We start from the raw sequence: 55,951 nt of genomic DNA, 5'->3' as shown, positions 1-55,951 counted from the left end.
CCGGGGAACCTCCCGCTACCGGACCCTCGCCGACGCCGAGGCGAACGGTACCGCCCTCGCCGCCTACCTGGGCGCCGACGGCCTCGCCGCGCTGCGTGCCCTGGACGCCGACGACCTCGTCACCGGAGCCGCCGCGGACACCGCCGCCGACTTCGGCAACGTCCTCGACGGATACGTCCTGCCGGACACCTACACCGCCGTGCTGGAGGCCCGCGCCGAGACCGATGTGCCGGTCCTCACCGGCGTCTGCAAGGACGCCAACGGCGCCTCACCCGACCTGGCCATGACACTCGACGCGTACAAGACGTACGCCGAGTCCGAGTTCGGCCCCCTGGGGCTCACCGACACCTTCCTGGCGCTGTACCCGGCGGACGGCGACACGGCGGCCGCCCAGCAGTACTGCGCCTACGCCCGCGACGAGGAACGTGTCTCCACTTTCCTGTGGGCCACGCAGTTCAAGGACACGGCCGGCAACTCCGGCCCGGTCCACACCTACTTCTGGACCCGCGTCCCGCCCGGGTACGACGCCACGAACCCGGTCATCGGCACCGCCGCGACCGGCGCCTTCGAGGGCTCCGACGTCTACTACCTGCTCGGCTTCCTCTACAGCACCGACCGCCCCTGGACCGCGCAGGACTACGACGCCGCCGACACCGCCGCCTCGTACGTCGCCCGCTTCGCCGCCACCGGCGACCCGAACGGCACCTCCCTGACCGCCTGGCCCGCCCTCAGCACCGACACCCCGCAGACGATGCAGCTCGGCGCGGCCTACGGCACGCTCGCGGTGGCCGACAGCGACGCCAAGTTCACCTTCCTGAAGACGTATCTGGAGGCACAGACCGAAGCCTTCTGAAGCCGTCACCCATGGGCGGCGCCATGCCCGAGGACGCCGTGATGGTGCCGCCGGTGCACGGTCGGGGTGCGGTGCAGGGCGATCAGGGCCGCATCGTCGCCGAGGCGCCCGCCGACGTGGGCCAGCAGATCGCGCCGGATGTGGTGCATCAGCGACTCGGGAGCGGCGTCGGTCCACTGCGCGACCCGCTCCGCGAGCGGGTAGAAACAGCCCTGCGCGTCCCGCGCCTCGACGACACCGTCGGTGTAGAGCAGCAGGGTGTCACCCGGCTCGAAGGAGAAGACGTCAAGGGTGTGCTCGGCGCCGTCCGCGCTGGGCACGCCCAGCGGCGGCGCCGGATGCAGACTCGGGACGGTGACCGCGTGCCCCGGGCTCAGCAGCAGCGGCGGCGGATGACCGGCGCTGGTCATCCGGGTGAGCGGGTCCTCGTCGGGGATCTCGATCAGCAGCACGGTGACGAACCGCTCGCCCATCTCCTCCGGGGTCTCCAGCTCCGCCGCGTAGCGCTGCACGCTCTGTTCCAGGGACGCCGCCAGCTCCGGCAGTGCGACATTCCGGTGGGCGGACTCCCGGAAGGCGCCCAGCACCAGCGCGGCCTCGCCGATCGCGGACAGCCCCTTGCCCCGGACGTCGCCGATCAGCACCCGGACCGCGCCGTCGCAGCGGGTGGCCGCGTACAGATCGCCGCCGATCTGTGCCTCGTCCTCGGCGGCCAGATACAGCGAGGCGATCCGCAGCGGGCCGATGTACTCCGGCAGCGGCCACATCAGCACGTGCTGCGCGGCCTCGGCGACCGTGCGCACCTGGGCCAGTTGGGCGCGCCGCCGCTCCCGGACCGCGCTGTAGACCACCACCATCACCGAGAGCACCGCCAGGGTGACGATCTGCACGATGTGGTTGGCGGTGGCCAGCCCGCCGTGGAAGACGGCGATTATTATCTGGGCGGCCACCGCCAGCGCCCCGACCAGCGCGGTCGGCCGGGGGCCGGCGAAGGACGGGGTGAGCGCGGGGGCGATGACCAGGGCGGGGCCCAGATGGATGTCCTCGGGCGTGCGCAGGTCCGCCACCGTGATCACCACGATGAGTGTGATCGGGAGCAGCAGCAGCGCGTGCGACTGCCATGACTGCCGTAGACCCGCCGCACCGATCCACCGCGTCACCATGCCACCAGCGTGCGCCAACCCCGTCCGAGCGGCCACCGCGCGCGGAACCCTAGAGGTTCACGGAGCGCATCCCGTTCTCGTCGTACCGCTCGCCGGCCGCCCTCGGCACCTCCGCGTCGATCCGGGCCAGGTCCTCCTTGGTCAGCTCGACGTCGACGGCGCCCGCGTTCTGCTCCAGGTAGCTGCGGCGCTTGGTGCCCGGGATCGGCACGATGCCGTCGCCCTGGGCCAGCACCCAGGCGAGGGCCAGCTGCGCCGGGGTGACGTCCTTCTCGGCGGCGATCTCCTTCACCTTGGCGGCCAGCCGCAGGTTGGCGTCCAGGTTGTCGCCGGTGAAACGTGGACCGTTACGCCGGAAGTCGTTCGCGTCGAGCTCCTCGGGGGAGGAGAACCGGCCGGCGAGGAAGCCGCGGCCCAGCGGCGAGTACGGGACGAACCCGATGCCCAGCTCCCGGCAGGTCGGCAGCACGCCGTCCTCCGGGTCGCGGGACCACAGCGAGTACTCGGTCTGCACGGCAGTGATCGGGTGGACCGCGTGGGCCCGCCGGATCGTCTCCGGGCCCGCCTCGCTCAGTCCGATGTGCCGCACCTTGCCCTCGGCGACCAGCTCGGCCATGGCACCGACGGTCTCCTCGATCGGCACGTTCGGGTCGACCCGGTGCTGGTAGTACAGGTCGATGTAGTCGGTGCCGAGCCGCTCCAGCGAGCCGTGGACCGAGCTGCGGACGTGCTCGGCCGAACCGTCCTGCCGGCCGATGGTGCTCATGTCGCCGGGGACGGCATGGTCCATCCGGTAGTTGAACTTGGTCGCGATCACGTACTCGTCGCGGTGTCCCCGGATCGCCTCACCGAGCAGCGTCTCGTTGGTGAGCGGGCCGTAGAGCTGCGCCGTGTCGAGGAACGTGATGCCGAGTTCCAGCGCGCGGTGGATGGTCTGTATGCCCTCGTCCTGGTCGGTGGTGCCGTAGAAGGCGGACATGCCCATGCAGCCGAGGCCGATGGCGGAAACCCGCAGATCCCGCAGATTGCGCTGTTCCATGTGACTCCCAGCCTTTCCTGCTGACTAGTGCTGTGCTTCGGACGCTACGACTTGAAGAGCACTCGAAGTCAAACGGGTGCCGCGGATCCGGTACACGTAGACCCCAGGACCCTGACCGCCGCCCGAACCCCTGGGGAGCCCGCATGCTGTTGCGCCGGCTCGAACATCTTGTCGCGCTCGCCCGGGAGCGGCATTTCGCCCGTGCGGCGGCCGCCTGTCATGTCTCGCAGCCCTCGCTGTCCGCCGCGATACGACGACTCGAAGACGAACTCGACGTGCCGATCGTGCGCCGGGGCCGCCGCTACGAGGGACTGACACCCGAGGGCGAGGTCGTACCGGCGTGGGCGCACCGCATCCTCGCCGAGGGGGACGCGCTGCGGCAGGAGCTGTCGGTGCTGCGGGACGGGCTGACGGGCACCCTGCGCCTCGGGATCGTCCCCACCGCCGTCCCCGTCGCCTCGCTCCTCACCGGTCCCTTCTGCGACCGGTATCCACACGCCCGGGTGGCCATGGGATCCCTGTCGTCCGCCGACATCCGGCGCGGCCTCGCCGAGTTCGAACTGGACGCGGCCATGACCTACCTGGACGACGACGAGCTACGGCAGGTGCGCCGCTTCCCGCTCCACGAGGAGCGGTACGTCCTGCTCACCCCGGCCGACGGCCCCCTCGGCGACGCGCCCCTCCACCCCGAGACCGAGGGCCTGTTCGGCGACGAACTGATCGGTGCGATGAAGCGCGGCGCCTGTCTCATCAACACCGCACGGGCCCGGATCGCCGACCGCGACGCCGTCGAACGGGCCCTGCGCAGCGGGCGGCTGGCCGGCTACGCGGGCGACGTCCGGTTCCCGCAGCCCGCTCCCGCGGACCACCCGTGGCGCACCGTGCCGCACCACGGGATGACCCCACATTTCCGGCTCCACCCTCTCCGCGCAGGCCCGCTACGCTGCCGACACCCGGGAGATCCTGGAGTGCCGGTTCGCCGGCCGGCCGATCCGCGACGAGTACCTGATCGTCGACGGCGGCCGGCCGGCCGGCACGGGAGCCAGGTCGTACTCCGTGAACGCCGGTCAGGGGTTCAGCCGGACCGGCAGCTCGAAGAGGTCGTTCTGCGTGACCACCGGCTTGTTGCGCAGCTCCGACGCCGGTACCGCCAGGTCCAGGTCGGGGAAGCGGGCATAGAGCGCGGGCAGCGCCACACCCGCCTCCAGCCGGGAGAGCGCCGCACCCGGGCAGACGTGCGGGCCGTGCCCGAAGGAGATGTGCCGGTTCTGCGTCTCCCGGGTGATGTCGAACTCCCCGGCGCTCGGCCCGTGCGCGTTCTCGTCACGGCCTATCGCGGCGTACGACACGATCAGCGCGTCCCCTGCCGGGAGCACCTTGTCGCCCACCTGGACGTCCTCGGTGGCGAACCGGATCAGGACGTGCGAGGTCGGGGTGGACCAGCGCAGGGTCTCCTCGACCACCGCCGACCAGTCCACCTCGCCGGCGAGCACCTTGGCCCGCTGGTCCGGGTGGGTGGAGAGGTTGACCACGGCGTTGACGATCAGCGAGATCGTCGTCTCGTGACCGGCCGCCACCATCAGCTGGAGGGTGGAGACGATCTCCTCGTCGGTGAGGCGGTCGCCGTCCTCGGAGGCCAGGATCAGCGCGCTGGTCAGGTCGTCGCCGGGCTCGGCCCGCTTGGCGGCGACCGTCTTCGCCATGATCCCGGCCAGCTCGGTGAGGGTCGCGATGACCTCCGCGGGCGGGGTCTGGGTGGAGAAGAACTTCTCGAACAGCACCTTCAGACGGGGCAGTTCGGCCTCGTCGATGCCCATCAGGTCGGCGACCACGTACATGGGCAGCGGATAGGCGAAGGCCGCCTTGAGGTCGACGCTCTCCTCGTCCCCGGGAAGCCCGTCCAGCAGGTCCTGGGTGAGCTTCTCGATGCGCTCCCGCATCGCCTCCACCCGGCGCGGGGTGAGCGCCTGCGCCACCAGGGTGCGCATCCTGCGGTGGTCGGCGCCGTCCACGGTGAGCATGGAGCGGCCGGGGTTGGCGAGACCGATCAGCGGCCAGTCCGGCGCGATCTCCCCGCGCTGCCAGGCGCCCCACACGTTGATGTCCTTGACCAGACGCGGGTCGGTGAGCAGCGCCTTGGCCTCGGCGTGCCGGGTGACCGCCCAGACGGGCACCCCACCGGGCAGTTCCACGGCCGCGAGAGGACCGGCGGCGCGCAGTCGCGCGCTCTCGCCCTCCAGGTCGGTGACGAAGGGGTCGAGGGCGATCCGGGCTTGTTCGGTACCGGTCGTCATCGTGACGTGCCTCCCAGGGCAGGGTCGGGTAACTGCGCCATGCGGTGCTGCGCCTGTCTGTCGGTGCGGATCAGCGGCTCAGAGGGCGGGTACGGGGGTGAACCGGACGGGCAGCGCGGTCAGGCCGCGCAGCCACGGCGAGGGCCGACGGGTGAGGGAGTCGGCGGGCACCGACAGGTCGATGTCCGGGAGCCGGTCGAGGACGACCTCGATCCCGGTCCGGGCGACCACCTCGGCGACCTCCTGCGCGGGGAACGGACAGCGGTGCTCGCCGTGCCCGAAGGAGAAGTGCGCGTTGTTGCCGCCGGTCAGCGCGGAGGCGTCGGTGCGCACCTGCGGATCGGAGTTGGCGCCCTGCAGGCCGAGGATCAGCAGGTCACCGGCGCGGATCCGGCGACCGCCCAGCTGGGTGTCGCGGGACGCCCAGCGGCCGGCGATGTTCTGGCTGGGGGTGTCCTCCCACAGCACCTCGTTCATCGCCTCGGCGACACTGTTGCGCCCGCCGAACAGGGAGGCGGCGAACCGGGAGTCGGTGAGCATCAGGCGCAGCGAGTTGCCGATCCAGTCGGCGGTCGGCTGGTGCCCGGCCGCCATCATGACCATCAGGTCGTTCATCATCTCTTCGTCGGTGAACCCGCTCTTGTTCTGGAGCATCCGCGACACCACGTCGTCGGCCGGGTTCGCCTTCCGGTCGGCCAGCAACTGGGCCATGGACGTGGCCAGATGGGTCTGCCCGGCGATCGCCCGCTCACGCCCGTCGATCATGTCGTTGAGGGCGGTGACCAGACCGGGGCCGTCCTCGTCGGAGAAGCCGTACAGGCGCGCCAGCACCCGCACCGGGAGCAGCATCGCGTACTGGCCGATCAGGTCGGCCTCGCCGGCGGTGCACAGCCCGTCGATCAGCTCGTCCGCGAACCGCTCGGCGTGGCCCCGCAGTTCGAAGGGGTCGATGGCCTCCAGGGCGTCGCTGATCATCCCGGCGCGCTCACGGTGCCGCTCGCCGACGGTGTACAGGATCGACGGCTGCTTGCGGCCGATCATCGGCAGCAGCGGCCAGTCGTCGGGGATCATGTCCCACTGGTTCCAGAGGTCCGAGTCCCGGCTGAACAGCACCGGGTCCCCGGTCACCTGGTGCAGCTCGCGGTAGCCGACCACCAGCCAGGCCGGCACGTCCCCGTCGAGCACGACAGGGGTGACGGCACCGTGGTCGCGCCGCATCTCGCGGTACAGACGCGCCGGTTCGGTCTGGAACCGGGGGCCGCCGAGCGGCACGGCTTCGGGGGTCACACGAACTCCTGTCGGGGCAGGTCCGCCGGTGCGGACGGGCCGGCGTACCGGTTCTTGACGTGCTGGACCAGGGCGATCAGCACCTGCTTGCCGGACTCCCTGGACCGGGCGTCGCAGTTCAGCAGCGGGACCTGCGGGTCCAGGTCGAGCGCGTGGCGGATGTCCTCGGGCGTGTGGACGGTACCGCCGAAGTCGTTGCAGGCCACGATGAAGGGCGTGCCGTGCTTCTCCAGCCGGTCGATGGCGTACCAGGAGTCGTCGATCCGCCGGGTGTCGACGAGCACGACCGCTCCGAGGGTGCCGGAGAACAGCCGGTCCCACAGGAACCAGAACCGCTCCTGGCCCGGGGCCCCGAACAGGTACAGCACATTGCGGGCGTCCAGGGTGATCCGGCCGAAGTCGAAGGCGACGGTGGTCGCGGACTTGCCGCGCACCTCCCGGATGTCGTCGATCTCCTCGCCGGCCTGGGTCATGGTCTCCTCGGTGTTGAGGGGACGTATCTCGCTGACGGAACGGACCAGGGTGGTCTTGCCGACGCCGAAACCGCCCACGACCACGATCTTGAAACCGTTGTCGGCGGTCGCACCCAACGGGGTGCGCGCGTCAGAGGTTGCGGAGTCCAACGAGCACCTGCTCCAGGATGTCGGGGTCGGTGATGGCCGGCCGGTGGGGATGGCGGGCGCTGACGCGGCCGGCCACCAGCAGGTCGCCCAGCAGGATCTTGGTGATGCTCACCGGCAGCCTCAGCTCCGCGGCGACCTCGACCACGGAGACCGGGAACTCGGCGAGGCGCAGGATCGCCGCGTGCTCCGACTGCATGCCGGTGGCCGGCTCGGACTCGGCGACGACCAGTGTGACCAGGTCGAAGGGGTTGTCCGGGCCGGCGCCGCTGCGGCCGCCGGTGATGGTGTACAGGCGGTCGGGAGCGTCGTCCCTTCCGGGCCGGCTCATGACGTCCGGGGCTGCGCGGTGAGGTGTTCGCCGAGCTGCTCGACCAGTTCGCTCATGTTGTGCCCGACCAGCCCGGGGTCCGCGTCCTCACTGGTCACCACGGCCAGATGGGCACCCTCGCCGGCCTCCACGATGAACAGCACGCCGCCGTAGAACTCGGTCATCGCCGACCGCACGCCGCCGCTGCCGTCGCCGAACTCGACGGACGCCCCGTGCGACAGCGACTGGATGCCGGCGGCGATCGCCGCGAGCTGGTCCGCCTGGTCGACGGAGAGCTCGGGCGTACGACAGAGCTTCAGCCCGTCACGGGAGAGCACCAGGGCGTGCCGCGCGCCGGGGGTGCGCTCCAGAAGGCCTTCGATGAGCCAGGTCAGCTTGTCGTCGGCGGTGGTCCTGCCGGTCATGAAGTGGTGTCGCCTTCCGGGTACGCGTGCTGGTGGGAGGTGGCCTTGGGGTCGGACTCCGGGTGGGGCGCGGGGACCGGGTCGTGCGTGGGGGCGGGAGCGTGGCGGGCAGTCTCGTCGGCCGCGCCGGAGGTCTCGGGAGCCTCGGAACCGGCGTCGGAGTCGGGCCCGGCCGAGCGGACCGCCTGCCGGAAGCTGTTGAAGCGGGCGGCGCGCACCCGGGCGTCCTCGGCGGCCGGCGCCGGGCGCGGCTCGGCCGGCTGGTGCGCCGCCCTGCGCTCGGCCTCGGCGAGGGTCCGGCCGCGGCGCCGCTTGGGCAGTCCCGTGGGGCCGTCCGCGTCCTCGTCCTCGGTGGCGGCGTCGTCCGGCTCGGCGGACTCGTGCACGGGGTCGGCCTGGGCCGGCACCGGCTCGGGCGACGGTGCCTCGTTCGGGAGGGCGGGCTCTTCGGCGACCGGGCGGGCCAGCAGGTCCTGCGGGACCAGCATCAGCACTCCGGTGCCGCCGCGGGCCGACGGCCGGAACGACACCTTCAGACCGTGCTTGCCGGCCAGCCGGCCGACCACCGCGAGTCCGAGCCGGGTGCCGGTGAGACCGCCCAGTTCGGAGGTGTCACCCGCGACCGCCTGCTCGGCGCGGCGCAGCTGCACATCGCCCATCACCAGTCCGCTGTCCTCCACGGACACGATGACCCCGGACGGCACCTCCTCCACGTACACATGGACCTCGGCCGTCGGGGGCGAGAAGTTGGCCGCGTTGTCGAGGAGTTCGGCGAGCGCGTGCATGACACCCTCGGCCGCGTGTCCGGCGACGGCCGCGTCGCTCACCGAGTGCACCCGCACCCGGCGGTAGCCGCTGATGCGTCCCATCGCACCGCGCAGGATGGACTCCATGCTGATCGGACGCGCCCAGCGGCGGCCGGAACGCGCCCCGGTCAGCACGGCGATGGAGTCGGCGAGCCGGCCCGCCTGCGCCGTGCGGTGGTCCAGGTGCAGCAGGTCGGCGAGGACGTCCTCGCCGGTGTGCCGCTCCTCCATGGCCCGCAGGTCGGCGAGGGTGGCGGTGGCCAGGGCCTGCATCCGGCCGGCCGCGTTGCTCGCGGCGGCGATCGCGGAGGCCCGCTCCCGGTTGGCCCGCTCCAGCCCGGCGGCGAGCCGGGTGTTCTCCTGCCGGTACCAGTCCAGCTCCTGGCCGCTGTCCTCGTGGATCCGGGCCCGCTCCTGCTCGAAGGAGTCGGCGAACTCGCTGCGCTGCTGGGCCAGTTCGTCGATGAGCCGCTGCTGCTCCTGGCGGGCCTCCTCGGTGGTGCGGGCCTGCTGCTGGAGCAGTCGTCCGATGTCCTGGCTCACCGCCTCCAGGCGGCGCCGGGCGCCCCGGGCGGCCCGTGCGGAGTGCACGGCCCAGGTCACCGCCGCGCACAACAGGAGCGCGGCCGCACTGCCCCCCAGAGCGAGGGGCGTACGGACCGAGTCCGGCGCGGCGGTCACCGCGGCGACGACCGCGAGGGCCGACACCACAGCGGTCAGCGCGATGGTCGGAGCGAGCGTACGGAGGGAAGGTCGATCGCCGGGATGCGTGGGCGCGGTCATCGGTCCGGTCTGGTCCTTGGAGCGGTAGGGATGTGGATCCGGTAAAGGAGATGTGACGCTCGGTGCTGAACTGGGCGTCACTATACGAGAGTCCGTGATCGGAACAGAACGGTTCCGGCCCCATTGCATTGAACCGGCTTAAGGAAAGTGACTTGCTGTGTTCCGCCTGTGAACGATCCCATGCTTTGCCGTGCTTGAACACGTCCGCCACCACCGCCGCGGCCTTCCTCACCAGCGGTGAGTCGGCCTGTGCGGTGGCGTCGGTGTGCGTGGAGAACACGGCGAGGACGACGGGATCGCGGCCCGGAGGCCAGGCGATCGCCACGTCGTTGGCGGTGCCGTAGCCGCCTGTTCCGGTCTTGTCGCCGACCGCCCAGTCCCCGGGGAGCCCCGCCCGGATCCGTTCCCCTCCGGTGGTGTTGGCGCGCAGCCAGCCCGTGAGCCGCCGCCGGTCCGCGCCGTCCAGGGCGTCGCCGACGACCAGTCGCGCGTAACTCACGCCGACGGCCAGGGGAGTGGTGGTGTCCGTGACCCGCCCGGGCTCCGCCGAGTTCAGCTCCGGCTCCCACCGGTCCAGGCGCGTCACTTCGTCCCCGAGGGAACGGCACAGCCGCGTCACCGCCACCGGCCCGCCCAGTTGCTCCAGCAACAGGTTCGCCGCGGTGTTGTCGCTGTACTCGACCGCCGCCGCGCACAACTTTGCGACGGTCATTCCCGAGGCGAGATTCCCGGGCTTCCCGGTGACGGGTGCCCCGCCCGCCCGCTCCACATCACGCGCGTCGTAGTGGACGACCTCGGCGAGCACATCCTCGTCGAGGTCGCGCAGGACGGCGGCCACCGCGAGCGTCTTGAACACCGAGCACATCGGGAAGAGCTCCCCGCAACGGTACCGGATTCGGGCCCCGGAGCCGGTGTCCCATGCGAACACACCGAGTCGGGCCCGGTGTTCGCGCTCCAGCACCTGGAACCGGCTCGCCGCCCGCGGCACCGCCCGGGTGCCCAGCGCGGTACCGGCGGCCGCGGTCAGTACGACGCGGCGGGACGGCTTCTGCATGACCGCTCCTTTACCGGGACATCGGTGAGGGGGACGCGCCGACGACCTTGAGGGTTCACTCGTGGACGGGTGATAAACCCGACCCCGGAATTCGACCAGTAGTAGCTCCCGCATCGTCGCAAATGATCCAAACGTCTATACGATGCGCGTGGAACGGCATGCACGCGGAGAGCCTCTTCGGAGGCGCAGGTCCGAGCCGGGGGGCGGTGTCGAGGGGGCGATGCCTTTCATGAGGGGCAACGGAAGCTGGGGGACGGTGGCCGCGCGAGCGGTCCGGTTCGTGCGGCGCACGCTGCGCGACGAGTGGCAGAACATCGTGATGGAGCCGGTACGCCAGCTCGTACGCCGTGGCCTGTCCGGGATCGTGCTCGCGTTCGTGGCCGCGTTCGGCGTCATCTTCTTCCACGGGATCGCCCAGCACCCCTTCGGCAGAAGGATGGTGTGGCACCTCGGCGGTGTCACCGCCGACCTGCCCCTGTGGCTCTCCCTGCTGCGAACCCCGGTGTCGCTGTACGTCCCGGCGCTCGACCTGCCGGTCTGGGCCGGCATCACCCAGCTCTTCCTGGCCTTCGCGCTCGCGGAACTCGGCCTCGGCCGCGCCCGCACCCTCGCCATCGCCTATGTCACCACCCTCGCGGGCACCATGACCGCCCGGCTGATGGTCGCGCTGGGCCCCGGCTGGTGGGGCTTCGGCCTGCCCCCGGAGGTCGGCCGGGTCCTCGACACCGGACCGTCGGCCGCGGTGGTGGGCCTGTTCACCTATCTGGCGGTGGTCCGGCGCGCGCCCGTCGTCTTCACCCTGACCGGCGGCTCGATGGTGTGGGAGTCCATCGCCGTACCGAACCTCGCCGGCCGTGAGCACCTGATCGCCGTGGCCGCGGCGATCGTTCTGGGCCTGATGCACGGCCACCGACTGCCGCTCCCCGCCCGGCTGGTGGAACGCCTCGGCACACCGCCGACACCGCCCTGGTCCGACCCGCCGGTGTACCGGCCCGGCCCGCCGCGCCACCCGGTGCCGTCCTTCCGGCTCCCCTGAGACCCCCAACCCCTCCGGCTTCCCGGAAACCCCATATGTCACGCGTCCGACCCGCCGAACTGCTCAACGACGTCAATGTGATGGTTTTCGCACTTCAGCCTGTTCGGGCAACCCCTAGTGTTGCGGCGAGCTAGGGGGTGTCCGGCGGATCAGGCCGGTGGGAGGACGCGGTGCCCTGTGGCCGAAGGCCGGGGGCGTCGGCGAGTGACGACAACGCGGCTGGGGGTACCCCCTCCGGGGGAGGGCGTGCCGGACCCCGCGTCGCCGACATGATCCGCCGGACACCCCCAAGGACGGGCGCGGCTGACACCATGGTGTCCGTCGCCGGCAGGCTGAAGGGATCCAGGGATGTTCCGCAAGGTGCTGGTCGCCAACCGTGGAGAGATCGCCATCCGCGCGTTCCGCGCTGGCTATGAGCTGGGTGCGCGCACGGTCGCCGTCTTCCCCCACGAGGACCGCAACTCGCTGCACCGTCTGAAGGCCGACGAGGCCTACGAGATCGGGGAACCCGGGCACCCGGTGCGCGCCTACCTCTCCGTCGAGGAGATCGTGGGCGCCGCCCGCCGGGCCGGGGCCGACGCCGTCTACCCGGGCTACGGCTTCCTCTCCGAGAACCCGGAACTCGCCCGCGCCTGCGAGGAAGCGGGCATCACGTTCGTCGGCCCGAGCGCCCACACACTGGAGCTGACCGGCAACAAGGCTCGCGCGGTCGCCGCCGCCCGCGCCGCCGGTGTACCGGTCCTCGGTTCCTCCGCGCCCTCCAACGACATCGACGAACTGGTGCGCGCCGCCGAGGAGATCGGCTTCCCGGTGTTCGTGAAGGCCGTCGCCGGCGGCGGCGGCCGCGGTATGCGCCGGGTCGAGGACCCCGCCACGCTGCGCGAGTCCATCGAACAGGCCTCCCGCGAGGCGGCCTCCGCGTTCGGCGACCCGACCGTCTTCCTGGAGAAGGCCGTCATCGACCCCCGCCACATCGAGGTGCAGATCCTCGCCGACGGCGAGGGCAACGTCATCCACCTCTTCGAGCGCGACTGCTCGCTGCAGCGCCGCCACCAGAAGGTCATCGAGCTGGCACCCGCGCCCAACCTCGACCCCGGACTGCGCGACCGCATCTGCGCCGACGCCGTCCGCTTCGCCCGCGAGATCGGCTACCGCAACGCCGGCACCGTGGAGTTCCTCCTCGACCGCGACGGCAACCACGTCTTCATCGAGATGAACCCGCGCATCCAGGTCGAGCACACGGTCACCGAGGAGGTCACCGACGTCGACCTGGTCCAGGCCCAGATGCGCATCGCCTCCGGCGAGACCCTCGCCGACCTCGGGCTCTCCCAGGAGACGGTGAAGCTGCACGGCGCGGCCCTCCAGTGCCGTATCACCACCGAGGACCCCGCCAACGGCTTCCGCCCCGACACCGGCCGGATCAGCGCCTACCGCTCCCCGGGCGGCTCCGGCATCCGCCTCGACGGCGGAACCACCCACGCGGGTACGGAGATCAGCGCCCACTTCGACTCGATGCTGGTCAAGCTCACCTGCCGGGGCCGGGACTTCAAGGCCGCCATCGGCCGCGCCCGGCGCGCCGTCGCGGAGTTCCGCATCCGCGGTGTCGCCACCAACATCCCCTTCCTCCAGGCCGTCCTGGACGACCCGGACTTCCAGGCGGGCCGGATCACCACCTCCTTCATCGAGCAGCGCCCGCACCTGCTCACCGCCCGCACCTCCGCCGACCGCGGCACCAAGCTGCTCACCTACCTGGCCGACGTCACCGTCAACAAGCCGCACGGCGAGCGCCCCCACCTCATCGAGTCCACCACCAAGCTGCCCGCGCGGCCCGCCGGCGAGCCCCCGGCCGGCTCGCGCCAGCGCCTGGTCGAACTCGGCCCGGAGGGCTTCGCCCGCCACCTGCGCGAGTCGCCCACCATCGGCATCACCGACACCACCTTCCGCGACGCCCACCAGTCCCTGCTCGCCACCCGCGTCCGCACCAAGGACCTGCTCGCCGTCGCCCCGGTCGTCGCCCGCACCCTGCCCGAACTGCTCTCCCTGGAGTGCTGGGGCGGCGCCACCTACGACGTGGCGCTCCGCTTCCTCGCCGAGGACCCCTGGGAGCGGCTCGCCGCCCTGCGCGAGGCCGTCCCCAACATCTGCCTCCAGATGCTGCTGCGCGGCCGCAACACCGTCGGCTACACCCCGTACCCGACCGAGGTGACCGACTCCTTCGTCCAGGAGGCCGCCGCCACCGGCATCGACATCTTCCGCATCTTCGACGCCCTCAACGACGTGGGCCAGATGCGCCCCGCCATCGACGCCGTACGCGAGACGGGCACCGCGATCGCCGAGGTCGCCCTCTGCTACACCGCCGACCTGTCCAACCCGGACGAGCGGCTCTACACCCTCGACTACTACCTGCGGCTCGCCGAGCAGATCGTCGACGCGGGCGCCCACATCCTGGCCGTCAAGGACATGGCGGGCCTGCTGCGCGCCCCCGCCGCCGCCAAGCTGGTCTCGGCCCTGCGCCGTGAGTTCGACCTCCCCGTCCACCTGCACACCCACGACACCGCGGGCGGCCAGCTGGCCACCTACCTCGCCGCGATCCAGGCGGGCGCGGACGCGGTGGACGGCGCGGTCGCCTCCATGGCCGGTACGACCTCGCAGCCGTCCCTGTCGGCGATCGTCGCCGCGACCGACTACTCGGACCGTCCCACCGGGCTCGACCTGCGGGCGATCGAGGACCTGGAGCCGTACTGGGAGAGCGTCCGCAAGGTCTACGCCCCCTTCGAGGCGGGCCTCGCCTCCCCGACCGGCCGCGTCTACCACCACGAGATCCCCGGCGGCCAGCTCTCCAACCTGCGCACCCAGGCCGTCGCGCTCGGCCTCGGCGACCGCTTCGAGGACATCGAGGCGATGTACGAGGCCGCCGACCGGATCCTCGGCCGTCTGGTCAAGGTCACCCCGTCCTCCAAGGTGGTCGGCGACCTCGCCCTGCACCTGGTCGGCGCCGGGGTGAGCCCGGAGGACTTCGAGTCGACGCCCGACCGGTTCGACATCCCCGACTCGGTCATCGGCTTCCTGCGCGGCGAGCTGGGCACCCCGCCCGGCGGCTGGCCCGAGCCGTTCCGTACCAAGGCCCTCCAAGGCCGCGCCGCCGCCAAGCCGACGCCGGAGCTGTCCACCGAGGACCGCGAGGGCCTGGCCAAGGAGCCCCGTACGACCCTCAACCGGCTGCTGTTCCCGGCCCCGACCCGCGAGTTCGAGACGCATCGTCAGACCTACGGCGACACCAGCGTCCTGGACAGCAAGGACTTCTTCTACGGCCTGCGCCCGGGCAAGGAGTACTCGGTCGACCTGGAGCCCGGCGTCCGGCTGCTCATCGAGCTCCAGGCCGTCGGTGAGGCCGACGAGCGGGGCATGCGCACGGTGATGTCCTCGCTCAACGGCCAACTGCGGCCGATCCAGATCCGCGACCGGGCGGCGGCCTCCGACATCCCGGCCACCGAGAAGGCCGACCGCACCAACCCCGGCCATGTCGCGGCCCCGTTCGCCGGAGTCGTCACCCTCGCGGTGACCGAGGGCACGGAGGTCGAGGCGGGCGCCACGGTCGCCACCATCGAGGCCATGAAGATGGAGGCCACCATCACCGCCCCGAAGGCCGGCCGGATCTCCCGGCTCGCCATCAACCGCATCCAGCAGGTGGAGGGCGGCGACCTCCTGGTCGAGATCGCCTGACCCGGAAAGCCCCGAAGGGCCGGGCCGCTCCGCCGGTCCGGCCCTTCGATGCGGGCGGGTGCTGTGCCGGTCCGGTCCCTCGATGCGGGCGGCCGCTGCGGGCGGCGCACTGCCGACGGGGCGGTTGTGGTGGCGGGGGCCCTGTGCGGCTGCGGTTGCCATGGGCCGGTGTTCGCCTTTCGGCCGGTGCGGTCCGGGCGCCGTGTGTGGCACGCCGTTCTTTCGCCACCCGCGAGCGCGCCCGCCGGAACTTCCGCACCGGCTCCGGGCTACTGGCGGGCGAAGTAGGCGTCGAGGCGGCCCTTCAGGAGGTTGGGGTCGCGCTGGGTGAGGTAGGCGGCGTCGGCCACGAACAGGTCGCGGTCGCGTACCGCCAGCGAGGTCGGGTTGGACAGGCCGTCCTGCACGGTGAGGACGGTGTCGTGGGTACCGTCCGGGCGGACCAGAGCGACCTCGTTGGACGTGCTCAGGGCGGCGAGGACGACGTCCGAGTGCCCGGGGAAGACGAAGTCGTCGACGCCGTCGAGGCCGGTCGCCCGGGTCGCGACCGCCCCCGCCGAGCCGTCGGCGCCGACCGGGATGCGCAGCAGCGTTCCCCGGTCGGTGTTGGTCACCCAGACCGCGTCCTTGTGGACCTTGATCCCGTTGGCGCCGAAGCCGTCGGCCGACCCCGGCAGCCCGGTGAGCGCGGCGCCCCTGGCCCAGGCCGTCGGCGCACCGCCCGACTGCGGGACGCGCCAGACCGTGCCCAGGGCCGAGTCGGCGACGTAGAGCACGCCGTGCCGTTCGTCCAGGGCCAGGCCGTTGGGCAGGCCGTCCGGCGGGAGCTGGGCGATCTGCTCGGGCGTGCCGCCGCTCGCCGGGATGCGCCAGACACCTGTCCTGTCGGTGCCGGTGGCGTAGTTGACGTACAGCGTGCCGTCCTGGGCGCGGGCCAGGCCGAGCGTGACGGCGCCGTTCACCAGTGCGGTGCGGGGGTGGTCCTCGGGGGGCAGGGTCGCCAGGACATGGACCCGGCGCTCGCGGGTGACCTTGACGACCTGCCGGGCGAACGCGAAGGAGACGTCGGCCGAGCCGCCCCGCTCGGCGACGACGCTGTCGGGCGTCTGCCCGCGCGTCAGATCGAAGTGGGCGCTGGCATGGGGATTCGAGACGAGCGGCCCGTCGCTCGCGGCCGGGGCCGCCGCGAGCAGACCGATCGCGACCACGGCCGGCGCGACGACGGTCGGGCGGGGGAATCGGGGCATGTGACCTCTTTCGACGGGAGTGCGAAACTCCGGCGAACCGGTCACACCAACATGACGCTTCCCGGGCCCGGCTCGACGGCAGCCCCGGCCGGGACGTCGCCCGCCCGGCGCACGGCCCGGCCCCGCGTGCCGCCCGCCCGGGTGACGAGCCCGCTCAGTTCCACAGCGGGACGGTCATGACCTGCGTGAATCCGGCCGGCCTCGCTCCGGAGTAGGTCATGGTCATCCGGGTGAAGTGCTGCACGCTCGGATGCTTCTTCCACACCGTCGGCTGGTCGAGCCGTACGGTCACCGGGTACTTGCGGAAGGTGCCCTTCGCGCAGTACGGCTTGCAGTCGTTCACCCAGTTGATGCCCTGGGCGACCGCGGTGTTGTCGTTCCACCGGGTCCAGTGCATGCCGGCGAGGACGCTGTTGCCGTCCCCGCAGGCCAGGATGAAGTTGGTCGGCCGGAACCGCTGGTGCCAGAGGCAGTCGACGAGCACGGGATGCTGGACCCCCTGTGACGCGGCCGGCGCGGCCGGTGCGGCCGATGTCGGCGGAGTCGCCGATGCCGTCGTCATCGCCGTCGTGAGCAGCAGGCAAGCCCCGAGTCCGATCGCCGTTCCCACCACTGGTTTCCGCATGGTCGCTCCCGCCCGTACCGCCGTATGTGCTTCTCTACGACGCTACGACCGTCCCGCGAGATGTACCACTTGCGACTGATGTGCGAGCCCGGAGTCGTCGTAGCCGCCGTAGTCGGTGCTGCTGCGGTAGAGGACCTGGGTGACCAGGCCCAGCACCAGGAAGACCCAGACCAGGAGCTTCGCGGTGGAGTCCAGGAGCAGCGGCCGGGTCGCGGAGCGGACCTCGCCGGCCTCTTGGGCCACCTCGGCCTTGGTGGCCGGCTGGTCGCCCAGGAGCCCCTTGGGATAGGTGGGGGTCAGCATGCTGACGTAGGCGCCGAACCGCAACCGGTAGCGGGCCACCGCCGCCGTCGCGCCGAAGACCGGGCCGGGCAGCCGCCCCAGGACGATCCCGATGATCCAGAAGATCCAGCTGATCGCGAACCAGCCGGTCGCCGCGAGGTTGGAGATGATCGCCGCCGGGATCATCAGGATCAGCCGGAACAGCACCGCGAGCCGGTTCAGTGTGGTGGGCCGCAGTTCGATCTGTACCGGATAGTCGGGTGCGGTGAGCGCGAAGGGCGGATAGCGGTCCACCAGGAGCATGGAACTCGCCGAGATCCGTGTCTCGTACGCCAGGTACGTGCCCAGGAACGAGGCGATCGGGTCGGGCAGCCGGCCGAGGAAGAGCGCCGCGAACCAGCCGGCCACCGTCACGAAGAACGCGGCGATGCCCAGCAGGAACAGCGCGATGTACTGCGGGACCAGCAGCAGCCAGCGCAGCAGCACCGTCCAGCGACGCTGCGGCCCGGGCGCGGGGATGTCCAGCGCGGGCCGCCATTCGGCGCCGTCCGCCGTGACGGGAGGGCGTGGTCCCCAGCTCTGAGTCATCGGTCCTCCCGTCGTCCGGCCGTGGCGCGGATGGCCCTTCCATCGTGCTGCGGAACGGCAGCCCCCGCCAGGCCGGACCAGGCGAACTCAGCCGTGTGTGACAGTCAGTCCGTAGAAGGCGACCCGGGCGCCGTTGGTGGTGCTGTCGGAGGACGACTGGTTGTACGAGCCCGCCTTGAAGTACTGCTTGTACTGGTTGAAGGAGGACGGGACGGCGTAGTGCGTGGTACTGCCGTTGACGGTCAGGTCGATGGTGTTCCCGCCGGAGACGGCGATGGTGTAGCTCCAGGTCTTGCCCACCGACACATGGCCCACGCTGTGCGTGGTCTGGCCGCCGTCCGGGGAGTTCTCGGTACCGAGCACGATGTCGCCGTTGGAGTGGTAGTACAGCTCCAGCAGCGGCTTGGTGGACGAGCCGCCGGTGCCGAGGTGGATCTGGCCCACGCACACGTTCTTGGTCACCGAGACCACCCGCAGTGTCGCGTTCATCCGGTGGCTGCCGCTGAGCGACCAGTTCGCGGAGCTGCCGTCCCGGTTCATCTCGCGCAGTTCCGAGCGGGCGTAGTCGGAGTTCGGGGTGGTGACGCCCTTCTCGGGCGCCCAGAAGGTCATCGCGCCGTCGCGGGTGTCGGTGTAGAAGTACGCGTCCTGGTAGCCGTTCGCGCCCTGCAGCCGGGACGAGGGGATGGTGGTCGGCGAGCCGGGGGAGCCGACCGGCTCCTGGAGCTGCCATACGGACAGGTCGAAGTTGCCGCCGGGCGCGACGTTCGGGTTCGCCGCGTTCGCGCTGCCGCCGAGCAGGACGGTCAGGGCGAGGGCCAGGCCCGCCGCGGTCGGCGCCGCGAGCAGCCGGGAACGGTTCACGTGGGGGTCCTTTCGTCAGGGATGCGGCCGCAGCCCTGATGTTCATGTCCGTGAACTGTGACCGCATCCTTAACCGTCGATGACCCGTGAAGCTAAAGGTCCGGACCAATCACGTCAAGGGGTTCAGCAGGCTCCCTCGTCCGTCCAGGGGCCCCACTGCGAGGCGCCCGGCACCTCGTTCTGGGTCCACCACTTGGCCTTCCAGTTGTGGCCGCCGTACGAGGCCTCGTCGTCCTTCACGTACACCGCCGTCGAACTCCACGCGGTCTTGCAGGAGGTCGGAGTCGGCGTCGGGGTGGGTGTGGGGGTGGTCGTCGGCGGGGTCACCCCGGCGAACTTCACCGAGTACTTGGCGAAGTCCCAGGAGTTCTGGGCGACACTGGAGCAAGTGCCGGATGTGCGGCCTCCGTTGTCGGCCGGGGTGCACTGGCGGTCGCGGTTGAGGGACCAGAAGGTGAAGCGGTCCATGTTGTGGCTCGTGGCGTAGTCGAGCACGGTCTGGAAGTCGGCCTGGGTGAAGTACTCGCCGGTGTCGCTGCGGCCGTTCATCCCGGAGAAGCCCTCGTGGGCGTAGGCGGTCGCCTGGTCCCAGCCGAAGGTGGACTGCAGGATCGAGTTGAAGTTGGTGAGCGCGCCGGTCTGCGAGGCCGCCCCGTTGAAGCCGCCGTCGAACGGCATGATGGAGAAGTTGTTCGGCGTGAACCCCTGTGACTTGGCCTCCAGCAGCATCTGCTTGCCGAACCAGCCGGTCCCGTCCGCCGTACCGGCCGTCGTCACCGACACGTACAGGCCGGGGTTGTTCTGTTGGAGGATCTTCGCGGCGCCGATCTCGTTCCTGATCGCCGCGGTGTTCTCGTACTCCGGCTCCTCCAGGTCGAAGTCGATCGCGTGCAGCCCGTACTTGGTGATGACCTGCTGGTAGGCCGCCGCTGTCGAGGCCGCGTCCGCGCAGGTCTGGCCCAGCTTGGTGCCGCCGTAGCCGCCGATCGAGACGGAGACGTCGCCGCCCTTGGCGCGGATGGTGTTGATGACGGACTGGACGGCGGTGTCGGCGGACACCGCCGCGGTACCACCCCAAGTGGGGGAACAGCCGCCGCCGTTGGGCGCGAGGACGAACGCCAGCTGGAAGGCCTTGAGGCCGGTGGCGTCCATGATGGCGGCCGCGCTCGGCGGGTCGTTGTCGAGCGGCATCAGATAGGGCGCGGCCGCGTACCAGCGGTTGCTCAGTGCGGTGGTCGCGCCCGAGGCGTTGCCCGCGACGAGTGCGGTGGTGCCGGCGGCGGCGAGCGTGACGGCGGCCGCCGCGCCCAGACATGCGCGAAGAGTTCTCACTGCGTGCCTCCTGTGGGGGTGGGGAGTCGCCCCAGCTTCCGGAGGTGTCACGACCACGTCAATAGATTGGACTGGACCAAAGTGCACTTTGGACTAGACCATACGAGTTCTTTACCTGGAGTGACGGAGCAGTGTCGGCACCCCGAACCGCACCCGCACGCCGGGGGACCAGAGCGCGCTGACCGGCGGCTCCAGCGGTGCGGGCAGACCCGCCGCCTCGATCAACTCGTCGTCTAGATCCAGCAGTTCGGCCCGGTGCAGCGGCCAGGACGGATGCTCGTTCGGCAGGTGTGCGGTGCGGCCGAACCAGCTGACATGCAGTCCCCAGCGTGCGGTCAGGAAGTGCTCCAGCGGCGAGGGATCGGCGATCGGCGGCCCGGTCCGTACGACCACCCGGCTCGTGGCGGCCGTGCGCCGCCGTCGGCAGGTGTAGGTGACCACATCGCCCTCGTGACGCAGCCGCATCGCGGACCAGAGGTACGGCAGCCGGACCCCGAGCCGGCCCGCCAGCACCGGGAGCAGCCGGGTCGCGTCCAAGGACATGAACACCACCCCGCGCCGGCCCTGCTCGTCCACCGAGTACAGCCGTACGTTCGTCTCGCAGAAGGTGCCCAGATAGGGCAGCCCCGGCCCTGTCCCCAGACCGGTGCGCCGCAGCAGGAACGGAACGAGGCCGATGTACGTGACCCCGTCCAGCGTGTCGGGCCGGGTGCCGGCCGGCAGCAGCCCCGCCACCCGCTCCGGCTCCACCGGCCAGTGCAGAAAGGTGAGTTCGTGCCATCCCTGCACCAGCGTCGGCCGCCGTACGGGCCGTGGGGTGGACGGGGTGATCGGCTCGGTCGCCACGGTCTCCATGGAACACGGTCATAGCACGCCAGTACGAGATGGCGGGTGGTGGGAGGGGCGTGCAAAGCGCTCGGCCGGTGTGACCGGCCGAGCGCTCGCGGAGATGTACCTCGGATCATCGGGCCTGGGTGACACCGCTGTCGCCCACGACGACGGGGGTGCCGTCCACCGGGGTGGCCTCGCCGGGCTCGACGTTCTGGGGCAGCTTGGCGCCGGGCACCTCGACGACCTGCGGGTCGTCCGCCGAGCCGGCCGGCTTGATGTGGTGCGGGTGCACACCGCTGACCGGGGTGAGCGTGACCCCGCCGTCGCACGTCACCACTGCTTGACGTCCAGGGTCCGCCCGGCGCGGATCGCCCCCTGGATCCCGGAGATCCGAGGGTCGATCCCGTCGGCGCTGTAGGCGGCTCCCGGAGGCAGCTCGGCGAAGTAGACGTGCACGAACACGCGGGGCGCCCCGGTCGCCTCGACATGGGCCTCGGTGATGGCCTCGGCGAGGTCGGCCTTCATCGAGTCGATGAGCAGGCCCACGGGCGCCGAGCAGTGGTGGATGGGCATGGGATCATCTCCGATCCCGGATACCTGTCCGCTCTCTCCACTGTCCCGGCGGGGCGCGGCCGGGGCATCCCGTGGGGCACGTGGCGTACGGGGCGGCGCACCACGTACCCGGCCGCACCGCCTGATCAGGACTTCCGGGCCTCCCGCCGCGCCCACCTGGGTAAACTGAGGGCCACACGCAGGCCTTTGGAAGGAGGCGCCGGGATGCCGCCGCACGGCTCTTCCGCGGCCGGGGTCCCCGGCGAGGGCGTCGGGCACGGCGAGCCGCCTCCCGTCCGGCAGGCGCTGTCGGACAGCGTGTACGAGAGCATCAAGGCGATGGTCATGGACCACGAGATCGCCCCCGGCGCCCGTGTCGGCATCGACGCGCTCTCCCGCACCCTCAAGGTCTCGCCCACCCCCGTCCGGGAGGCGCTGGCCCGGCTGGAGTCCGACGGACTGGTGGTCAAGCGCGCCCTCTCCGGATACCGGGCCACGGAGCTGCTGACCCCTCAGGGCCTCGCGGAACTCTTCGAGATGCGGCTGCTGCTGGAACCCAGGGCCGCAGCCCTGGCCGCCGCGAACGCCACCGAGGAACAGCTCGACGGTATCGAACGCATCCTGGAGGAGATGCAGGTCCAGCCCAGTCCGAACGGCCGGTACGCGTCGTACCGTGACTTCGCCGCGCTCGACCAGCGCTTCCACGAGGCGATCGGACAGGCCGCGCACCGGCCGCTGCTCGCGGACGCCGTGGAACGCCTCCACGCGCACCTGCACATCTTCCGGCTCAGCAACGTGGTCGGCGCCGGCGGCCCGACCGTCGCCGAGCACGAGCGGATCGTACGGGCGGTGCTGCGCCGCAGCCCCGAGCGGGCGGCCGAGGCGATGACGGAGCACCTCACCCGCAGCATGCGGCGCCAGCACGAGGACCAGGGCGACGCGTCGGCTACTCCATGAGGAACACCTGCTCCGCCGTGGCCCACCACTCGCCGGGAGCCGCCTGCGGAACCGGCGTCTGACAGGGCGCGGTGAGCCGCCACCACTCCTGGGTCGCCTCGTCCGCGGCCATCAGCGCCAGGTCCGCCTCCAGATCGTCGCCGTGGTACTCGAAGTAGGCGAACAGCCGGTCGCCGAGGAGATGGATCGAGTAGTTGGCGATACGGCAGCGCCGGAGCCGGTCCAGGACCGGCTCCGGGACAGCGCGGTGCAACTCCTGGTACTCGTCGAGCTTTTCCGGGCGTACGGCGACGACCTGGGCCACCCGCCTCATGAGCGCACCGCGTCGCGGTCGTGGATCAGGCGGATGATCCGGCCGCTCATCCGGTCGTAGTCCCGGTCGTTGTCGACCTCGCCACGGACGCGGTGGTCCGTCATGACCACGATCCGGTCGGCGAGGGTGACCATCTCCGCGAGGTCGCTGCTGATCAGCAGGATGGGCAGGCCGTCGTGGGCCAGTTCCCAGATCAGTTCGTGGAAGGCCCGCTTGGTGCGGACGTCCACACCCACCGTCGGTTCGTCGATGACGAGCAACCGGGTGTCGGCGGCGAGCCACTTGGCGAGACTGACCTTCTGCTGGTTGCCGCCGGAGAGTTCACCGGCGTTCTGCGCGAGCCCCGCGATCCGGATGCCGAGCCGCTCGACCAGGTCCTGGGCCGTCGCGCGCTCCTTGCCCGCCGGGACGAACCCGAACGCCCTGACCAGCCTCCGCCACACCGTCACCGTGATGTTGCGGACGATCGGCTGTGCCAGGAAGACACCTTCCTCCTTGCGGTTCTCGGTCACGTACCCGATGCCGAACTCGTGCAGGGCCTGGCGCGGAGAGCTGATCCGGGCCGTCCGCCCGTGCACCCGGACCTCGCCGGCCGTGATGCGGTCGAGGCCGAGCACCGCCTTGACCAGCTCGCTCCGGCCCGCACCGACCAGCCCGTACAGGCCGACGATCTCCCCGGGCCGCACCGCCAGAGCGATGTCGCGGTGCCCGCCGGCCGTGGCGACCCCGTCCAGCTCCAGCGCGGGCGCGGCGGACCGGTCGACCGTGCGCGGGCGCAGCTCGGTCGCCGCGTGCGCGCGGCCCACCATCAGGCTCACGATGTCGTCGTGCGAGTGGTCGGCCAGCGGCGAGGACTCCAGCACCGACTTCCCGTCCCGCAGCACGGTGACCGTGTCGCAGACGGCGAAGACCTCCTCCAGCTTGTGACTGACGAAGACGACACAGGCACCGCGCTCGGCCAGCCGCCGGATCACCGCGAACAGGCGCTCCGTCTCCTCGGGGGAGAGGGAGGCGGTGGGTTCGTCCAGGAGCAGCACCCGGCTCTCCGTGTACAGGGCCTTGGCGATCTCTACCAACTGCTGCTGTGCGACCGACAGTTCACGCACCGGCCGGTCCGGGTCGAGGTCGACGCCCAGCTCCGTGAGGCATCCTGCGGCCGGTTCGGTCATGGCCGCGTAGTCGACCAGCCCACGCCTGGACGGAGGTTTCTGCAGCGTGATGTTCTCGGCCACCGAGAAGCCGGGGATCAGGTTGCGTTCCTGGTGGACGACGCCGATACCGGTACGGGTCGCCTCCAACGGCGAGCGCAGCTGCACCGGTTCACCCTCCCAGGCGAGGGTGCCGCCGTCGGGGGCGTGCACCCCGGTGAGGACCTTGATGAGGGTGGACTTGCCGGCGCCGTTCTCACCGAGGAGGGCGTGCACGCTGCCGGCGGTCAGCCGCAGGCCCACGCCGTCCAGGGCGCGCACGCCCGGGAAGACCTTGACCAGGTCCCGGCATTCGAGGAGGACGGTGTTCATCGGGCACCTTCCGGCTGCGGAGACGACGCGCTCTTCGCGAGGCGGGTCTGGTGCAGGTGGCCGCCTGCGACCGTACCGAGGACGACCAGGCCGATCAGCAGGTTCACCCAGCTCGGGTCGAGCGAGAACTGGGCGCGGGCCGCGTCGATCAGCCGGGTCACGAAGGCCGCCAGCACGGTCCCGAACACGGCGATGGAACCGCCGGTGAGCGCGACCCCGCCGATGATCGGCGCGGCGAAGCTCGGCAGCAGCCAGTCGCCGCCGACGCTGCGGTTGACGCCGGGCAGCGAGGCGGTCGCCGTCACGGCGGCCACCCCGACCAGGAGCCCGGACAGCGTGTGCGCCAGCACGATCTGGCGGTCGGTGGAGATGCCCGACAGCCTGGCCGCCAGCGGGTTCCCGCCGGCGGCGAGCAGCCGCCGCCCCGCGACCGTGCGGTACATGAACGCGCCCAGCAGACCAGCCGCGACGATCGCCGTGACGAACACGAGGGGGACGTCCAGCGGTGCCGCCGTGCCGAGGTCGCGCAGGGTGGCGGAGTAGCCGTCGACGGTCCGGGTACCGACGAGCCGGTACTGGGCGCCCAGGAGGATCGTCATCGTGGCGAGGGTGACGATGAAGCCGTTGATCTGCGTGGCCACGATGACGATCCCGGTCACCAGGCCGACGGCCGTGGCGGTCAGCAGCCCCGCGAGCACGGCGATCACGGCCGGTACCCCGTGATCGGCCATCAGGACACCCGTCAGACAGGCGGTGAAGCCGCCCAGCGCACCGACGGCGAGGTTGAGCTGGCCCACGCACAGCGCCACCATCTGGGCCAGGCCGATGAGGATCGGCGTGGCCAGGTACTGCAGGAAGACCCGCACCGAGGGGCCCTCGAGGAAGGAGCCCGATGACGCCACCTCCAGCGCCACGGATCCGGCCACGACCACCAGCAGCAGCATGGCCGCCGTCGTACGGGAGAACCGGCGCAGCACCTCGGCGGCCCGGCCCTGCTGATCGAGCAATGGGCTCATGTGGAGCGCACCACCTTGCGATAGGACACCACGGTGCGGATCCGGTCGGCCGACAGCGCCAGCAGCAGGATGCAGCCGAGGTAGATGTTCAGGCTTTCCAGGCCGACCCCGAGCAGGTCCAGCCCCTTGCGGATCACGCCGACCAGCGCGGTGCCGAGCAGGGTGCCGAGCACGGACACCACCCCGCCGGTGAGCAGGGTGCCGCCGAGCACCGCGCCCAGGAAGGACGGCAGCATGAAGTCGTCGCCGATGGAGGCGCGGAACGTGCCCGTACCGGCGGCGGCCATGAACCCGGCGAGCGCCGCGAGCAGTCCGGAGAGGGTGTGCGCCAGCAGGACCCGGCGTCCGGTGGGGATGCCCGAGAGCTCGGCGGCGGCCGGGTTCGCCCCGGTGAGCAGCAGCTCCCTGCCGATACGCGTACAGCCGTAGAGGAAACCGAGACCGAGCATGGCGAACACGGTGAACTGGGCGAGCTGCGGGACGGCCGGCGAACCGCAGAGCGGGCCCACGCAGATGTCGGCGAGGGAGTAGGAGCGCAGCGCGTCGATGCCGGCCGGGCGGGTGGTGAAGGCGGCGTCCTCGGTGAGGCCCGAGTACATCAACGACACCAGGCCCAGCAGGGCGAAGTCCATCGCCAGGGTGACGACGAAGGAGCTCACGCCGGTCCGGGCGATCAGCCGGCCGGTGACCGCGCCGATCGCCGCACCTGCGGCCAGGCACAGCAACAGCCCGCCCTGCATGGGCAGATGGAGCTTGTCGTAGCCGATGCCTGCGAACATCGCCCCGAAGGCCGCCATCCGCCCGACCGCGAGGTTCATGTGCCCCACGGACAGGGCGGCCATCTGGGCCAGCGCCACCACGGTCAGGATGGCGACGTCCCGCAGGAGCGGGAAGAGCACCAGCCGCTGGTCGAGGAACGCCGGCCGCAGCACGCCGAACAGCACGCTCAGGGCGATGACCAGGACCAGCAGGCCGAGCCGCTGGTTGACCCAGAACGGCATCCGGTGACCGGCCGTCCTCTCCTGTGCCGGAACGGTCTCCGGTGGGCTCACGGAGGTCGTCATGCCACCCTCCGGTCGTCGAGGGCGTCCAGGTCCCAGTCGATACCGATGCCCGGCACGTCCGGGGCCACGGCCATGCCGTCGCGGATGGTCAGCTCGGTCCGGGTCACGGCCCGCAACTGCGGGATGTACTCGACGTACCGGCCGTTGGGCACCGCCGCGGAGAGGCTGACGTGCAGCTCCATCAGGAAGTGCGGGCAGACCATCACGTTGTGGCTCTCCGCCAGGTGCGCGACCTTCAGCCACGGGGTGATGCCGCCGATCCGGGCCGCGTCGACCTGGACGACGGACGCGGCGCCGCTCTCCAGGTAGCTGCGGAACTGCATCAGCGAGTACATGGACTCGCCGACGGCCACGGGTATCCGGGTGGCGCGGGCGAGCCGGACGTGCCCGCTGATGTCGTCCGCGGGGAGCGGCTCCTCCAGCCAGTAGGGGTCGTACGGTTCAAGCGCGGCCGCGAGCCGGAGCACCGAGGACGCCGTCTGCGACTGGTTGGCGTCGGTCATGATGTGCAGCGAGGGCCCCACCGCCTCGCGTACCGCGCGCAGCCGTTCCGCGTCCTCGGCGGGATGCGGCTTGCCCACCTTGATCTTGACGCCCGCCCAGCCCGCCTCCTGGGCCCGCAGGGCGCCCTTCACCAGCTCCTCGGTGCCCAGATGGAGCCAGCCGCCCTCGGTGTCGTAGACCGGCACCTCCTGGCGATGCCCGCCGGCCAGCCGCCACAGCGGCTCGCCCGCCCGCTTGCAGCGCACGTCCCACAGGGCGGTGTCCACGGCGGCGAGGGCGAGGGAGGTGATGGCGCCGGTGGTGGTGGCCCTGGTCAGGGCGAACAGCCGCTGCCACAGGGCCTCGACCGTGCGGGCGTCCTGGCCGACGAGGGCGGGCAGCAGATGGTCGCGCAGCAGCGCCAGTACGGCGGTGCCGCCGGTGCCGATCGTATAGGCGTAGCCGGTGCCCGTCAGGCCGTCCGCCGTCTCCAGGTCGACCAGGACCGTCTCCTGTTTGACGAAGGACTGCACCGCGTCGGTACGGTCCGTCTCGACGGCGATGTCGGCCAGCCTGACGGTCGCGGTCGTGATGATGCTCATCGATGTCCGTTCTCTGTCGGGACTCTCGGTCGGGGCGCTGCCGGTGCTCCGTCGGACGGTCAGCCGCACGAGAGGTACTTGTCGGCGAACTCCGTCTTCAGTTCGGCGGTCTTCGCCTGCCGTGCCTTGTCGTAGCCGTCGACGTTCGCCTTGGTGACGACGAACGAACCGGAGTCCACCTTCACGCCGGGATCGCGTACCGTGCACTGCTTCGTCTGGAGCAGCGCCAGCGCCCAGGTGCCGATCTCGGCCTGCCCGACCGGGTTCTGTACGACGGTGGCGGTGACCGTGCCCTGCCTGATGCCGCTGAGGATCTTGGCGTCGTCGTCGATGGCGATCACCTTCGCCTTCGAGCCGGACGACTTGACGGCGTCGGCGGCGGCGACGGCCGGGTTGTAGGCGGTGGCGACGATGCCGGTGATCTGGCTGCCCTTGGCCGCCAGCAGGTCGGACACGGCCTTCTGCGCGGTCTGCAGGTCCGTGTCGATGTCGGTGATGGTCTGCAGCAACTTCACCTTGCCGTCGGACTCCTTGACGGCGCGGGCGACGCCCTTGATCCGCAACTGGGTGTTGGCGTCCACGTTGTTGCCGGTCAGATGGACCAGGGTGCCCTTGCCGCCCATGGCGTCGATGGCCGCCTTCGCGGCTTTGTAGGCGGCGAGTTCGACATCCGTGGAGAGGCAGAAGTCGGCCTCGTCCGTGCTGCCGGCCGGGCAGGAGCCCAGGGACGCCACGGGGAAGCCCTGGGACTTGAGGTCCGCGAAGGTGGTGTTGATGTCGGTGGGGGAGACACCGAAGATCCCGAAGGCGTTGTAGCCGCGTGCCGCGAGCGTGGACAGCAGGTTGTTCTGCTTCTGCTGGTCCCATTCGGCCGTCTCGTCGAAGGTGACGTCCCCGAGGCGGTAGGTCTTCTTCGCGGCGGCGCCCGCCGTCTTCCACGGCTGGAAGTAGGGATGGGCGCCGCCGGGCACGAGGGCGACCTTGGTCTTCGAACCGTCCGCCAAGTCGGCTCCGCCGCCCGTGCGTCGGGCCGCAGAGGCCTGACCGGCGGCGGGACCGGGTGCGTTGCGGTACGTACAGGCCGCCGACCCCGCGGCGAGCAACGTCACCGCGAGAACCCCGGGCAGGACGGATCTGGTCGGGAAGCGCATGTCCCACCCCTGAAGAATCAGATAGGAAATTGATGCGGCGATCGTGGGTCAGGTGTGCGCGTCCGTCAAGACTTGTGACAGAGATAGCTTTGATCAGGCTCGACACGGGCTCTGACAGCGCTTACCGTCGGATTGGAGTGGCCGGAGGGTGGCAAATCCTATAGGAACGTAGAGAGGTGCTGGCTGTCACCCACGAACGGATCGTCCGTGGCCGGCCACTCGTACGACCACTCGCCCTCGGCGCAGGCCACGGCGACGGTCAGTCTTCGGGGCGGCGGCAGGGCGCGGGAGGCGTCCCACCCGGCGGGCCGGACGGCTGACCGGTCTGCCGCGCCTCGGCTCGTGGAAGATCGCACTTCGTCGTGTCCTACCGTCTCGGCATGGTGTCCTCGAAGGTCCGTGCATACGCGGTGCGGCCCGTCCTCGCTCAACGCGACCGGCCGATCACTCCGCTTTCCGGCCGTCAGGGCACCGGGCAACGGCCGAGGCCACGGCGACCTGACCGAAAAGGACCTGGAAAGTCCGAGTCACCCCACCCCCATCTCGCCCTGACAGTGGCACCCTTGACAGCGTGCGTACTGTTTCGCGACGTTTGAGCGACACCTCCGGCCCGGCGACTTCGTCGCCGGCCGCGGAACGACGGTGTGCAGCGCGGAACAGGAGCTGTCGACAGCAGCGGTAGAACGCGGAAGACGCGTTATGGGGGGAGCGGTCGCCCATGCGATCCAGAGGCCAGTGCAGAGGTCCGTCCGGGAGTCGGTCCGAGAGCCGGTTCGGGAATCATGAACCACACACCTCGTCAGCCGAGGGGCGGTTGATCTGAGGTGGACATAACGATCCACAGACCCGGCGAGCTGACCCAGTCGCTCTGCCGGACCTGGCACCGTGCGATGGACGAGTCGCCGGAGTACGCCAACCCTTTTCTGGCCCCGGAGTTCACGATCGGCGTCGGCAAGCAGCGCGCCGGCGTCCGGGTGGCGGTCCTGCGGGAAGGCGGCGAACCCGTCGGCTTCTTCCCGTACGAGCGCAACCCCCTCGGTGTCGGCCGGGCCATAGGTCTCGGCCTCTCCGACTGCCAGGCGCTGGTGCACCGGCCCGGAGTCACCTGGAACGCCCAGGAGTTGCTGAGCGCCTGCGGGGTGTCCATCTTCGAGTTCGACCATCTGGTCGCCGAGCAGAGACCTTTCGCCCCGCATGTCACCGGCACCTTCGCCTCACCGGTGATCGACGTGAAACCCGGCGACGGCGGCTACCCGGAGTGGCTGCGCGCCACCTATCCGGGCCTGGCGAAGACCACGCTGAAGAAGGAACGGCGGCTCGGCCGCGACATCGGCGACCTCCGCTTCGAGTTCGACGAGCGCGACCCGGCGGCACTGCGGACCCTCATGCACTGGAAGTCCGCCCAGTACCGGCGGACCGGACGCATGGACCGCTTCGCCCGCCCCTGGATAGTCGACCTCGTCGACCACCTCTTCCACGTCCGCGAGGAGCACTTCACCGGCGTGCTGTCCGTGCTCTACGCCGGCGACCGTCCGGTGGCCGCCCACTTCGGTCCGCGCTCCAGTTCCGTGCTCGCCGCCTGGTTCACCGCCTACGACCCCGAACTGCACTACTACTCACCCGGGTTGATGATGCATCTGCGCACCGCCGAGGCCGCGGCGCGCGGCGGTGTGACCCTCGTCGACCTGGGGCGGGGCGACAAGGAGTACAAGGACTGGCTCAAGACCCGCGAACTGCGGGTGGGTGAGGGCTTCGTCACCCGTGCCCACCCGGTGGCCGCCGCGGCCCGGCTGTGGCGCCGCCCGGTGCGCGGGCTGCGCAACACCGTCCTCGCGCATCCCCGGCTGCGCGACCCGGCGGACCGGCTGCTCAAGACGGTCGGCACCCTGCGCGCGTCCCGCCGCGCCGACGGCATCCGCAAGGGGTGAACCCACCGTCCTGGCCACGAGCCCGCCCGGGCCGCCGGACCGGCCCGTGGTCAGGACGGCGACGGACGACCCCGCAGGTCCGTCGCCCCGGTGGCGGCTGCGCCCGTCCGGCCGCCGCCCGTCGAGGCCTATTCGCACTATGATCCTGTAAAGGTGAAAATCTAAGGGTTTGCCCTGGGAGGGCAGCCGCCGCGGCCGGAGTGATCCATGCCCCGCAAGCGCTCGACGGACGACGAGCTGCTGGTCAGACTCAGGTCGCTCACCGCCCAGGCGCGCGAGCGGGCCGAGTACCAGCGCTCGCAGGTCGAGCTGGCCATCGCCCTCCAGCGCGGCATGCTGCCCCGGGACCTTCCCGACACCCCACGCGTCCATCTGGCCGTCCGGTACGCCCCGGCCTGCTACGGGCTCAACGTGGGCGGCGACTGGTACGACGCGTTCACCCTGCCCGACGGCCGCATCGGCCTCGCCATCGGCGACGTCCAGGGCCACAACATCGAGGCCGCCGCCTTCATGGGCCAGGTCAGGGCGGCCAAGCGGGCGCTCGCCTCGGTGACCAGCGAGCCCGGCGAACTGCTCGCCCGGACGAACGACCTGCTGGTGTCCCTGGGCAGCGGCCTCTTCGCCACCTGCACCTTCATGCGGCTCGACCCGGAAACCGGGATCCTGGAGAGCGCCCGGGCCGGCCACGTCCCCTTCGTCTGGGCCACCGCCGACGGAAAGTCGGGCATCGGCGAGGACGAGGGCGGACCGCCGCTCGGTATCGAACCGGGCGTCGAGTATCCGGTCACCCGCTTCCGGCTCACCACCGGCGGCATGTTCGTCCTGCTCACGGACGGGGTGGTGGAGGGGCCGTCGATAAGCATCGACGAAGGGCTCGACCAGGTGGTACGCCTCGCCGGTGTGGCCGCCGTGGCCGGTCTGGAGGCGCAGGCGCTGGCCGCCGCCGTGATCAAGGGCGCGGAACGGGTGGGCCACGAGGACGACGCGGCCGTCCTGGTCGTGGGCCACGACGGCCTCGACTCCACGCCGTAGGCGAACCGGCAGCCCGACCTGCACCGGCCCGCAGGGTCGGCCATGGGTGTCCCTCGCCTGGCCGCCCCGGCCGCCTCGGTGTCTGATGGCTGCTGTGGTGGGTATCCAGGAACTGCGCCGACCGGCTGTCCTCGCCCTCCGGACGCTGGCCGTGGCCACCTGCTACTACGCGGGTGGGCAGCTCGGTCTGCTGCGCCGGCTCACCGTCGAGGGCGCCGTCGTCACCCCCCTCTATCCGCCGACCGGCGTGGCGGTGGCCTGTCTGCTGGTCTTCGGCCTGGGCTGCTGGCCGGGCATCGTGCTCGGCGCCTTCTTCGTCATCGTGTCGATCACCACGCCCGCGCCCGACACCGTGGGCATTCTCGCGGGCAACACGGCCGGGCCCGTCTGCGCGTACCTGATGCTGCGCCGGGTCGGCTTCCGCACCGACCTGGGCCGGCTGCGGGACGGCCTCGCACTGGTGTTCCTCGGGGCGTTCACCGCCATGCTGGTCAGCTCCACCATCGCCGTGGTCACGCTGATGCTCGCCGGCAAGTTTGCCGCGAGCAGCTTCTGGCCGATCTGGTTCGCGTGGTGGACCGGCGACGCGATGGGCGTCCTGATCGTCACCCCGTTCCTGCTGGTACTGCTCGGCGCCCGCTGGCCCCCGCCCACGGCCCGCTGGAAGGAGGCCCTGGCCTTCGCCGTCGTCGCCGCGGTCCTCGTACCGGCGGCCACGCACAGCTCCATCAGCGCGCTCTTCCTCGTCTACCCGCTGCTGGTCTGGGCCGCGCTGCGGTTCCGGCTCGCGGGGAGCACGCCGTGCGCCCTGTTCACGTCGGTCATGGCGACGATCGCCGCGACGGACCACGTCGGCGCGTTCACCCGGCTGTCGCAGGTCGAGGTGATGCTGAAGCTGCAGCTGTTCAACGGCGCGATGGCCCTGACCACACTGCTGCTCTCGGCCGTGATCACCGAACAGCGCAACACCAGGCTCTCCGTCGAGGAGGCCTGCCAGGAACTGGCCGAGGCCCTGGAACACCTCACCGCCCACGACACCCCGGCCGCACGTGCCCCGGTGGAGACGCAGAAGCTGCGGCCCGGACGCGACGAACGGTGACCGGGCAGCCGCCCGGTCACCGTTCGTCGTGTGTACGGATACCGGCCCGTCGTCAGACGGTGCCGCTCGCCGTGATCTTGACCGCGGCCTTGGGGGAACCGCTGCGGGTGCCGTAGCCCTCGATCTTGTCGACGAGGTCGGAGCCCTCGACGACCTCGCCGAAGACCACGTGCTTGCCGTCCAGCCACGGGGTCAGCACGGTGGTGACGAAGAACTGCGAGCCGTTGGTGTGCGGGCCCGCGTTGGCCATGCTCAGCAGGTACTTGCGGTCGTGCTTGAGCTCGAAGTTCTCGTCCTTGAACTTCTCGCCGTAGATGCTCTTGCCGCCGGTGCCGTCACCGCGCGTGAAGTCACCGCCCTGGAGCATGAACTCGGGGATGATCCGGTGGAACGACGAACCGGCGTAACCGAAGCCGTGCTGCCCGGTGGCGAGCTCGCGGAAGTTGCGGGCCGTCTCGGGCACCACGTCGTCGAACAGGTGGAACACGATCCGGCCGGCCGGCTCGTTGTTGATCGAGATGTCGAAGTAAACGTTGTCGCTCATGCAGGTCAACCTATCGCGAACCGTCCCCCGGTCCCTCCCGCGGGGCCGAACGGCCCGGGGTGTCGGGACCGGGGGACGGTTCAGCCGCCTACCAGCGTACGCAGCAACGCCCGGCCGACCGGCCAGTCACCGAGCCCGCTCGCGGAGTTGAGGTGCCCGTGCGCGCCGGCGGAGTGCCAGGGCGCCCGCCAGTCCGCGGCCAGTGCGGCGGAGGCCGAGGGGGCGCCGTACGGGTCGTCGTCGCTCGCCACCACCACGGCGGAGCACGGCAGCGGGCGGGCGGACAGGCCCAGGAACGTCGGCGCGGCCGCACGCGGGAACGCCGGGCCCCGCGGATCCGGCGGCGCGGACAGGAACGCCGACACCCCCGCGGGCCGCGCCCGCGCCAGCCACTCGGCCGCCGCCCAGCAGCCGAGACTGTGTGCCACCAGGGCCACCCGGCCGCCCCGCGCCGCGGCGCGGACGTAGGCGGCCTGCACCGCGGCGACCCAGTCCGGCAGCTCGGGCCGGCTCCACGAGCCCGGCGCGATCCGCACCGCCGCGTCCCCCCACGCCGCCTCCCACCGGCTCTGCCAGTGCTCGTCGTCCGAACCGTCGATCCCGGGGATGATGATGTACGCGACCACCGCCGACCGCCCTTTCCTTCGTGGCCCCGGGCGTCCGGGGCCCCTCCTGGGGGCGATTCTGGATGAACCAGTGGCGACGGCGGGGCCGTGCAGGTGATCCATAAGAAAGTGGGGACGACGACGATGGAATCACTCGACGAGATCGACCGCGCGATCCTGGACCTGCTCCAGACCGACGGCCGGCTCACCGGGGCCGAGGTCGGGCGGCGGGTCGGGCTCTCCCAGCCGGCGGCGGGCGCCCGGATCCAGCGGCTGGAGAAGAGCGGTGTCATCACCGGCTACCGGGCCGTCGTCGCCCCCGCCGCGCTCGGACTGAACATCCACGCCGTCGTCCGGCTGCGCACCACGCACGCGCACCTGCCGAAGGCGCTCGCCCTGGCCGCCGGCATCCCGGAGGTCGTCTCGACGCTCCGGGTCACCGGCGAGGACTGCCTGCTCCTCGACGTGCACTGCACGCACGCCGAACGCCTCGAAGAGGTCGTGGACTCCCTCGCCCGCCACGGCCCGGTCACCACGTCGCTCGTCCTGCGCACCTACCCGCCCAAGGCGCTGCCCACGGCGCCCTAGGGGGTGGGTGTCCTGTCCCCCTGGTACCTCCTGCCCAGCCGCTCCAGCACGGCCTGGGCCATGGCCGCCTCGCCCTTGGCGTTGGGGTGGACGGGGGCCGCCGGCGAGGTCGGCCGGAGGGGCTCGATCCAGCGGTCGGCGGGGGCCTTGCACGCGTCGTGGCCGACGGTCGGGCCGTAGGTGTCCACGTACCGGGCGCCGTTCCAGGCGGCGACCAGGCGCAGCATGAGGTTCAGCCGCTTGCCGGTGTCCCGGAGGTAGGGGAAGTCCTTGGCGGCGAAGGGCATGGTCGGGTAGCAGCCGCTGCCGTCGTCGGGCAGCAGGTCGGGGTAGCCGACGACCAGGATCCGGGCGTGCGGGGCCCGGGCGCGGACGGCCCGCAGCACCTTGTCGACCTTCGGCGCGGTCTGCGCGATGTTCAGCGTGAGCTGGTCGGTGCCGGACGCGTTGTAGTACTGCTGGCACGGGTTGCCGGCCAGGTCCTTGGAGCTGAGGGCCGCGCAGGTGCCGATGACGGAGCTGAACCCCACGTCGTTGCCGCCGATCTGGACGGTCACCAGGTCGGTGTCCCGCTGCACGGCGTCGAGCTGCGGGCCGTTGGTGCCCTGCGCCTTCCACATCTCCGCGGTCGTCGCACCGGAACAGCTCACGTCCTTGAACGCGCTCACCTGCCGGGCCGCCGCCACCAGCGAGGGGTAGTTGTGGTCGGAGCGGGCACAGTTCGCGTCGACCTGCGTCGGGATGAGCGGGCCCGAGGTGTAGGAGTCGCCGAGCGCGACATAGCTCGTGCCGCGGTCGTGGCCGGGGCCGCCGCCGTGTGCCGCGGCCGGTGTCGTGGACGCGGCCACCAGGGCGCAGCCCCCCAGCGCCGCAGCCACGGTGGCCCTACGCCGGTGCCGTCTCGCCGAACCGTCCGACGGGGTGCCGTACGCCATGGAAATCCCCCCTGCAACGAGGACGCGCACGGAACCGGTCCCGACGGGCGGCCCATACGCGTGTGTCGGGCTCTGTATACCGCCCGGTAGGAGTCCGGAGCCAGAGGTCGGACGCAATGAACTTGATCGAGCAACTGCCCCTGCCCGCACGGTGATCCGGGCCGGCGGAGGACCGGATGGCACCCTCCGCGATCGAAGTTGGAAACCGATCGGTTTACGGCGGGTGCCGCGCGTTGGAAATCGATCGGTTTCCGATCTCTGTCCACGTCCGGAGTGTGAGTGTCATGGCCGCGATCAAGGACTCCGTCGTCCTCGTCACCGGCGGCAGTCGAGGTGTCGGAAAGGTGCTGGTGGAGGGCCTGTACGCGCGTGGCGCGAGCAAGGTCTACGCCGCCGCCCGCGACCCGCGGACCATCGCCCACCCCGACGCCGTCCCGCTGGCCCTGGAGGTGACCGACCCCGCCTCCGTGGCCGCCGTCGCCGAGCGGGCGCGGGACGTCACCGTGCTGATCAACAACGCCGGCGTCGCCACCGGGACCCGCTTCCCGACCTCCTCGCTGGACGAGATCCGCCACGAGTTCGAGATCGACTTCTACGGCCCGCTGCTGGTCGCCCGTGCTTTCGTCCCGGTCGTCGAGCGCAACGGCGGCGGCCACATCCTGAACGTCCACTCGGTCCTGTCCTGGCTCGCCGAGGGCGGCGCCTACAGCGCCTCCAAGTCGGCGCTCTGGTCGCAGACCAACAGCCTGCGCCTGGCCCTGCAGCCGCGCGGCATCGGCGTCACCGGCCTCCGCATGGGCTATGTGGACACCGACATGACGGCCGGCGTGGACGGACCCCGAGGCGAAGGCCGAGGACATCGCGGCGGCCGCCCTGGACGGCATCGAGTCGGGCGCGCACGAGGTGCTCGCCGACGACATCACCCGCTGGGCCAAGGGCGCCCTCTCCGGCGACGTCGCCGCCATGTACCAGCAGCTCGCCGGGTGACGGGACCCCGGAACCAGGTGGGCAGTTGGAAATTTCCAGTGACCCAGGACTTGTCCCCGGGTTGCCTCATCACTTAAGTCAAATCCTGAACTAAGCAGTGGGGCGCGCCGGTTGCGCGTGGCCCCGTGCCAACCTCAGGAGCCGCTGATGAGACTCAGATCCCTGGGCGTAGCGCTCGCCGCCATGGCGGCGCTGCTCGCCCTGCCCACCGCGCACGCGCCGGCGGCGCAGGCCGCCGACGCCCCCTTGTCGCAGGGGAAGACGGCCACCGCCTCCTCCGAGGAGAACGCCGGGACCGCCGCGGGGAACGCGGTCGACGGCAACACCGGGACCCGCTGGTCGTCGTCCTTCTCCGACGACCAGTGGCTCCAGGTCGACCTCGGCGCCACCGCCACGGTCAGCCAGGTCGTCCTCAACTGGGAGACCGCTTACGGAAAGGACTACAAGGTCCAGATCTCCGCCGACGGCAGCAGCTGGACCGACCTCAAGTCGGTGACCGGCGGGGACGGCGGCACCGACACGCTCGACGTGTCGGGACAGGGCCGCTACGTCCGGATGCTGGGCGTGCACCGTGCCACTCAATGGGGCTACTCGCTCTGGGAGTTCCAGGTCTACGGCACCACCACCGGCACGCCCCCGGTCCAGGGCGGCGGCGACCTCGGCCCGAACGTGATCGTCGTCGACCCGTCCACGCCGAACCTCCAGGCGAAGTTCGACTCCGTCTTCGCCCAGCAGGAGTCGGCCCAGTTCGGCACGGGCCGCTACCAGTTCCTGCTCAAGCCGGGCACCTACAACGGCATCAACGCCCAGATCGGCTTCTACACCTCGATCTCCGGGCTGGGCCTCAACCCCGACGACACCCAGATCAACGGTGATGTCACGGTCGACGCGGGCTGGTTCAACGGCAACGCCACCCAGAACTTCTGGCGCTCGGCCGAGAACTTCGCCATCACGCCGTCCAACGGCACCGACCGGTGGGCCGTGGCTCAGGCGGCCCCCTTCCGCCGTATCCACGTCAAGGGCGGCCTCAACCTCGCCCCGAACGGCTACGGCTGGGCCTCCGGCGGGTACATCGCCGACTCGAAGGTCGACGGCACCGTCGGCCCGTACTCCCAGCAGCAGTGGTACACCCGCGACAGCTCGGTCGGCGGCTGGACCAACGGCGTCTGGAACATGACCTTCTCCGGAGTCGAGGGCGCCCCCGCCACCAACTTCGACAGCGGGCCCTACACCACGCTGGACACCACCCCCGTCTCGCGTGAGAAGCCGTTCCTCTACCTGGACGGCAGCGCCTACAAGGTCTTCGTCCCGGCGAAGCGCACCAACGCCCGGGGCGTCTCCTGGCCGGCCGACGCGGGCACCTCCATCCCGCTGGACCAGTTCTACGTCGTCAAGCCGGGCGCCACCGCCGCCACCATCAACCAGGCCCTCGCCCAGGGCCTCAACCTCCTCTTCACCCCGGGCATCTACCACCTCGACCGGACCATCAACGTCACCCGCGCCAACACGGTCGTCCTCGGCCTCGGCCTCGCCACCCTGGTCCCGGACAACGGCGTCGACGCCATGCACGTCGCCGACGTCGACGGCGTCAAGCTCGCCGGGTTCCTCATCGACGCGGGCACCGTCAACTCCGACACCCTGCTGCGGATCGGCGACCCCGGCTCCACCGCCGACCACTCCGCCAACCCCACCTCCATGCAGGACGTGTTCGTCCGCATCGGCGGCGCCGGCCCCGGCCTCGCCACCAACTCGGTGGTGGTCAACAGCAACAACGTGATCATCGACCACACCTGGCTCTGGCGCGCCGACCACGGCAGCGGCGTCGGCTGGGACACCAACCGCGCCGACTACGGCCTGCGCGTCAACGGCAACGACGTCCTCGCCACCGGCCTGTTCGTCGAGCACTTCAACAAGTACGACGTCTACTGGAACGGCGAACGCGGCCGCACGATCTTCTTCCAGAACGAGAAGGCGTACGACGCCCCGAACGCCGCCGCCATCACCCATGACGGCGTCGTCGGCTACGCGGCCTACAAGGTCGCCGACACCGTGACCACCCACGAGGCCTGGGGCCTGGGCAGCTACTGCAACTACACGGCCGATCCCACGATCGTGCAGTCCAACGGCTTCCAGGTGCCGACCGGCTCGGGCATCAGGATGCACGACCTGCTGGTGATCTCCCTCGGCGGCATGGGCCAGTACGCCCATGTCGTCAACACCACCGGATCGCCGACCTCGGGGACCAGCACGACTCCCTCGAAGGTGACGCAGTTCCCGTAGCCGGTCAGGCCGCCGCTTTCTTCTCCCGTGCCGGATACCGCAGCAACAGGCGTCGCGCGGGCCTCTCCACGCCCTCGTAGAGGAGCCAGGAAAGGCCCAGCGACACGGCGAAGGCGACGGCGGCGGCGGCCGCGCCGGTGACCAGGTCGAAGCGCGGACGGGTGCCGAGCAGTTGGGTGCCCGTCCGCAGCACCAGCAGATGGACCATGTAGAACGCGAACGACAGTTCGCCCAAACGTACCAGCCACCGGCGGCGCCACAGCGAGGGGAGGGCGCGCAGGTCGGCCTGGGCCGCCGCCGGGATGAGCAGCGCGAAGCCCGTGATGGTGCAGGCGGTGGCCGCGTAGCCGTCGGTGGCGACCTGCGGGACCAGGAAGTAGCCGATGACGGCCAGCGCGAGCGAGGCCTCCAGGCCGGGGCCGCGCCAGCGGCCGAGCAGCACCAGCCGGGCGGTGGCCGCGCCGAGCACGAACTCGGGCAGCCGGGCGGCCGGGAAGGAGCTGATCGGCTGGTTCCACCACTGATGGCTGTCCGTCCAGGCCAGCGCCAGCACGGTCAGCAGGGACAGCGCGGCCAGCAGCGTGGCGCCCCGCCCGCCGAGGCGGCGCAGCAGCAGTGCCAGCAGCGGGAAGGCGGCGTAGAAGAAGGCCTCGCAGGCGAGCGACCAGCTGACCGGGTCGAGCGTCTGCCACCACGGGCGCCACCAGGAGTGCACCAGGAAGACGTCGGCCAGGCCTTGGAGCAGGGTCGGCCTCGGCTGGCGGGGCAGCGTGAGCATCATGACCAGCGCGATGCCGACGGTCACCAGATGCACCGGGTAGACCCGGGCGATCCGCCGCCACCAGAAGCGCGGTGCCCGGTCGCCCGGCCGTGCGGACCACATCAGCACGAACCCGGAGAGCACGAAGAAGAACGACACTCCCGAGGCGCCGGCCTCGAATCCCCAGTCCATGAGCCGGGCGCCGGTGCCGCCGAAATAGCGGAAGTTGTGCACATGCAGCCCGAAGACCAGCACCGCGGCCATCCATCTGAGCCCGGTGAGGGACGGCAGCGAGGGGGCCGGGGCGGCCGACCGTGGACGGGAGGGTGGCGCAGCGGCCGAAGCGGTGGAAAGGGCTTTGGTCGCCGTCGTCATCGAGTCACCTGCCGGAGGGTTAGCGCGTGGAGCATGAAACGGAGCGTTGCCCGTTCCGCATGTTTCATTCCGACCCTGTACGAAACATCACACCAACGCCGAGGAGCGGCCTCGGCCATACGGGCCGCAGCGGCCGGACGGGCGGGTGCGACCCTACCCGGACGGCCGACACGGTCCGTGGCCCCCGCCGCACCCTCCGCACCCGGGTGCGACGCCCCGGCCCGTGCCTTTGGGCGGTGGACGGCATGCCGAAACACGGTGGCACGAACGGATGACTCGTCCGGTACGGAGTTGACGCCGCTAGCGGGCGGACGGTGTGGCGGCGGCGCTCGCCCGGTCCTCGGACGGCGTGGCACGGACCGCCGACGGGGGCGACGACGGGGCCATCGACCGGGGCGACGTGCCACGCGTGGGCGCCTGTGAGGTGTCGCCCCTGGTGGGCGCGGCGCTCGGACTCGGACTGGCGGGCGCCGGAGACGTCGAGGGGCGGTGCGGTGCGGCGGGGCTGGCGGCCGGCGGCGCGAGCGGGACCCGCGGGGTCGTCGGCGCCGTCGACCCCGCCAGGTGCAGGGGCAGTGCCACGAGGACGGCGACGGCGCAGGTCACCCCGGCTCCGGCGGCGGCGCGGACCAGCCGGCGGCGGCTCGCGGCACGGCGGATCTCCTGGTAGCGGCCCGGCGGCGGGCCGAGATGAGCGGTGGGCGGTCGCAGGATGACCGCGAGGGGATCGTCCGGGCCGTCGAACTCCGGCTCGTCGTCAAAGCGTGTGGTCAAGGCTTCTCCTCAGATGGCCGCGGAGCAGTTCTCGGGCCGCGTGCAGATCGGCCTTGACGGTTCCTTCCTTGCGCCCGGTCAGCTCGGACACCTCCCGGATCGGCATGTCGGCGTAGTAGTGCAGCAGGATCGGCACCCGCAGCCGCTCGGGCAGCGACTGCACCAGCAGCCGTACCGAGGGATCCGTCTGCTCGGTGTGCGGGCGGGTCGCGGCCTCCGAACCGACGCGGCGCACGGCCCGGCGCTCACGCTCCAGCTTGCGCCAGTGGTCCCGGACGATGTTCGCCGCGGTGACATAGAGAAAGCCGCGCGGCTCCTCCACCGACGTCCACCGGGCCCACAGCCGGGTGAACGCCTCGGAGGCGATCTCGTGCGCCGTCTCGTCGTCGTCGACCAGACGGCGGCACCAGCCGGCCAGGCGCGGATACAGGGCGGCGAACAGCTCGGACGCCGCCTTGTCACGGGACCGTTTCAACGTTCTCCATGGTCGAAGGGGTTCGCCGGAGAGGACGCGGGACCGACGGCGTACGTTCCACCGGTCCCGCGCCCGTTCCGGCGGGTCAGGATGTGGTGCCGGTCAGCGCGGCGAAGACGATCACGTTGTCGAGGTAGCCGTGGCCGCTCCGCGGGCCGCCGCAGGTGATCAGCCGCAGCTCCGGGCGGTCCACGTTCCCGTACACGTCCTTCGTCGGGAACCCGGCCTTGGCGACCGTGCGCACCTCGCCGACGGTGAACACCGCCGACCTGCCGTTCTCCAGACGCGTCACGACCTCCTCGCCACGGCGCAGCTCCGCGAGGCGGCGGAAGACGCCGTCCCCGTAGGTGCCGACCGTGACATGGCCGAGGATCACCGACGGGCCGACCTGCCCCGGGGTGGGGGAGTAGCGGTACCAGCCCGCCCGGTCGTGCGCGGTGACCGGCGGCACCTCAACCGTGCCGTCGCCCGCGAGGCCCAGCGCCAGCAGCGGGGTGTCGACCCCGATCGCCGGGATGCGCAGCCGGACCGGTACGGAGCGGCCGAGCGCGGTGGGCGTCGCGGTCGTGGCGGACGCGGTGGACGGCGGGGCCGACTGCTTCCGGGGGGCCGCCGTGGCCGTCCGGTGCGGTGCCTCGCCGCCGCAGCCCGCCAGCAGCGAGGCGGTCGTGGCGGTGACGAAGGCGCGCCTGGAGAGCGAGGTCATTCCCCGGTCGCCCGGCGGCGGCGGACGGTGAACAGCACCGCACCCGCGGCGAGCGCCACGGCCGCCGCGCCGCCGCCGACCAGCGCGCCCTCGGACCCGGAGCCCGAGGACGGCTCCGTCACGCCGGTGTCGGGCGCGCCCGCGGGCACGGCCGCGACCTGGCCCCGCTTGCGTGCCGGGGCCGGGGTCGCCATCCGGGTGGGCGCGGCGGAGGGGACGGCGGACGGCTCCTCGGAGGGGACGGCGGACGGCGCTGCGGACGCGACGACGGTGGGGACCGGGCTCGGAGCGGTGCCGTCGGCGAACGCGGGCACGGTACCGCCGAGCACGGCGGTGCAGGCGAGTGCCGTGGCGCTCAGGACAGTTCGGCGCATGGGGCGCATGAAGACGCTCTCTTTCGTCGGCCCGCCGTGGTCGGGGCGGGCTGGGTTGCGAATCGAGCGGAGAGACGAGCCGGCCCTGCGGCAGGTTGTAAAGAGATGGCAAAGCTGTCCGGCGGCGGGAGGCCGGAGGGATGGGGGTTGTCCGGATCTGGGCCAAACTTGAACTGCTTGTTTTCTTGAATCACTCGTGTTTTTGAGGATAGGTTGGCGCCATGACCGCATCCCAGCCCCCGACGACCGCCGAAGAGCTGCGCGGTGCCGGCCTGCGGGTGACGGCCGCCCGTGTCGCACTGCTGGAGACCGTCCGCCACGGTGACCACCTCGACGTCGAGACGATCGCCTCGGGTGTCCGCGAGCGGGTGGGCCACATATCGCTTCAAGCCGTGTACGACGCGCTGTACGCGCTCACCACGGCAGGACTCATACGCCGTATCGAACCGGCCGGCAGCCCCGCCAGGTTCGAGGGACGCGTCGGCGACAACCACCACCACGTCCTGTGCCGGTCGTGCGGTGCCGTCGCGGACGTCGACTGTGCGGTCGGCGAGGTTCCTTGCCTCACCGCGTCGGACGCCCACGGTTTCGTGATCGACGAGGCCGAGGTCATCTACTGGGGCCTGTGCCCCGCCTGTACGACCGTCAGCAGTTCCTGAGTGCTCAGTTCCCGAGTACGCGGTTCCTGAAGACGTAGTTCCTGCATACACAGTTCCTGTAATACGCAGTTCCTGAGTACCTTGATCCGCCCATTCCGGAAGGATTTCCCCCATGTCCGAGACCCAGGAGAACGCCGCGGGCCAGTGCCCGGTCGCGCACGACCGCGCCGCGCACCCCACCCAGGGCGGCGGCAACCGCCAGTGGTGGCCCGAGGGGCTCAACCTGAAGATCCTTGCCAAGAACCCCGCCGTCTCGAACCCGCTCGACGCGGGCTTCGACTACGCCGAGGCGTTCCAGGCCCTCGACCTCGCGGCCGTGAAACGGGACATCGCCGAGGTACTCACCACCTCGCAGGACTGGTGGCCGGCCGACTTCGGCAACTACGGCCCGCTGATGATCCGTATGGCCTGGCACAGCGCGGGCACCTACCGCATCTCCGACGGCCGCGGTGGCGCCGGTGCGGGCCAGCAGCGCTTCGCCCCGCTGAACAGCTGGCCGGACAACGGCAACCTGGACAAGGCGCGCCGTCTGCTGTGGCCGGTCAAGAAGAAGTACGGCCAGTCGATCTCCTGGGCCGACCTCATGATCCTCACCGGCAACGTGGCCCTGGAGTCGATGGGCTTCGAGACCTTCGGCTTCGGCGGCGGCCGCGAGGACGTCTGGGAGCCGGAGGACGACGTCTACTGGGGCCCCGAGAAGGTCTGGCTCGACGACCAGCGCTACACCGGCGACCGTGACCTGGAGAACCCGCTGGGCGCCGTCCAGATGGGCCTGATCTACGTCAACCCGGAGGGCCCCAACGGCAACCCGGACCCGATCGCCGCGGCCCGCGACATCCGCGAGACGTTCCGCCGGATGGCGATGAACGACGAGGAGACCGTCGCCCTCATCGCCGGTGGCCACACCTTCGGCAAGACCCACGGCGCCGGCCCCGCGGAGAACGTGGGCGCCGAGCCCGAGGGCGCGCCGATCGAGCAGCAGGGCCTCGGCTGGAAGAGCACCTACGGCAGCGGCAAGGCCGGCGACGCGATCACCAGCGGCCTGGAGGTCACCTGGACCACCAAGCCGACCCAGTGGAGCAACGATTTCTTCGGCATCCTCTTCGGCTACGAGTGGGAGCTGACCGAGTCCCCGGCCGGCGCCAAGCAGTGGGTGGCCAAGGACGCCGAGGCGATCATCCCCGACGCGCACGACGCGTCGAAGAAGAAGCTCCCGACGATGCTCACCACCGACCTGTCGCTGCGCTTCGACCCGATCTACGAGCCCATCTCCCGCCGGTTCCACGAGAACCCGGAGGTCTTCGCGGACGCCTTCGCCCGCGCCTGGTACAAGCTGACCCACCGTGACATGGGCCCGAAGTCCCTCTACCTCGGCCCGGAGGTCCCGGCCCAGACGCTGATCTGGCAGGACCCGCTGCCCGAGGCCGAGGGCGAGGCCATCGACGCCGCCGACGTCACGGCCCTCAAGGCCAAGCTCCTCGACTCCGGCCTCACGGTCTCGCAGCTGGTCTCCACCGCCTGGGCGTCGGCCTCGACGTACCGCGGCAGCGACAAGCGCGGCGGTGCCAACGGCGCCCGGATCCGCCTGGAGCCGCAGCGCGGCTGGGAGGCCAACGACCCCGACCAGCTCGCCCAGGTCCTGCGCGTCCTGGAGAGCGTCCAGCGGGAGTTCAACACCGGCGCCAAGAAGGTCTCCCTGGCCGACCTGATCGTCCTCGGCGGTGCCGCCGCGGTGGAGAAGGCCGCCAAGGACGCCGGTGTCGACATCGAGGTGCCCTTCACCCCGGGCCGTGTCGACGCGACCGACGAGCACACGGACGCCGAGTCCTTCGCGGCCCTGGAGCCGACCTCGGACGGCTTCCGCAACTACCTCGGCAAGGGCAACCGTCTGCCCGCCGAGTACCTGCTGCTGGACCGCGCCAACCTGCTCGGCCTGAGCGCCCCCGAGCTGACCGTCCTGGTCGGCGGTCTGCGCGTCCTCGGTGCCAACCAGGGCGCATCGAAGCACGGTGTCCTCACCGAGACCCCGGGCGTGCTGACCAACGACTTCTTCGTCAACCTGCTCGACATGGGCACGACCTGGAAGTCGACCTCCGAGGACCAGTCCACCTTCGAGGGCCGCGACGCGAGCGGCGCCGTGAAGTGGACCGGCACCCGTGCCGACCTGGTCTTCGGCTCCAACTCCGAGCTGCGCGCGGTGGCCGAGGTCTACGCGAGTGACGACGCCAAGGAGAAGTTCGTGAAGGACTTCGTCGCCGCCTGGGCGAAGGTCGCCGACGCGGACCGGTTCGACCTGGTCTGAGTCGTCCGGCCCGGCTGACACAGCGAGCCCGACAGCGCGAGCCCGGCGCAGGACGCCCGGGCCGGCCCTCACCGGCCGGCCCGGGCGTCCGTGCGTGTACGGGGGCTTTACTTTGCGGGTGCGGGCTTTACGGTCCAACTGCCCGTAGTTTGCTGCACATCGGCGGTTCTTTACCCCACCATGACCTCGACTCCCGCTGTTCATATGGCCTTCGCAGACTCTGCACATCCTGACCCACCCCTCGTCCAGGCCGCCAGCGGGAGATCCGAGCATGAGTCACGGTCACAGACACGATCACGGTCACCACCACCCTCACCACCACCACACGGACGGCGCCGACGCCTCGTCGCTGCCGCCCGCCCTCGATCTGTCCGTCCCCGACGAGGAGCTGACGCCAGGTCAGCTCTCCCGGCGTTCGATGCTGCGCCGCACCGGCCTGCTCGGCGCGGGCCTCGCCGCCGGCAGCGTCCTCGGCGGCGCCGGCCAGGCCGCCGCGGCCCCCTCCGACGCCCTCTCCCACGGCGGCGGCCGGTCCGCCGGCTACCTGTGGCTGGCCGGCGACCACCACATCCACACCCAGCACAGCTCCGACGCCAAGTACCGGGTCATCGACCATGTCCGGCAGGGCAACGCGCACGGCCTGGACTGGATGGTCATCACCGACCACGGCAGCGAGACCCACGCCAAGATCGGTGTCGAGAAGGTCAACCCGGACATCGTCGCGGCCCGCGACCAGATCGACGACACGCTGGTCTTCCAGGGCCTGGAGTGGAACATCCCGGCGGCCGAGCACGGCACCGTCTTCGTCCACCCCGGCAAGAACGAGGTCGCCGTCCTCAAGGAGTTCGAGACCTCCTTCGACGGCTCGGTCAAGGGCGCCTCCGCGAGCACCCCCGCCAACGAGGCGCTGGCCATCTCCGGCCTCAACTTCCTCGCCGAGCAGGTCCAGCGCCGCAAGGTCAAGGACGCGCTGTTCCTCGCCAACCACCCGGCGCGCAAGGGCATCGACTCCCCGCACGAGATCCGCGCCTGGCGTGACGCCCAGCCGTCGATCGCGGTCGGCTTCGAGGGCGCCCCCGGCCACCAGGCGGGCGGTCTGCCCAAGCCGAACGGCCCCGGCTCCGCGCGCGGCATCTACGACAACAGCCCGAGCGCCGACTCCTTCGCCGGCTACCCCCTGGAGAGCTACCGCACCTGGGGCGGCTTCGACTGGATGACCGCCACCGTCGGCGGCCTGTGGGACAGCCTGCTCGCCGAGGGCAAGCCCTGGTGGATCACCGCCAACTCCGACTCCCACAACGTGTACGCCGACACCGCCGTGCGCGGCCCGAACAGCGACTTCAACGCCAACGGCCGCTACAACGACCCGGTCTACGGCGGCGCCATCAGCCTCACCGACACCGACTTCTGGCCCGGCCAGTACTCCCGCACCCACGTCGGTTCCGCCTCGTTCTCCTACCAGGCGGTCATGGACGGTATCCGGGCCGGCCGCGTCTGGGTCGACCACGGCGGCCTGATCAGCGGCCTCGACGCCCAGCTCCGCTCCGGCTACCGGGCCGTGACGCTCGGCGACGTGCTGCACGTCCGCAAGGGCAGCCAGGTCGACCTCGTCATCGAGATCAGCCTGGCCAACGGTCCCAACTGGGCCCAGTTCGTGCCCACTCTGGCCCGTGTCGACGTCATCCAGGGCGATGTCACCGGCGCGGTCTCCGACAAGGACACCTTCGCCACGCCCGCCACCAAGGTCGTGAAGTCCTTCGACGTCGACAAGTCGACCGGCACGGTCCGGCTGAGCTACTCCCTCGGCCGCCTCGACAAGCCGGTGTACGTCCGGCTGCGTGGCACCGACGGCAACCGCTCGGCGGTCGGCATCAACGGCGTGGCCGTGGACCCGGCGGGCCCGGCCATCGACGTGCTCGGTGACGCGGACCCGTGGAAGGACCTCTGGTTCTACTCCAACCCGATGTGGGTCCTGCCCGCATGAGCACACCGCACGACCCGTCCGGCGTCCGCTCCGTCATCGGGGTGGACGCCGGTACGGTGACCCTGCGGGAGGCCGATCACCTCATCCACGAGCTGCTGGGACAACTGGCGCTCACCGACGAGGTGTTCGCCTGCACCCACCTCCACCGCACCGACGACCGCCGGGGTACGGCGGTGTCGCTCGGCGTCCCGGACCCGGACGCGGTGTGGCGGGAGCTGCCGGCCAGGCTGCCGGAGGGCACCGGCCTCGTCCTGGCCGACCGCGTCCACGGCCCGGACGACGCGGTGGCCGCCGCCCGCCGTGCGGCGCTCGCGCCCCCCGCCTCCGGCCGCGCGGTGGTCTACCCCGGCGTGGCACACCTGACCGGCACGGTCACCGTCGCGGACCTGCTCGACCGCACCGCCATCCAGCGCCTGGTCGTGCTCGGTGCCCCGGCCGCCGAACTCCCGCCCGCCACCGAGGTGCTGACCCAGAACCACGTACGCCCGGAGTGGCGCGACGGCACCCTCACCCTCGCCCTGGTACCGGCGGCGGGCGGCCTGCTGGCTCCCTTCGAGGTCCCCGATCCGACCCCGTGCTGCGCGGACCACAGCTGACGCGCGGGTAATCCCTTAGTGACATGGCCTGGTCAAATCTGTCAGGCTTCCGACTCGCACCACTTCGCAGCGCGTGACCCGTGACCGCTCCCCGGCGCACCCCAGCCGGGCGGGCGGTCTCCGAGCAGGCCGGAATCCCGGCCGGCGTAAAGGAGTTTCGTGTGAGATCGACCCCCCACAAGGCCTTCGTGACCATCGCGTCGGCCATCGCGGCACTCACCGCGGCCCTGCTCCCCGGCACCACGGCGTCGGCCGCCGAGCAGGCGGCCTGCACCTCGTCCCAGCTGATCACCAACGGCGGCTTCGAGAGCGGCACTTCGCCCTGGACGCAGTCGTCGACCAGTGTGATCACCAGCCGCTCCGGCCAGTCCGCCCACGGCGGCACCAGCTTCGCCTGGCTGGACGGCACCGGCGCCACCCACACCGACACGCTCTCGCAGAGCGTGACCATCCCGTCCGGGTGCGCGGCCACCCTGACCTTCTGGATGCACATCGACACCGCCGAGACGACAAGCTCGACGGCGTACGACAAGCTCACCGCGAAGATCGGCAGCACCACGCTGGCGACCTACTCCAACCTCGACAAGAACACCGGCTTCGTCCAGAAGTCGTTCGACGTCTCGGCGTTCGCCGGCCAGACGGTGACCGTCGCCTTCACCGGCACCGAGGACTCCAGCCTCCAGACGAGCTTCGTCCTGGACGACCTCGCCCTGGACACCTCGGCCGCCACCACCCCGGGCGACACCACCCGCACCCCGGCAGCGCCCTCGTACACCGTCAGCCTGACCAGCAACTCCAGCGGCACCGGCTGGACCGGACACGAGAGCGTGAGCTTCACCAACGCCTCCGCGACCGCGCTCAGCGAGGTCTACCTCAGGCTGTGGGACAACTACCACGGCACCTGCTCGGCCCCGCCGATCACGGTCAGCAACGTCACCGGCGGCACCGCGGGCGCGCTCTCGGTCGCCTGCACGGCGCTGGAGGTCGCCCTGCCGACTCCGCTGGCCCAGGGCCAGAGCACCACGATCGGCTTCGACCTGGGCATCACCGTCCCCAGCGGCGCCGACCGCTTCGGCTACGACGGCGCCTTCAGCATGATCGGCAACGCCCTGCCCGTCCTCGCGGTCCGGGACGGCTCCGGCTGGCACCTTGACCCATACACCAACAACGGCGAGTCCTTCTACTCCCTCGCCGCCGACTTCAAGGTGACCCTGGACCACCCCACCAGCCTCCTGGTCCCGGCGACCGGCACCTCGGTCGACACCCCCGGCACCAGCGGCCGTACCGTCACCACCGCGACGGCCTCCAAGGTCCGTGACTTCGCCTGGGCGGCCGGGCCGTTCAGCAAGATCTCCGGCACCTCCCCCGGCGGGGTCCCGATCAACATCTACTCCGTCTCGGGCATCAGCTCCTCCAGCGCCCAGTCGATGCTCACCACCGCCAAGTCGGCCGTCGACGCGCACGCCGGCCGCTTCGGGGCCTACCCCTACGGCGAGTTGGACGCGGTCATCGACAACAACTTCTGGTTCGGCGGCATGGAGTACCCGGGCTTCGTCCTCGACCTCGTCAGCACCACCGCGCTCACCCACGAGATCGGCCACCAGTGGTGGTACGGCATCGTCGGCGACGACGAGTACAACAGCCCGTGGCTGGACGAGGCGTTCACCGACTACGCCACCGACCTCGCGCAGGGACTGTCCGGTACCAACTGCTGGAACAGCGTGTCCTGGGCGTCGTCGGCGGAGAAGATCACCAACTCGATGGCGTACTGGGACGCGCACTCCTCCCGCTACTCCACCGTCGTCTACGGCTACGGCAAGTGCGCGCTGCACGACCTGCGCCGCCTCATCGGCGACACCGTCATGACCAACCTCCTGAAGAGCTACGCCAGTTCGCACTGGTACGGGGTCTCGACCACCGCCGAGTTCAAGGCGGCGGCCCAGGCGGCCACCAGCACGGACCTGACGTCGTTCTGGACCACCCACCGCATCGAGGGCTGACCGGAAAGGGTTGCATCACCCGGGCGCGGGACGGCCGCTGGTCAGGGCCGTCCCGCGCTCGTCCATGTCCGGGTGACGGGAGATGCTTCCCCAACGGGCAGGAGTGGAGGAACGGGGGTTGTTCGCGAACCGGGCGTACACCGCCGCGTGGTACTCCTTCCGTCGTCCCTGCCGTGCGACGGGCCCGAGTTGCGCGTACGACATTCCGAACGCGTTGGCGATCCTGAGGTCGCCGGCCCTGAACCGGTCGAGGCGGCGCTCCTCGTCGGCCAGCCGGTGGGCGAGCTCGTCGGCGCTCCAGGACGGCCGGCTCACCAGCCGGTTGCCGGTGATTGCAGAGGGCCCAGTACGAGCCTGCGCACGCCCTCCACCCCGGACAGCAGCCGCCGGCTGGTCACCAGCACCCTGGCCGCGCCCCCGGCCGGCAGCAGGGTGCGTACCTGCTCCTCGGACGCGGCGTTGTCCAGCACGACCAGGACCCGTACGACAGGGAGAGCGCGTCCGCGACGGCGGTCACGGTGCGGTGCTGGGGACCCTTGCTCCGGCCGCGCTCGATGTCCGACAGGGTCCGGGCACTGACCCCCGAGGCCTCGGCGAGCTGCTCCAGGGGCAGCCGGGCCGTACGGCGATGCTGCCGCAGCAACTGCGCGAAGGCCGGACGCTCGTCGATCGGACTGCTCCTTCGCGGCGACAGGGCTAGGAGTCGGAGGGGGTCTCGCCGCGCAGCCTGCCGATGTGGTTGTAGACGGACGCGCGCGACATCCCCAGTCTCCCGGCCAGCATCGGCACGGCCCGGCGGAGCTGGAACACCCCGCGCTCGTCCAGGGTCTTGAACACCGACAGCCATTCGGCGGTGGCGAGATGGGCCAGCGGCTTGCCCAGCTGCGCCTCGACCTCGGCGAGCACGGACTCGATGACGGTCTCCGCGTCACTGCCGAAGGCGACGGGCTGCGGTTCCGAGGCGGTCGCCTCGCCGCCGTCGCCTATGACCTCGCTCAGCAGCATCGACGACATCCGCAGCTGCGTCACGTCCAGGTTGACGCAGAGCGCTCCCGTCACCGTGCCGTCGGCGAGGCGCAGCAGCATCGTCGACGACTTCATGACCCGGCCGTCGGGCAGTCGGGTCACGTAGTTGAGCCTGTCCTCGGCGGCTTCGCCCCGGCGCAGCAGCGACAGGCCGATCGCGCTCATGGGGGAGCCCACCTTGCGGTGCGTCACGTCGCCGGCGATCGCGACCACCGAGTGGTCCCCGCGCCGGAAGTCATGCAGGACGACCTCGCAGATCCGGCCGAACGTCGCCTGGATCCCGGTCACCAGCGGCAGGGCGGTGGCCAGCACCCGGTCGGCCTCCGCGTCGTTCTCGGCGGACCGGGAGCCGGGGCCGGTTGCGCTGTCCATCGTGTTCAGGCGCCGTGCTCGGTGATGTGGTCCGCCCGGACGGTGACGACGAGCCGGGGGTCGGTCGCGGTCTCCTGCCAGGGGCGGTTCGCGTACCGGTGGGAGAGCTCGTCGATGAGTTCGGGGCCGCCGTCCCGGGTGATGGTCACCGGGCCGCGCACCACGACGTACCGGTACGGGTTGTCGTGGGCGATGATCAGTACGCTGGCGCGCGGATCACGCATCAGGTTGAGGTGCTTGACGCGGCCCTCGACCGTGGAGAAGGCGATCCCGTCCTCGGTGGCCGTCACCCAGATCACGCTCTGCTGGGGCAGACCGTCCTTCCCGATCGTGGCCACCGTCGCGAAATTCGGTCCGGAGGCCAGTTTCCTCGCCAGCTGGGTGAGTTGAGGCATGCGGTGCGGTCCTTTCAGGGCGGGCGAGGCCCAGGACGAGGCCGGCGGCAGACCCCTGACATGGGGAAAGCCGGGACCTGTCACCGTACACGGACCGGGGTCGTCGACTCGGGGTCGGATACCGCCGACGCGGGCCCGCAGACCAGTTCCCGCGCTCCGCTCCGGCGCCGGTTCAGGAGGCCGCGGACAGCTTCCGGAGCATCCGCTGCCCGTCCTCGGTGCTCTCCTGGCCGAACGGATCGCAGGCGTCGCCCAGGGAGGCCGCGACCCTGCGCACGGTCTCACGCAGCCAGCGGTGCGCGGGGTCGGCGTGCCGGTTGTGGTGCCAGTACATGGCCTCGACCAGCGGCACGTCCGGGAACGGGGTCGGCACGGCGACGCAGCGCGCGAAGCCGGCGTAGTGACGGGCCAGCAGCTCGGGCACCAGCGCCACCAGGTCGGTGCCGCCGACCAGGAACGGCAGCGTCGTGAAGCCGGGCGCGCTCACCTGTACGTGCGGGGTGATGCCGAGGGTCTCCAGCTGCCGGTCGGCGTGCGTGAGCTGCTTGCCGAAGGCGGAGGCGGCGTGCGGCATCTCGGCCAGGTCGCGCAGTGTGAGCCGGCCCTTGGCCAGGCGTGGGTTGCCCGGGTCGACGATGCACACGAACCGGTCGCGCATCACGGCCTCGCTGACCCCTGGCAGATGGAAACCGAGCGGGACGATCGTCAGGTCGTGGCAGCGCAGGTTCGACTCCGACTCCGGCCGGCCGGGCACGAGCGGGAGCACGTCGAGCCGGACCCCGGGCGCCTCCTGCGCGATGGCCCGCAGCAGTGGCTCCACGAGTACCGTCATGACGTAGTCGGACATCACGACGGAGAACTGCTGCTCGCTGTCCGCGGGGTCGAACCGGCGCGTGAGCGTCAGCGCCTCCTCGGCCTTGTGGAGGGATGCCTGGATGACCGGGAGCAGCTGTTCGGCGAGTGCCGTGAGTTCGTAGTCACGGCCCACGCGCACCAGCAGATCGTCCTTGAAATGCCTTCGCAGCCGGGCGAGGGAGCCGCTCATCGCGGACTGGCTGATCGACAGGCGGCTGCCGGCGTGTGTGACGTTCTTTTCCTCCAGGAGCGCTTCCAGCGCCACCAGGAGATTGAGGTCGATCGCACCCAGGCCCATCCGACGTCCCCTTCCGGCCTCGTCGTCGAGGCTGTGCTGAAACCGGAGCGTAAACGAGCGTCTCGGCCCGGGAAAAGGGCTGGCGGGGAACTTGTGGGGATCCGGCAGCGGACATGCCGCTCGGCACGGTCCGGGGAGGTGGACCGTGCCGAGCGGGTCAGGCAGGGGGTGAGGTCAGGCGGCGGTGCGCTGCTTGCGGCGCAGCGTCAGGTACGTGCCCGTGGCGCCGGCGGCCAGGAGGGCGGCCGTGCCGAGGCTCACCGGGAGGGTGGGGAACTGGCCGGAGCCGGTGGTGGCGGCCGTGTTCACCATCGCAGGGCCCGGCGTGATCTGCGTGCTGACCGGGGCGACGTGGTGGATCGGGCCGACGGACTTGACGGAGCCGTCCGAGTTCAGCAGCACCTGCTTGTTGTTCGGGTGCTTGAAGTCGAACATGCCGGACAGCGAGCCCGCGGTGGCGTCGAAGGAGTGGTCGCCGACGCGGCCGGTGCGCCAGTTGTTCTCGATGAACTGCGTGATCGAGGCCTGGTTGGTCAGGGTGTGGTCGACCTTGTTCACCTTGCTGTACGGCGAGACGACCAGCAGCGGCTGCCGGGTGCCGGGGCCGCAGCGGTCGGCGTAGCCGCCGGACGCGGCCGGACCCGCCTGGCAGGCCGCGCTGTCCAGGGCCTTGCCGTTGGAGCCGACCGTGCTGTCCTTGGAGCCGTTGCGGGGCACGACGTACGCGTGGTCGTACCAGCCGTCGGAGTCGTCGTAGGCGACGACGATCGCGGTGGACTTCCACTGCGGCGAGCTCTGGATGGTGTTGATCTCGTTGACCAGGAAGTGCTGCTCGTCGGTCGGGTCCGAGTAACCGGCGTGACCGTCCTGGTACTCACCGGCCTTGAGGAAGCTGACGGCCGGGAGCTTGCCCGCCTTGGCGACCGCGGTGAAGTCGGTCAGGTCGTAGTTGTGGTTCGCCTGGCCGTTGTGGCCGATCTCGTTGACGTTCTTCGGCGCCACGTGGTGCGGGTTGGCTGTCGACTTGTAGTACGAGAACGGGTTGTGGTGCGGGCTGTAGTCGACCACGGAGGCGCCGCCGACGTTGGTGTGCGTGGTGTCGCACTTGGCGTAGGAGCCGGACGTGCCGTTGTAGGCCGTGGACGGACGGAAGCCGCCCTGGAACCAACCCCAGGTCACGTGCTTGGTGTTGAGCAGGTCACCGATGTTCTTGCCCTGCAGGGACGCCAGCGCGCTGGTGCTGGTGTGGTCCTTGTCGGAGCAGTCGTCGAAGGCCGGGTCGGGGTCGTTGACGACCGTGCCGACACCCTTGGCGTTCGGGGACGCGATGGCGTACGAGTCGGGGGTCGCCGTCTGCTTGCCGGTGACCGAGTCCACGGAGATCGCGCCGTGCGTCTGACCCGAGATCAGGTTGAGCGCACCCGGCGTGGACGGGCCGTAGACCGAGCTGTACGACTTGTCGTTGAGGGCGTAGTGCTGGGCGTAGTTCCACAGCCCCGTGACCGTGTTGCCGTCGTAGTAGTCCATCACCAGGCCGGGCTCGCCGAACAGGCCGCCGCTGCACTTGTCGACCTCGGTGTTCTGCACGAACTGGTCGGCCTTGCCGCCGTCGTAGGCCAGCTGCTCGGGCCCGTAGGAGTGGTTCTGGTCGCAGGTCATCGCCTGCGACGAGGTGAGCCGCTTGGGCAGGTACTGGTTCGGGTTCTTCGTCAGCAGCCCGGCGTGCGTGAGGGTGTCGATGTCCTTCGGCGTGTTCTTCGCCGCCGTGAACTTCGTGCCGTCGGTGTTCGCGGCCTTCGGGTAGGTCGCGAAGTAGTGGTCGAAGGAGATGTTCTCGTCGAACAGCACGACCACGTGCTTGATCGGCGTCGTGGTCGACGAGCCGCCGTGGTGCCCGGCGGGTACGGCGGCCCAGGTGGGCGCGGTGCCGCCGAGGACCGTGAGTGCGGCGGCCCCCGCGAGAGCGCCGAGGCTCCTGATCGCCGTTCGTCTTCCTGTGCTGGCCATGCTGCTTCCCCTCCGGGCATGAACGTCACTGCGTCGTACAGGCAGGGATGCTTCGCCCGCTGCCGGGCGTCGCGGCGGAGTCATGATGGCGTGCGAGTGAACACCGGGTCAGGGATGCTGGGGCAAACCTTGACTGTGTATTGACCGATTGGGCCAGGGAGTTGCCCGGACTTGTTCGAACAAGCTCAGGTGAGGAGAGCGCGTCCGTACCAGTCGTTCCTGTCGGCCACACCGGGCAGGGCGTAGAAGTAGCCGCCGCCGAAAGGCGAGACGTAGTCGACCAACGGCTCCCCGGCCAGCCGTTTCTGCACGGTCTCGAACTGCCGGGCCAGGTCCTGCTGGTAGCAGCTGAACAGCAGGCCCATGTCGAGGTTGCCGTTGCTGTCCATGCCCCGGTCGTAGTTGTAGGCGCGGCGCAGGATGCGCTGCTCGGCGGTGGCCGTGGTACGCGGGTTGGCGAGCCGTATGTGCGCGTCGAGGGGGATGACGTCACCCTTGGGGTCGTCGGCGTAGTCGGGCGTGTCGTGCTCGGCGTCGCCGTCCAGCGGCGCCCCGGACTCGCGGGAGCGCCCGAACATCCGCTCCTGCTCGCTGAGGGAGACCCGGTCCCAGAACTCCACCAGCATCCGGATCAGCCGTACGACCTGGTAGCTGCCGCCGACCGCCCAGTCCGGCTCGCCGGAGTCCTTGCCGACCCACACCAGCCGGTCCATCTCCCGGGCGCTGCCGGTCTGCGGGTTGGCGATGCCGTCCTTGAAGCCGAAGTGGTTGCGCGGGGTGCCGGACGGGCGGGGCGGGCTGCTGAAGCCGTCCAGCCGCCAGCGGACCTGCATACCGCCCCGGGTGTGCCGGGCGATGTCGCGCAGGGCGTGCAGCACGGTGTCGGTGTCGTCCGCGTGGAGTTGCAGACTGAGGTCGCCGTGGCACCACTCGGGCTTGAGGTCGTCGTCGGGGAAGGCCGGCATGGTCGTGAGCCGACGGGGTCTCAGCTTGCCGAGCCCGTACCGGTCGTCGAAGAGCGAGGCGCCGACGCCGACGGTCACCGCCAGTGCCCCGGACGGCAGTTGCCCGCCGAGGACGCCCGAGTCGGCGGGCGGGGCGGTGATGCCGACCGGCTCGGGGATGCCGCCCGCGGTGAGGAAGCGGGCGCGCTCGGTGAGCGTGTGCAGCAGGTC

General features: G+C 71.1%; 52 protein-coding genes and 3 pseudogenes (2 of these 55 only partly in view). 16 read left to right on the top strand and 39 right to left on the bottom strand.

Annotated elements, in window-relative coordinates; genetic code table 11:
* Positions 1-853, top strand: the 3' portion of a protein-coding gene (locus tag ACIRR9_RS07515) for a carboxylesterase/lipase family protein (protein ID WP_403748593.1). 797 nt of this gene lie to the left of the window's left edge; only the last 853 of its 1,650 coding nucleotides appear in the window; the start codon falls outside the window, past its left edge; the stop codon is at positions 851-853.
* Between the two features lie 5 nt (positions 854-858).
* Here the strand turns inward: ACIRR9_RS07515 and ACIRR9_RS07510 are convergent, their stop codons facing one another.
* Both ACIRR9_RS07510 and ACIRR9_RS07505 read right to left on the bottom strand, forming a co-directional pair.
* The gene (locus ACIRR9_RS07510) at positions 859-2,016 is read right to left on the bottom strand and encodes a PP2C family protein-serine/threonine phosphatase (protein WP_403748590.1); all 1,158 of its coding nucleotides are present in this window, start codon (positions 2,014-2,016) and stop codon (positions 859-861) included.
* Positions 2,017-2,065: 49 nt separating this feature from the next.
* Positions 2,066-3,055, bottom strand: a complete 990-nt coding sequence (locus ACIRR9_RS07505; protein ID WP_403748587.1) for an aldo/keto reductase — start codon at positions 3,053-3,055, stop codon at positions 2,066-2,068.
* 143 nt (positions 3,056-3,198) lie between these two features.
* Here ACIRR9_RS07505 and ACIRR9_RS07500 point away from each other — a divergent pair.
* A pseudogene (locus ACIRR9_RS07500) lies at positions 3,199-4,114 on the top strand (NAD(P)-dependent oxidoreductase); the annotation flags it as partial.
* Positions 4,115-4,122: 8 nt separating this feature from the next.
* Here ACIRR9_RS07500 and ACIRR9_RS07495 read toward each other — a convergent pair.
* From ACIRR9_RS07495 to bla, 7 genes and pseudogenes are all read right to left on the bottom strand, one after another.
* The gene (locus ACIRR9_RS07495) at positions 4,123-5,349 is read right to left on the bottom strand and encodes a cytochrome P450 (RefSeq protein ID WP_403748584.1); all 1,227 of its coding nucleotides are present in this window, start codon (positions 5,347-5,349) and stop codon (positions 4,123-4,125) included.
* 78 nt (positions 5,350-5,427) lie between these two features.
* Positions 5,428-6,636: a cytochrome P450 gene (locus tag ACIRR9_RS07490; RefSeq protein ID WP_403748582.1), complete on the bottom strand. Its 1,209-nt coding sequence runs from the start codon at positions 6,634-6,636 to the stop codon at positions 5,428-5,430.
* Positions 6,633-7,259, bottom strand: coding sequence for an ATP/GTP-binding protein (locus ACIRR9_RS07485; RefSeq protein WP_384562116.1), 627 nt, complete (start codon positions 7,257-7,259; stop codon positions 6,633-6,635). Before ACIRR9_RS07485 ends, ACIRR9_RS07490 begins: the two co-directional genes overlap by 4 nt.
* A complete protein-coding gene (locus ACIRR9_RS07480) occupies positions 7,240-7,587 on the bottom strand; it encodes a DUF742 domain-containing protein (protein WP_123979437.1) in 348 nt (115 codons plus the stop codon). Before ACIRR9_RS07480 ends, ACIRR9_RS07485 begins: the two co-directional genes overlap by 20 nt.
* Entirely contained in the window at positions 7,584-7,991 is a 408-nt protein-coding gene (locus ACIRR9_RS07475; RefSeq protein WP_123979438.1) for a roadblock/LC7 domain-containing protein, read from the bottom strand. The genes ACIRR9_RS07480 and ACIRR9_RS07475 overlap by 4 nt, the downstream gene beginning before the upstream one ends.
* A complete protein-coding gene (locus ACIRR9_RS07470) occupies positions 7,988-9,580 on the bottom strand; it encodes an ATP-binding protein (RefSeq protein ID WP_403748580.1) in 1,593 nt (530 codons plus the stop codon). Before ACIRR9_RS07470 ends, ACIRR9_RS07475 begins: the two co-directional genes overlap by 4 nt.
* A gap of 202 nt (positions 9,581-9,782) precedes the next feature.
* Positions 9,783-10,634: pseudogene (gene bla / locus ACIRR9_RS07465) on the bottom strand (class A beta-lactamase); the annotation flags it as partial.
* 229 nt (positions 10,635-10,863) lie between these two features.
* Between bla and ACIRR9_RS07460 the strand changes: the two are divergent.
* Positions 10,864-11,670, top strand: coding sequence for a hypothetical protein (locus ACIRR9_RS07460; protein ID WP_403748577.1), 807 nt, complete (start codon positions 10,864-10,866; stop codon positions 11,668-11,670).
* Positions 11,671-12,018: 348 nt separating this feature from the next.
* Positions 12,019-15,393 (top strand): pyruvate carboxylase, encoded by a 3,375-nt coding sequence (locus ACIRR9_RS07455; RefSeq protein ID WP_403748574.1) that lies wholly within the window; start codon positions 12,019-12,021, stop codon positions 15,391-15,393.
* Positions 15,394-15,662: 269 nt separating this feature from the next.
* On the opposite strand, the gene ACIRR9_RS07450 is transcribed toward ACIRR9_RS07455, so the two are convergent.
* The 8 genes from ACIRR9_RS07450 to ACIRR9_RS07415 form a co-directional block, all read right to left on the bottom strand.
* Positions 15,663-16,640 (bottom strand): SMP-30/gluconolactonase/LRE family protein, encoded by a 978-nt coding sequence (locus tag ACIRR9_RS07450; RefSeq protein ID WP_403748572.1) that lies wholly within the window; start codon positions 16,638-16,640, stop codon positions 15,663-15,665.
* A 154-nt stretch (positions 16,641-16,794) separates the two neighbouring features.
* Positions 16,795-17,265, bottom strand: coding sequence for a hypothetical protein (locus tag ACIRR9_RS07445; protein ID WP_403748569.1), 471 nt, complete (start codon positions 17,263-17,265; stop codon positions 16,795-16,797).
* Between the two features lie 42 nt (positions 17,266-17,307).
* On the bottom strand, positions 17,308-18,135 hold the full coding sequence (locus tag ACIRR9_RS07440) for a DUF4389 domain-containing protein (RefSeq protein ID WP_403748566.1): 828 nt from the start codon (positions 18,133-18,135) through the stop codon (positions 17,308-17,310).
* 87 nt (positions 18,136-18,222) lie between these two features.
* Complete coding sequence (locus ACIRR9_RS07435; protein ID WP_403748563.1) at positions 18,223-18,999, bottom strand: polysaccharide lyase family 7 protein; 777 nt, start codon at positions 18,997-18,999, stop codon at positions 18,223-18,225.
* 123 nt (positions 19,000-19,122) lie between these two features.
* Entirely contained in the window at positions 19,123-20,331 is a 1,209-nt protein-coding gene (locus ACIRR9_RS07430) for a carbohydrate-binding protein (RefSeq protein ID WP_403748560.1), read from the bottom strand.
* A 111-nt stretch (positions 20,332-20,442) separates the two neighbouring features.
* Positions 20,443-21,186: a YqjF family protein gene (locus ACIRR9_RS07425; RefSeq protein WP_403748558.1), complete on the bottom strand. Its 744-nt coding sequence runs from the start codon at positions 21,184-21,186 to the stop codon at positions 20,443-20,445.
* A gap of 106 nt (positions 21,187-21,292) precedes the next feature.
* The gene (locus ACIRR9_RS07420; RefSeq protein WP_403748556.1) at positions 21,293-21,499 is read right to left on the bottom strand and encodes a hypothetical protein; all 207 of its coding nucleotides are present in this window, start codon (positions 21,497-21,499) and stop codon (positions 21,293-21,295) included.
* The gene (locus ACIRR9_RS07415; protein ID WP_403748553.1) at positions 21,493-21,735 is read right to left on the bottom strand and encodes a 4-oxalocrotonate tautomerase family protein; all 243 of its coding nucleotides are present in this window, start codon (positions 21,733-21,735) and stop codon (positions 21,493-21,495) included. The genes ACIRR9_RS07420 and ACIRR9_RS07415 overlap by 7 nt, the downstream gene beginning before the upstream one ends.
* Before the next feature lie 204 nt (positions 21,736-21,939).
* Between ACIRR9_RS07415 and ACIRR9_RS07410 the strand changes: the two genes are divergently transcribed.
* Positions 21,940-22,671: a GntR family transcriptional regulator gene (locus tag ACIRR9_RS07410; protein ID WP_403748550.1), complete on the top strand. Its 732-nt coding sequence runs from the start codon at positions 21,940-21,942 to the stop codon at positions 22,669-22,671.
* Here the strand turns inward: ACIRR9_RS07410 and ACIRR9_RS07405 are convergent.
* Genes ACIRR9_RS07405 through ACIRR9_RS07380 form a run of 6 tightly spaced genes read right to left on the bottom strand, consistent with a single transcriptional unit; the run spans position 22,661 to position 28,820 of the window.
* On the bottom strand, positions 22,661-22,984 hold the full coding sequence (locus tag ACIRR9_RS07405; protein ID WP_403748548.1) for an L-rhamnose mutarotase: 324 nt from the start codon (positions 22,982-22,984) through the stop codon (positions 22,661-22,663). The two genes, ACIRR9_RS07410 and ACIRR9_RS07405, sit on opposite strands and share 11 nt — an antisense overlap.
* Positions 22,981-24,504 (bottom strand): sugar ABC transporter ATP-binding protein, encoded by a 1,524-nt coding sequence (locus tag ACIRR9_RS07400; RefSeq protein ID WP_403748545.1) that lies wholly within the window; start codon positions 24,502-24,504, stop codon positions 22,981-22,983. The genes ACIRR9_RS07405 and ACIRR9_RS07400 overlap by 4 nt, the downstream gene beginning before the upstream one ends.
* A complete protein-coding gene (locus ACIRR9_RS07395; protein ID WP_403748544.1) occupies positions 24,501-25,520 on the bottom strand; it encodes an ABC transporter permease in 1,020 nt (339 codons plus the stop codon). The genes ACIRR9_RS07400 and ACIRR9_RS07395 overlap by 4 nt, the downstream gene beginning before the upstream one ends.
* Positions 25,517-26,584 (bottom strand): ABC transporter permease, encoded by a 1,068-nt coding sequence (locus ACIRR9_RS07390; protein WP_403748542.1) that lies wholly within the window; start codon positions 26,582-26,584, stop codon positions 25,517-25,519. Before ACIRR9_RS07390 ends, ACIRR9_RS07395 begins: the two co-directional genes overlap by 4 nt.
* Positions 26,581-27,669, bottom strand: coding sequence for a mandelate racemase/muconate lactonizing enzyme family protein (locus ACIRR9_RS07385; RefSeq protein ID WP_403748540.1), 1,089 nt, complete (start codon positions 27,667-27,669; stop codon positions 26,581-26,583). Before ACIRR9_RS07385 ends, ACIRR9_RS07390 begins: the two co-directional genes overlap by 4 nt.
* A gap of 59 nt (positions 27,670-27,728) precedes the next feature.
* Entirely contained in the window at positions 27,729-28,820 is a 1,092-nt protein-coding gene (locus ACIRR9_RS07380) for a sugar ABC transporter substrate-binding protein (RefSeq protein ID WP_403748538.1), read from the bottom strand.
* A gap of 824 nt (positions 28,821-29,644) precedes the next feature.
* On the opposite strand from ACIRR9_RS07380, the gene ACIRR9_RS07375 reads away from it, so the two are divergent.
* The 3 genes from ACIRR9_RS07375 to ACIRR9_RS07365 all read left to right on the top strand — a co-directional run bounded on the left by ACIRR9_RS07375 (position 29,645) and on the right by ACIRR9_RS07365 (position 32,879).
* The gene (locus tag ACIRR9_RS07375; protein WP_403748535.1) at positions 29,645-30,748 is read left to right on the top strand and encodes a GNAT family N-acetyltransferase; all 1,104 of its coding nucleotides are present in this window, start codon (positions 29,645-29,647) and stop codon (positions 30,746-30,748) included.
* A 207-nt stretch (positions 30,749-30,955) separates the two neighbouring features.
* Positions 30,956-31,780, top strand: coding sequence for a PP2C family protein-serine/threonine phosphatase (locus ACIRR9_RS07370; protein WP_403748532.1), 825 nt, complete (start codon positions 30,956-30,958; stop codon positions 31,778-31,780).
* Positions 31,781-31,865: 85 nt separating this feature from the next.
* The gene (locus tag ACIRR9_RS07365; protein WP_403748530.1) at positions 31,866-32,879 is read left to right on the top strand and encodes an MASE1 domain-containing protein; all 1,014 of its coding nucleotides are present in this window, start codon (positions 31,866-31,868) and stop codon (positions 32,877-32,879) included.
* Positions 32,880-32,931: 52 nt separating this feature from the next.
* Here the strand turns inward: ACIRR9_RS07365 and ACIRR9_RS07360 are convergent, their stop codons facing one another.
* On the bottom strand, positions 32,932-33,423 hold the full coding sequence (locus ACIRR9_RS07360) for a peptidylprolyl isomerase (protein WP_403748527.1): 492 nt from the start codon (positions 33,421-33,423) through the stop codon (positions 32,932-32,934).
* Positions 33,424-33,503: 80 nt separating this feature from the next.
* Positions 33,504-34,049, bottom strand: a complete 546-nt coding sequence (locus ACIRR9_RS07355; protein ID WP_403748525.1) for an RBBP9/YdeN family alpha/beta hydrolase — start codon at positions 34,047-34,049, stop codon at positions 33,504-33,506.
* 123 nt (positions 34,050-34,172) lie between these two features.
* Between ACIRR9_RS07355 and ACIRR9_RS07350 the strand changes: the two genes are divergently transcribed.
* On the top strand, positions 34,173-34,616 hold the full coding sequence (locus ACIRR9_RS07350; protein ID WP_403748522.1) for an Lrp/AsnC family transcriptional regulator: 444 nt from the start codon (positions 34,173-34,175) through the stop codon (positions 34,614-34,616).
* On the opposite strand, the gene ACIRR9_RS07345 is transcribed toward ACIRR9_RS07350, so the two are convergent.
* Entirely contained in the window at positions 34,613-35,551 is a 939-nt protein-coding gene (locus tag ACIRR9_RS07345; protein ID WP_403748520.1) for an SGNH/GDSL hydrolase family protein, read from the bottom strand. The two genes, ACIRR9_RS07350 and ACIRR9_RS07345, sit on opposite strands and share 4 nt — an antisense overlap.
* 284 nt (positions 35,552-35,835) lie before the next feature.
* Between ACIRR9_RS07345 and ACIRR9_RS07340 the strand changes: the two are divergent.
* Both ACIRR9_RS07340 and ACIRR9_RS07335 read left to right on the top strand, forming a co-directional pair.
* Positions 35,836-36,538 (top strand): annotated as a pseudogene (locus tag ACIRR9_RS07340) (SDR family oxidoreductase).
* A 147-nt stretch (positions 36,539-36,685) separates the two neighbouring features.
* On the top strand, positions 36,686-38,818 hold the full coding sequence (locus ACIRR9_RS07335; RefSeq protein WP_403748519.1) for a discoidin domain-containing protein: 2,133 nt from the start codon (positions 36,686-36,688) through the stop codon (positions 38,816-38,818).
* 4 nt (positions 38,819-38,822) lie between these two features.
* Here ACIRR9_RS07335 and ACIRR9_RS07330 read toward each other — a convergent pair whose 3' ends face one another.
* The 5 genes from ACIRR9_RS07330 to ACIRR9_RS07310 all read right to left on the bottom strand — a co-directional run bounded on the left by ACIRR9_RS07330 (position 38,823) and on the right by ACIRR9_RS07310 (position 42,282).
* Positions 38,823-39,953, bottom strand: a complete 1,131-nt coding sequence (locus ACIRR9_RS07330) for an acyltransferase family protein (protein WP_403748518.1) — start codon at positions 39,951-39,953, stop codon at positions 38,823-38,825.
* Positions 39,954-40,253: 300 nt separating this feature from the next.
* A complete protein-coding gene (locus ACIRR9_RS07325; RefSeq protein ID WP_403748516.1) occupies positions 40,254-40,727 on the bottom strand; it encodes a hypothetical protein in 474 nt (157 codons plus the stop codon).
* Positions 40,711-41,202 carry an RNA polymerase sigma factor gene (locus tag ACIRR9_RS07320; protein ID WP_123979468.1) on the bottom strand — a complete coding sequence of 164 codons (492 nt, stop codon included), beginning with the start codon at positions 41,200-41,202 and terminating at the stop codon, positions 40,711-40,713. The genes ACIRR9_RS07325 and ACIRR9_RS07320 overlap by 17 nt, the downstream gene beginning before the upstream one ends.
* A gap of 85 nt (positions 41,203-41,287) precedes the next feature.
* Complete coding sequence (locus tag ACIRR9_RS07315; RefSeq protein ID WP_403748514.1) at positions 41,288-41,908, bottom strand: class F sortase; 621 nt, start codon at positions 41,906-41,908, stop codon at positions 41,288-41,290.
* Positions 41,905-42,282 (bottom strand): sortase-dependent protein, encoded by a 378-nt coding sequence (locus ACIRR9_RS07310; protein WP_403748512.1) that lies wholly within the window; start codon positions 42,280-42,282, stop codon positions 41,905-41,907. The genes ACIRR9_RS07315 and ACIRR9_RS07310 overlap by 4 nt, the downstream gene beginning before the upstream one ends.
* Before the next feature lie 221 nt (positions 42,283-42,503).
* Between ACIRR9_RS07310 and ACIRR9_RS07305 the strand changes: the two genes are divergently transcribed.
* From ACIRR9_RS07305 to ACIRR9_RS07285, 5 genes are all read left to right on the top strand, one after another.
* The gene (locus ACIRR9_RS07305; protein ID WP_123979471.1) at positions 42,504-42,941 is read left to right on the top strand and encodes a Fur family transcriptional regulator; all 438 of its coding nucleotides are present in this window, start codon (positions 42,504-42,506) and stop codon (positions 42,939-42,941) included.
* A 112-nt stretch (positions 42,942-43,053) separates the two neighbouring features.
* On the top strand, positions 43,054-45,243 hold the full coding sequence (katG, locus tag ACIRR9_RS07300) for a catalase/peroxidase HPI (protein WP_403748510.1): 2,190 nt from the start codon (positions 43,054-43,056) through the stop codon (positions 45,241-45,243).
* Positions 45,244-45,514: 271 nt separating this feature from the next.
* Positions 45,515-47,227, top strand: coding sequence for a histidinol-phosphatase (locus ACIRR9_RS07295; protein WP_403748509.1), 1,713 nt, complete (start codon positions 45,515-45,517; stop codon positions 47,225-47,227).
* The gene (locus ACIRR9_RS07290; protein WP_403748507.1) at positions 47,224-47,823 is read left to right on the top strand and encodes a hypothetical protein; all 600 of its coding nucleotides are present in this window, start codon (positions 47,224-47,226) and stop codon (positions 47,821-47,823) included. The genes ACIRR9_RS07295 and ACIRR9_RS07290 overlap by 4 nt, the downstream gene beginning before the upstream one ends.
* Positions 47,824-47,984: 161 nt before the next feature.
* Positions 47,985-49,823 carry a M1 family aminopeptidase gene (locus ACIRR9_RS07285; RefSeq protein ID WP_403748505.1) on the top strand — a complete coding sequence of 613 codons (1,839 nt, stop codon included), beginning with the start codon at positions 47,985-47,987 and terminating at the stop codon, positions 49,821-49,823.
* 15 nt (positions 49,824-49,838) lie between these two features.
* On the opposite strand, the gene ACIRR9_RS07280 is transcribed toward ACIRR9_RS07285, so the two are convergent.
* The 8 genes from ACIRR9_RS07280 to efeB all read right to left on the bottom strand — a co-directional run.
* On the bottom strand, positions 49,839-50,138 hold the full coding sequence (locus ACIRR9_RS07280; RefSeq protein ID WP_403748503.1) for a hypothetical protein: 300 nt from the start codon (positions 50,136-50,138) through the stop codon (positions 49,839-49,841).
* Positions 50,135-50,293 (bottom strand): hypothetical protein, encoded by a 159-nt coding sequence (locus tag ACIRR9_RS07275; protein ID WP_403749036.1) that lies wholly within the window; start codon positions 50,291-50,293, stop codon positions 50,135-50,137. The genes ACIRR9_RS07280 and ACIRR9_RS07275 overlap by 4 nt, the downstream gene beginning before the upstream one ends.
* Positions 50,218-50,466 carry a helix-turn-helix domain-containing protein gene (locus tag ACIRR9_RS07270; RefSeq protein ID WP_403748500.1) on the bottom strand — a complete coding sequence of 83 codons (249 nt, stop codon included), beginning with the start codon at positions 50,464-50,466 and terminating at the stop codon, positions 50,218-50,220. The genes ACIRR9_RS07275 and ACIRR9_RS07270 overlap by 76 nt, the downstream gene beginning before the upstream one ends.
* Before the next feature lie 53 nt (positions 50,467-50,519).
* The gene (locus tag ACIRR9_RS07265; protein WP_403748497.1) at positions 50,520-51,221 is read right to left on the bottom strand and encodes a transcriptional regulator; all 702 of its coding nucleotides are present in this window, start codon (positions 51,219-51,221) and stop codon (positions 50,520-50,522) included.
* A gap of 5 nt (positions 51,222-51,226) precedes the next feature.
* Positions 51,227-51,616: a PPOX class F420-dependent oxidoreductase gene (locus tag ACIRR9_RS07260; protein WP_403748496.1), complete on the bottom strand. Its 390-nt coding sequence runs from the start codon at positions 51,614-51,616 to the stop codon at positions 51,227-51,229.
* Positions 51,617-51,788: 172 nt separating this feature from the next.
* The gene (locus tag ACIRR9_RS07255; RefSeq protein ID WP_403748494.1) at positions 51,789-52,769 is read right to left on the bottom strand and encodes a LysR family transcriptional regulator; all 981 of its coding nucleotides are present in this window, start codon (positions 52,767-52,769) and stop codon (positions 51,789-51,791) included.
* A 174-nt stretch (positions 52,770-52,943) separates the two neighbouring features.
* Positions 52,944-54,776, bottom strand: a complete 1,833-nt coding sequence (locus ACIRR9_RS07250; protein ID WP_403748492.1) for a phospholipase C — start codon at positions 54,774-54,776, stop codon at positions 52,944-52,946.
* A gap of 185 nt (positions 54,777-54,961) precedes the next feature.
* Positions 54,962-55,951, bottom strand: the 3' portion of a protein-coding gene (efeB, locus tag ACIRR9_RS07245; protein WP_403748491.1) for an iron uptake transporter deferrochelatase/peroxidase subunit. The gene runs 267 nt beyond the window's last position; the window shows 990 of its 1,257 coding nt (coding positions 268-1,257); its start codon lies off the right edge, out of view; the stop codon is at positions 54,962-54,964.

This window comes from Streptomyces sp. NPDC101234 (assembly GCF_044767525.1).
Lineage (GTDB): Bacteria > Actinomycetota > Actinomycetes > Streptomycetales > Streptomycetaceae > Streptomyces > Streptomyces sasae.
Note: the sequence above shows the minus strand (reverse complement) of the source record. Positions and strands in the feature narration are given on the sequence as shown.

What these genes read in the sequence shown, in the direction of transcription:
- ACIRR9_RS07450 (WP_403748572.1), bottom strand. Translation starts at nt 16,640, where the DNA reads ATGCCCCGATTCCCCCGCCCGACCGTCGTCGCGCCGGCCGTGGTCGCG.
- ACIRR9_RS07380 (WP_403748538.1), bottom strand. Translation starts at nt 28,820, where the DNA reads ATGCGCTTCCCGACCAGATCCGTCCTGCCCGGGGTTCTCGCGGTGACG.
- ACIRR9_RS07385 (WP_403748540.1), bottom strand. Translation starts at nt 27,669, where the DNA reads ATGAGCATCATCACGACCGCGACCGTCAGGCTGGCCGACATCGCCGTC.
- ACIRR9_RS07260 (WP_403748496.1), bottom strand. Translation starts at nt 51,616, where the DNA reads ATGCCTCAACTCACCCAGCTGGCGAGGAAACTGGCCTCCGGACCGAAT.
- ACIRR9_RS07330 (WP_403748518.1), bottom strand. Translation starts at nt 39,953, where the DNA reads ATGACGACGGCGACCAAAGCCCTTTCCACCGCTTCGGCCGCTGCGCCA.
- ACIRR9_RS07305 (WP_123979471.1), top strand. Translation starts at nt 42,504, where the DNA reads ATGACCGCATCCCAGCCCCCGACGACCGCCGAAGAGCTGCGCGGTGCC.
- ACIRR9_RS07315 (WP_403748514.1), bottom strand. Translation starts at nt 41,908, where the DNA reads ATGACCTCGCTCTCCAGGCGCGCCTTCGTCACCGCCACGACCGCCTCG.
- ACIRR9_RS07390 (WP_403748542.1), bottom strand. Translation starts at nt 26,584, where the DNA reads ATGACGACCTCCGTGAGCCCACCGGAGACCGTTCCGGCACAGGAGAGG.
- ACIRR9_RS07250 (WP_403748492.1), bottom strand. Translation starts at nt 54,776, where the DNA reads ATGGCCAGCACAGGAAGACGAACGGCGATCAGGAGCCTCGGCGCTCTC.
- ACIRR9_RS07455 (WP_403748574.1), top strand. Translation starts at nt 12,019, where the DNA reads ATGTTCCGCAAGGTGCTGGTCGCCAACCGTGGAGAGATCGCCATCCGC.
- ACIRR9_RS07440 (WP_403748566.1), bottom strand. Translation starts at nt 18,135, where the DNA reads ATGACTCAGAGCTGGGGACCACGCCCTCCCGTCACGGCGGACGGCGCC.
- ACIRR9_RS07405 (WP_403748548.1), bottom strand. Translation starts at nt 22,984, where the DNA reads ATGAGGCGGGTGGCCCAGGTCGTCGCCGTACGCCCGGAAAAGCTCGAC.
- ACIRR9_RS07350 (WP_403748522.1), top strand. Translation starts at nt 34,173, where the DNA reads ATGGAATCACTCGACGAGATCGACCGCGCGATCCTGGACCTGCTCCAG.
- ACIRR9_RS07470 (WP_403748580.1), bottom strand. Translation starts at nt 9,580, where the DNA reads ATGACCGCGCCCACGCATCCCGGCGATCGACCTTCCCTCCGTACGCTC.
- ACIRR9_RS07290 (WP_403748507.1), top strand. Translation starts at nt 47,224, where the DNA reads ATGAGCACACCGCACGACCCGTCCGGCGTCCGCTCCGTCATCGGGGTG.
- ACIRR9_RS07400 (WP_403748545.1), bottom strand. Translation starts at nt 24,504, where the DNA reads ATGAACACCGTCCTCCTCGAATGCCGGGACCTGGTCAAGGTCTTCCCG.
- ACIRR9_RS07365 (WP_403748530.1), top strand. Translation starts at nt 31,866, where the DNA reads ATGGCTGCTGTGGTGGGTATCCAGGAACTGCGCCGACCGGCTGTCCTC.
- ACIRR9_RS07445 (WP_403748569.1), bottom strand. Translation starts at nt 17,265, where the DNA reads ATGCGGAAACCAGTGGTGGGAACGGCGATCGGACTCGGGGCTTGCCTG.
- ACIRR9_RS07480 (WP_123979437.1), bottom strand. Translation starts at nt 7,587, where the DNA reads ATGAGCCGGCCCGGAAGGGACGACGCTCCCGACCGCCTGTACACCATC.
- ACIRR9_RS07475 (WP_123979438.1), bottom strand. Translation starts at nt 7,991, where the DNA reads ATGACCGGCAGGACCACCGCCGACGACAAGCTGACCTGGCTCATCGAA.
- ACIRR9_RS07335 (WP_403748519.1), top strand. Translation starts at nt 36,686, where the DNA reads ATGAGACTCAGATCCCTGGGCGTAGCGCTCGCCGCCATGGCGGCGCTG.
- ACIRR9_RS07510 (WP_403748590.1), bottom strand. Translation starts at nt 2,016, where the DNA reads ATGGTGACGCGGTGGATCGGTGCGGCGGGTCTACGGCAGTCATGGCAG.
- ACIRR9_RS07495 (WP_403748584.1), bottom strand. Translation starts at nt 5,349, where the DNA reads ATGACGACCGGTACCGAACAAGCCCGGATCGCCCTCGACCCCTTCGTC.
- ACIRR9_RS07505 (WP_403748587.1), bottom strand. Translation starts at nt 3,055, where the DNA reads ATGGAACAGCGCAATCTGCGGGATCTGCGGGTTTCCGCCATCGGCCTC.
- ACIRR9_RS07295 (WP_403748509.1), top strand. Translation starts at nt 45,515, where the DNA reads ATGAGTCACGGTCACAGACACGATCACGGTCACCACCACCCTCACCAC.
- ACIRR9_RS07410 (WP_403748550.1), top strand. Translation starts at nt 21,940, where the DNA reads ATGCCGCCGCACGGCTCTTCCGCGGCCGGGGTCCCCGGCGAGGGCGTC.
- ACIRR9_RS07255 (WP_403748494.1), bottom strand. Translation starts at nt 52,769, where the DNA reads ATGGGCCTGGGTGCGATCGACCTCAATCTCCTGGTGGCGCTGGAAGCG.
- katG (WP_403748510.1), top strand. Translation starts at nt 43,054, where the DNA reads ATGTCCGAGACCCAGGAGAACGCCGCGGGCCAGTGCCCGGTCGCGCAC.
- ACIRR9_RS07415 (WP_403748553.1), bottom strand. Translation starts at nt 21,735, where the DNA reads ATGCCCATCCACCACTGCTCGGCGCCCGTGGGCCTGCTCATCGACTCG.
- ACIRR9_RS07395 (WP_403748544.1), bottom strand. Translation starts at nt 25,520, where the DNA reads ATGAGCCCATTGCTCGATCAGCAGGGCCGGGCCGCCGAGGTGCTGCGC.
- ACIRR9_RS07345 (WP_403748520.1), bottom strand. Translation starts at nt 35,551, where the DNA reads ATGGCGTACGGCACCCCGTCGGACGGTTCGGCGAGACGGCACCGGCGT.
- ACIRR9_RS07265 (WP_403748497.1), bottom strand. Translation starts at nt 51,221, where the DNA reads ATGGACAGCGCAACCGGCCCCGGCTCCCGGTCCGCCGAGAACGACGCG.
- ACIRR9_RS07425 (WP_403748558.1), bottom strand. Translation starts at nt 21,186, where the DNA reads ATGGAGACCGTGGCGACCGAGCCGATCACCCCGTCCACCCCACGGCCC.
- ACIRR9_RS07370 (WP_403748532.1), top strand. Translation starts at nt 30,956, where the DNA reads ATGCCCCGCAAGCGCTCGACGGACGACGAGCTGCTGGTCAGACTCAGG.
- ACIRR9_RS07460 (WP_403748577.1), top strand. Translation starts at nt 10,864, where the DNA reads ATGAGGGGCAACGGAAGCTGGGGGACGGTGGCCGCGCGAGCGGTCCGG.
- ACIRR9_RS07310 (WP_403748512.1), bottom strand. Translation starts at nt 42,282, where the DNA reads ATGCGCCGAACTGTCCTGAGCGCCACGGCACTCGCCTGCACCGCCGTG.
- ACIRR9_RS07360 (WP_403748527.1), bottom strand. Translation starts at nt 33,423, where the DNA reads ATGAGCGACAACGTTTACTTCGACATCTCGATCAACAACGAGCCGGCC.